General features: G+C 71.0%; 54 protein-coding genes and 9 pseudogenes (2 of these 63 cut by a window edge). 18 read left to right on the top strand and 45 right to left on the bottom strand.

Translation table 11 applies throughout. The annotated features are described in order from the left end of the window. The 8 genes and pseudogenes from ACSU6L_RS40420 to mobF all read right to left on the bottom strand — a co-directional run. Positions 1-114 carry the start of a DUF2182 domain-containing protein gene (locus ACSU6L_RS40420; RefSeq protein WP_437064658.1) on the bottom strand. It extends 723 nt beyond the left edge of the window, so the window shows 114 of its 837 coding nt (coding positions 1-114); the start codon lies at positions 112-114; the stop codon falls past the left edge of the window. Positions 115-517: 403 nt separating this feature from the next. Next, positions 518-853, bottom strand: coding sequence for a hypothetical protein (locus ACSU6L_RS40415; RefSeq protein WP_437064656.1), 336 nt, complete (start codon positions 851-853; stop codon positions 518-520). Positions 854-1028: 175 nt separating this feature from the next. Further along, positions 1029-2630 carry a hypothetical protein gene (locus ACSU6L_RS40410; protein WP_437064654.1) on the bottom strand — a complete coding sequence of 534 codons (1602 nt, stop codon included), beginning with the start codon at positions 2628-2630 and terminating at the stop codon, positions 1029-1031. Then, positions 2522-2848 carry a hypothetical protein gene (locus ACSU6L_RS40405; RefSeq protein ID WP_437064652.1) on the bottom strand — a complete coding sequence of 109 codons (327 nt, stop codon included), beginning with the start codon at positions 2846-2848 and terminating at the stop codon, positions 2522-2524. Before ACSU6L_RS40405 ends, ACSU6L_RS40410 begins: the two co-directional genes overlap by 109 nt. 22 nt (positions 2849-2870) lie before the next feature. Continuing rightward, positions 2871-3194: an AAA family ATPase gene (locus ACSU6L_RS40400; protein ID WP_437064650.1), complete on the bottom strand. Its 324-nt coding sequence runs from the start codon at positions 3192-3194 to the stop codon at positions 2871-2873. 125 nt (positions 3195-3319) lie between these two features. Then, positions 3320-3511: pseudogene (locus ACSU6L_RS40395) on the bottom strand (AAA family ATPase); the annotation flags it as partial. A 56-nt stretch (positions 3512-3567) separates the two neighbouring features. Then, positions 3568-4152, bottom strand: coding sequence for a hypothetical protein (locus ACSU6L_RS40390; protein WP_437064648.1), 585 nt, complete (start codon positions 4150-4152; stop codon positions 3568-3570). Continuing rightward, complete coding sequence (gene mobF, locus ACSU6L_RS40385; protein WP_437064646.1) at positions 4059-4814, bottom strand: MobF family relaxase; 756 nt, start codon at positions 4812-4814, stop codon at positions 4059-4061. Before mobF ends, ACSU6L_RS40390 begins: the two co-directional genes overlap by 94 nt. 165 nt (positions 4815-4979) lie before the next feature. Here mobF and ACSU6L_RS40380 point away from each other — a divergent pair, with 165 nt between their 5' ends. Continuing rightward, complete coding sequence (locus tag ACSU6L_RS40380) at positions 4980-5378, top strand: hypothetical protein (protein ID WP_437064644.1); 399 nt, start codon at positions 4980-4982, stop codon at positions 5376-5378. Between the two features lie 340 nt (positions 5379-5718). Here ACSU6L_RS40380 and ACSU6L_RS40375 read toward each other — a convergent pair. Continuing rightward, positions 5719-5946 (bottom strand): annotated as a pseudogene (locus ACSU6L_RS40375) (relaxase domain-containing protein); the annotation flags it as partial. A 494-nt stretch (positions 5947-6440) separates the two neighbouring features. Here ACSU6L_RS40375 and ACSU6L_RS40370 point away from each other — a divergent pair. Beyond that, positions 6441-7121 (top strand): hypothetical protein, encoded by a 681-nt coding sequence (locus tag ACSU6L_RS40370; protein ID WP_437064643.1) that lies wholly within the window; start codon positions 6441-6443, stop codon positions 7119-7121. A 612-nt stretch (positions 7122-7733) separates the two neighbouring features. Here ACSU6L_RS40370 and ACSU6L_RS40365 read toward each other — a convergent pair. The 10 genes and pseudogenes from ACSU6L_RS40365 to ACSU6L_RS40320 all read right to left on the bottom strand — a co-directional run. Next, on the bottom strand, positions 7734-7862 hold the full coding sequence (locus ACSU6L_RS40365) for a hypothetical protein (RefSeq protein ID WP_437064642.1): 129 nt from the start codon (positions 7860-7862) through the stop codon (positions 7734-7736). 320 nt (positions 7863-8182) lie between these two features. After that, the gene (locus ACSU6L_RS40360; protein WP_437064640.1) at positions 8183-8884 is read right to left on the bottom strand and encodes a GNAT family N-acetyltransferase; all 702 of its coding nucleotides are present in this window, start codon (positions 8882-8884) and stop codon (positions 8183-8185) included. 731 nt (positions 8885-9615) lie between these two features. Beyond that, positions 9616-10239 carry a GNAT family N-acetyltransferase gene (locus ACSU6L_RS40355; RefSeq protein WP_437064638.1) on the bottom strand — a complete coding sequence of 208 codons (624 nt, stop codon included), beginning with the start codon at positions 10237-10239 and terminating at the stop codon, positions 9616-9618. Between the two features lie 899 nt (positions 10240-11138). Next, entirely contained in the window at positions 11139-11588 is a 450-nt protein-coding gene (locus ACSU6L_RS40350) for a hypothetical protein (protein WP_437064636.1), read from the bottom strand. Positions 11589-11783: 195 nt separating this feature from the next. Continuing rightward, positions 11784-12536, bottom strand: coding sequence for a mucin-2 (locus ACSU6L_RS40345; protein WP_437064635.1), 753 nt, complete (start codon positions 12534-12536; stop codon positions 11784-11786). A gap of 447 nt (positions 12537-12983) precedes the next feature. Continuing rightward, positions 12984-13313, bottom strand: coding sequence for a hypothetical protein (locus ACSU6L_RS40340; RefSeq protein WP_437064633.1), 330 nt, complete (start codon positions 13311-13313; stop codon positions 12984-12986). A gap of 456 nt (positions 13314-13769) precedes the next feature. Continuing rightward, the gene (locus ACSU6L_RS40335; protein ID WP_437064632.1) at positions 13770-14999 is read right to left on the bottom strand and encodes a hypothetical protein; all 1230 of its coding nucleotides are present in this window, start codon (positions 14997-14999) and stop codon (positions 13770-13772) included. A gap of 558 nt (positions 15000-15557) precedes the next feature. Next, entirely contained in the window at positions 15558-15986 is a 429-nt protein-coding gene (locus tag ACSU6L_RS40330) for a hypothetical protein (RefSeq protein ID WP_437064630.1), read from the bottom strand. 289 nt (positions 15987-16275) lie between these two features. Continuing rightward, positions 16276-17307, bottom strand: a complete 1032-nt coding sequence (locus ACSU6L_RS40325; RefSeq protein ID WP_437064628.1) for a DUF4192 domain-containing protein — start codon at positions 17305-17307, stop codon at positions 16276-16278. Between the two features lie 340 nt (positions 17308-17647). Beyond that, positions 17648-18098: pseudogene (locus ACSU6L_RS40320) on the bottom strand (transposase); the annotation flags it as partial. A gap of 40 nt (positions 18099-18138) precedes the next feature. Here ACSU6L_RS40320 and ACSU6L_RS40315 point away from each other — a divergent pair. The 3 genes and pseudogenes from ACSU6L_RS40315 (at position 18139) to ACSU6L_RS40305 (ending at position 21667) form a co-directional block, all read left to right on the top strand. Beyond that, a complete protein-coding gene (locus ACSU6L_RS40315; protein WP_437064627.1) occupies positions 18139-18465 on the top strand; it encodes a hypothetical protein in 327 nt (108 codons plus the stop codon). A gap of 89 nt (positions 18466-18554) precedes the next feature. Beyond that, positions 18555-18743, top strand: a pseudogene (locus ACSU6L_RS40310) (IS256 family transposase); the annotation flags it as partial. Positions 18744-19180: 437 nt separating this feature from the next. Continuing rightward, positions 19181-21667, top strand: a complete 2487-nt coding sequence (locus tag ACSU6L_RS40305) for an FG-GAP-like repeat-containing protein (RefSeq protein ID WP_437064625.1) — start codon at positions 19181-19183, stop codon at positions 21665-21667. Between the two features lie 115 nt (positions 21668-21782). On the opposite strand, the pseudogene ACSU6L_RS40300 reads toward ACSU6L_RS40305, so the two are convergent. The 11 genes and pseudogenes from ACSU6L_RS40300 to ACSU6L_RS40250 form a co-directional block, all read right to left on the bottom strand. After that, positions 21783-22595, bottom strand: a pseudogene (locus tag ACSU6L_RS40300) (IS5 family transposase). Positions 22596-22707: 112 nt separating this feature from the next. Then, positions 22708-23647: pseudogene (locus ACSU6L_RS40295) on the bottom strand (IS5 family transposase). Between the two features lie 861 nt (positions 23648-24508). Continuing rightward, complete coding sequence (locus ACSU6L_RS40290; RefSeq protein WP_437064623.1) at positions 24509-24784, bottom strand: hypothetical protein; 276 nt, start codon at positions 24782-24784, stop codon at positions 24509-24511. Between the two features lie 24 nt (positions 24785-24808). Further along, a pseudogene (locus ACSU6L_RS40285) lies at positions 24809-25103 on the bottom strand (transposase); the annotation flags it as partial. Positions 25104-25342: 239 nt separating this feature from the next. Then, positions 25343-26428: a hypothetical protein gene (locus tag ACSU6L_RS40280; protein ID WP_351868010.1), complete on the bottom strand. Its 1086-nt coding sequence runs from the start codon at positions 26426-26428 to the stop codon at positions 25343-25345. A gap of 13 nt (positions 26429-26441) precedes the next feature. Then, a complete protein-coding gene (locus tag ACSU6L_RS40275; protein WP_437064621.1) occupies positions 26442-27461 on the bottom strand; it encodes a hypothetical protein in 1020 nt (339 codons plus the stop codon). A 292-nt stretch (positions 27462-27753) separates the two neighbouring features. Next, positions 27754-28467 (bottom strand): hypothetical protein, encoded by a 714-nt coding sequence (locus tag ACSU6L_RS40270; RefSeq protein ID WP_437064619.1) that lies wholly within the window; start codon positions 28465-28467, stop codon positions 27754-27756. Between the two features lie 149 nt (positions 28468-28616). Further along, a complete protein-coding gene (locus tag ACSU6L_RS40265; protein WP_437064617.1) occupies positions 28617-29294 on the bottom strand; it encodes a DNA/RNA non-specific endonuclease in 678 nt (225 codons plus the stop codon). Next, positions 29218-30483: a hypothetical protein gene (locus ACSU6L_RS40260; RefSeq protein ID WP_437064615.1), complete on the bottom strand. Its 1266-nt coding sequence runs from the start codon at positions 30481-30483 to the stop codon at positions 29218-29220. The genes ACSU6L_RS40265 and ACSU6L_RS40260 overlap by 77 nt, the downstream gene beginning before the upstream one ends. 1135 nt (positions 30484-31618) lie before the next feature. Continuing rightward, positions 31619-31822, bottom strand: a complete 204-nt coding sequence (locus tag ACSU6L_RS40255) for a hypothetical protein (protein WP_437064614.1) — start codon at positions 31820-31822, stop codon at positions 31619-31621. Between the two features lie 244 nt (positions 31823-32066). Further along, the gene (locus tag ACSU6L_RS40250) at positions 32067-32432 is read right to left on the bottom strand and encodes a hypothetical protein (RefSeq protein ID WP_437064612.1); all 366 of its coding nucleotides are present in this window, start codon (positions 32430-32432) and stop codon (positions 32067-32069) included. Positions 32433-32531: 99 nt separating this feature from the next. Between ACSU6L_RS40250 and ACSU6L_RS40245 the strand changes: the two genes are divergently transcribed. The 3 genes from ACSU6L_RS40245 to ACSU6L_RS40235 all read left to right on the top strand — a co-directional run bounded on the left by ACSU6L_RS40245 (position 32532) and on the right by ACSU6L_RS40235 (position 34779). Continuing rightward, positions 32532-33683 (top strand): tyrosine-type recombinase/integrase, encoded by a 1152-nt coding sequence (locus ACSU6L_RS40245; RefSeq protein WP_437064610.1) that lies wholly within the window; start codon positions 32532-32534, stop codon positions 33681-33683. 77 nt (positions 33684-33760) lie between these two features. Beyond that, positions 33761-34192 carry a hypothetical protein gene (locus ACSU6L_RS40240; protein ID WP_437064608.1) on the top strand — a complete coding sequence of 144 codons (432 nt, stop codon included), beginning with the start codon at positions 33761-33763 and terminating at the stop codon, positions 34190-34192. Further along, the gene (locus ACSU6L_RS40235; protein ID WP_437064606.1) at positions 34189-34779 is read left to right on the top strand and encodes a DUF6262 family protein; all 591 of its coding nucleotides are present in this window, start codon (positions 34189-34191) and stop codon (positions 34777-34779) included. The genes ACSU6L_RS40240 and ACSU6L_RS40235 overlap by 4 nt, the downstream gene beginning before the upstream one ends. A gap of 79 nt (positions 34780-34858) precedes the next feature. On the opposite strand, the gene ACSU6L_RS40230 is transcribed toward ACSU6L_RS40235, so the two are convergent. Further along, entirely contained in the window at positions 34859-35926 is a 1068-nt protein-coding gene (locus ACSU6L_RS40230) for a hypothetical protein (RefSeq protein WP_437064604.1), read from the bottom strand. Between the two features lie 276 nt (positions 35927-36202). On the opposite strand from ACSU6L_RS40230, the gene ACSU6L_RS40225 reads away from it, so the two are divergent. From ACSU6L_RS40225 to ACSU6L_RS40210, 4 genes are all read left to right on the top strand, one after another. Beyond that, positions 36203-37483 carry a S8 family peptidase gene (locus ACSU6L_RS40225; protein ID WP_437064602.1) on the top strand — a complete coding sequence of 427 codons (1281 nt, stop codon included), beginning with the start codon at positions 36203-36205 and terminating at the stop codon, positions 37481-37483. Positions 37484-38003: 520 nt separating this feature from the next. Then, on the top strand, positions 38004-38648 hold the full coding sequence (gene lexA, locus ACSU6L_RS40220) for a transcriptional repressor LexA (protein ID WP_437065231.1): 645 nt from the start codon (positions 38004-38006) through the stop codon (positions 38646-38648). A 344-nt stretch (positions 38649-38992) separates the two neighbouring features. Beyond that, the gene (locus ACSU6L_RS40215; protein ID WP_437064600.1) at positions 38993-39493 is read left to right on the top strand and encodes a hypothetical protein; all 501 of its coding nucleotides are present in this window, start codon (positions 38993-38995) and stop codon (positions 39491-39493) included. 882 nt (positions 39494-40375) lie between these two features. Then, positions 40376-40693 carry a hypothetical protein gene (locus ACSU6L_RS40210; RefSeq protein WP_437064598.1) on the top strand — a complete coding sequence of 106 codons (318 nt, stop codon included), beginning with the start codon at positions 40376-40378 and terminating at the stop codon, positions 40691-40693. A gap of 576 nt (positions 40694-41269) precedes the next feature. Here the strand turns inward: ACSU6L_RS40210 and ACSU6L_RS40205 are convergent. The 3 genes from ACSU6L_RS40205 to ACSU6L_RS40195 form a co-directional block, all read right to left on the bottom strand. After that, on the bottom strand, positions 41270-41836 hold the full coding sequence (locus ACSU6L_RS40205; protein WP_437064596.1) for a hypothetical protein: 567 nt from the start codon (positions 41834-41836) through the stop codon (positions 41270-41272). Positions 41837-42377: 541 nt separating this feature from the next. Then, complete coding sequence (locus ACSU6L_RS40200) at positions 42378-42755, bottom strand: fic family toxin-antitoxin system, toxin component (RefSeq protein WP_437064594.1); 378 nt, start codon at positions 42753-42755, stop codon at positions 42378-42380. Continuing rightward, the gene (locus ACSU6L_RS40195) at positions 42755-42994 is read right to left on the bottom strand and encodes a hypothetical protein (protein ID WP_437064593.1); all 240 of its coding nucleotides are present in this window, start codon (positions 42992-42994) and stop codon (positions 42755-42757) included. Before ACSU6L_RS40195 ends, ACSU6L_RS40200 begins: the two co-directional genes overlap by 1 nt. A gap of 476 nt (positions 42995-43470) precedes the next feature. On the opposite strand from ACSU6L_RS40195, the gene ACSU6L_RS40190 reads away from it, so the two are divergent. The 3 genes from ACSU6L_RS40190 (at position 43471) to ACSU6L_RS40180 (ending at position 45564) form a co-directional block, all read left to right on the top strand. Further along, complete coding sequence (locus ACSU6L_RS40190; protein WP_437064591.1) at positions 43471-43857, top strand: hypothetical protein; 387 nt, start codon at positions 43471-43473, stop codon at positions 43855-43857. A gap of 169 nt (positions 43858-44026) precedes the next feature. Then, entirely contained in the window at positions 44027-45049 is a 1023-nt protein-coding gene (locus ACSU6L_RS40185; protein ID WP_437064589.1) for a hypothetical protein, read from the top strand. Between the two features lie 311 nt (positions 45050-45360). Then, complete coding sequence (locus ACSU6L_RS40180) at positions 45361-45564, top strand: cold-shock protein (RefSeq protein WP_437064588.1); 204 nt, start codon at positions 45361-45363, stop codon at positions 45562-45564. A gap of 285 nt (positions 45565-45849) precedes the next feature. On the opposite strand, the gene ACSU6L_RS40175 is transcribed toward ACSU6L_RS40180, so the two are convergent. Both ACSU6L_RS40175 and ACSU6L_RS40170 read right to left on the bottom strand, forming a co-directional pair. Next, positions 45850-46191, bottom strand: coding sequence for an SH3 domain-containing protein (locus tag ACSU6L_RS40175; RefSeq protein WP_437064586.1), 342 nt, complete (start codon positions 46189-46191; stop codon positions 45850-45852). A 492-nt stretch (positions 46192-46683) separates the two neighbouring features. Continuing rightward, positions 46684-47283: a hypothetical protein gene (locus ACSU6L_RS40170; protein WP_437064584.1), complete on the bottom strand. Its 600-nt coding sequence runs from the start codon at positions 47281-47283 to the stop codon at positions 46684-46686. A 422-nt stretch (positions 47284-47705) separates the two neighbouring features. Between ACSU6L_RS40170 and ACSU6L_RS40165 the strand changes: the two genes are divergently transcribed. From ACSU6L_RS40165 to ACSU6L_RS40155, 3 genes and pseudogenes are all read left to right on the top strand, one after another. Continuing rightward, entirely contained in the window at positions 47706-48551 is an 846-nt protein-coding gene (locus ACSU6L_RS40165; protein ID WP_437064583.1) for a hypothetical protein, read from the top strand. Between the two features lie 39 nt (positions 48552-48590). Continuing rightward, positions 48591-48851, top strand: a pseudogene (locus tag ACSU6L_RS40160) (IS110 family transposase); the annotation flags it as partial. A 90-nt stretch (positions 48852-48941) separates the two neighbouring features. Next, positions 48942-49304 (top strand): GNAT family N-acetyltransferase, encoded by a 363-nt coding sequence (locus ACSU6L_RS40155; RefSeq protein ID WP_437064581.1) that lies wholly within the window; start codon positions 48942-48944, stop codon positions 49302-49304. Here ACSU6L_RS40155 and ACSU6L_RS40150 read toward each other — a convergent pair. The 9 genes and pseudogenes from ACSU6L_RS40150 to ACSU6L_RS40110 all read right to left on the bottom strand — a co-directional run. Continuing rightward, positions 49249-49917, bottom strand: coding sequence for a hypothetical protein (locus tag ACSU6L_RS40150; protein WP_437065229.1), 669 nt, complete (start codon positions 49915-49917; stop codon positions 49249-49251). The genes ACSU6L_RS40155 and ACSU6L_RS40150 overlap by 56 nt on opposite strands. A 172-nt stretch (positions 49918-50089) precedes the next feature. Next, positions 50090-50314, bottom strand: a complete 225-nt coding sequence (locus tag ACSU6L_RS40145; protein ID WP_437064579.1) for a hypothetical protein — start codon at positions 50312-50314, stop codon at positions 50090-50092. Next, complete coding sequence (locus tag ACSU6L_RS40140; protein WP_437064578.1) at positions 50311-50928, bottom strand: phosphatase PAP2 family protein; 618 nt, start codon at positions 50926-50928, stop codon at positions 50311-50313. Before ACSU6L_RS40140 ends, ACSU6L_RS40145 begins: the two co-directional genes overlap by 4 nt. Before the next feature lie 51 nt (positions 50929-50979). Then, a complete protein-coding gene (locus tag ACSU6L_RS40135; protein WP_437064576.1) occupies positions 50980-52065 on the bottom strand; it encodes a YihY/virulence factor BrkB family protein in 1086 nt (361 codons plus the stop codon). Positions 52066-52230: 165 nt separating this feature from the next. Then, positions 52231-52991, bottom strand: a pseudogene (locus tag ACSU6L_RS40130) (DUF2382 domain-containing protein). Between the two features lie 54 nt (positions 52992-53045). Continuing rightward, a complete protein-coding gene (locus ACSU6L_RS40125) occupies positions 53046-53516 on the bottom strand; it encodes an SPW repeat protein (RefSeq protein WP_437064574.1) in 471 nt (156 codons plus the stop codon). 171 nt (positions 53517-53687) lie between these two features. After that, positions 53688-54404 (bottom strand): DUF3618 domain-containing protein, encoded by a 717-nt coding sequence (locus ACSU6L_RS40120; RefSeq protein ID WP_437064572.1) that lies wholly within the window; start codon positions 54402-54404, stop codon positions 53688-53690. Continuing rightward, positions 54380-54805: a phage holin family protein gene (locus ACSU6L_RS40115; protein WP_437064570.1), complete on the bottom strand. Its 426-nt coding sequence runs from the start codon at positions 54803-54805 to the stop codon at positions 54380-54382. The genes ACSU6L_RS40120 and ACSU6L_RS40115 overlap by 25 nt, the downstream gene beginning before the upstream one ends. 1 nt (position 54806) lies before the next feature. Beyond that, a protein-coding gene (locus ACSU6L_RS40110) for a hypothetical protein (RefSeq protein ID WP_437064568.1) crosses the window boundary here: on the bottom strand, positions 54807-55214 show its 3' portion. 186 nt of this gene lie beyond the right edge of the window; the window shows 408 of its 594 coding nt (coding positions 187-594); its start codon lies off the right edge, out of view — the gene reads right to left on this strand; its stop codon occupies positions 54807-54809.

Below are 55214 nucleotides of genomic sequence, written 5' to 3'. Positions count from 1 at the left end.
GACGACCAGCGACCAGGCGACCGCGAGCTCCCGTGCTGGCAGCAGCCCCCCGCCCGCTGCGGTCGGCGCGGGCGGCCGGGCCGAGACGAGACCAGGAGTCCGGATATGCCGCATCGGCGCACTCCCCTGCGTACCACCTCAGGACAGCACGCTCCCCGCTGTACCGCGACTGCACTGCGACAGCTCGCTTGACCTTCGAGTCGGGTGGAAGGTTTGCGGTCGGCGGTGTGACGGGCTCCCGCCTATCACGGTTGGCCGTGTGCTCGGGCGTTCCGGCGACGGCGCCGCGGTTCTACGAGACCGCCGGCTTGTTGCCCGCCGAGCGGACCGCGGCCGGTTATCGGGTCTGCGGCGAGAATACGGTGGAGCGGCTTCGCGCTCCTGCTTGTGGCGCAGATGCTGCTGCTGCCCGGTTTTCTCTATCTGTTCGTGGGCTCGGGCCTGGCCGATATCGTCGGAGTCGGCCGGTTCTCCCCGAGGAAAGAGGCCGAAGCCGGCTGGTTGCGCGGCGGGGTGCTCAGCGGGTCGGTGACCGGTGGCTGGGGCGGTGCGTGTCGGGCGGGGACTGGCGCAGCGGCGAGGTCGGCGGCAGGAGTGCGGCGCGTTCGGCGGCGGTGCGGGCCCGTATCTGTTCCAGGCGGTGCTGGACGCGGGCGTGGGTGTACAGGTCGATCGCGTCGGTGAGGTGGTCCCATTCCTCTCCGTCGAGACCTGCCGGGCGCGGGCCGAGGATGTCGGGGCCGGCGCGGTGGTGGCGGCGCCGGTAGTCGCTGATGGCCGTGAGGAGTCTGGTGTAGGTGCGCTGCTCGTCCTCGTCCTCGTCGTCGTGGCCGGGGGCGGTGATCTCCTCCATCCAGGCTTCCGGCAGGGGCTCGCCGGCGAGTACGGCGGTCAGGGCGCGCCGCGCGAGGCGTGCGTCCAGTGCCCCGTAGGACGAGGGGCGACGCCGCGGGGGTCGCGCAGGGCCGGGTGGTCGTGCAGGGGCCCGGTGGGGGGTGGGGTGTCGAGGTGGCTGAGGGCCGCTTCGATCATGACGGAGGCGGGGGCGTCGGTCGGCGGGAGCTGGACCGGGCGGCGCCGTCCGGTGAGGGCGCGGATGCGGGCGTCCAGGTCGTCCCAGGCCATAGCGGCGTCGGGCTCGGCGGGGCGCGGGCCCAGTCCGGGGACGGCGGTGATGGCGTGGCGGGTGCGCCACAGTTCCACGAGCGCGGCGGTGGTGGCCCAGGCGTGGCGGCGGCGGGGGCGCTGGCAGGTGGCGGGTGGCCGAGCGGGCGGGCCCAGGCGGGCGGGGCGGCGGCCAGGGTGTGGCCGCGGTCGGCGAGGGCGCGGGCCAGGACGCGGTGGCGTTCGGCGAGGTGAGTGACCCAGTGTGCGGGGGTGCCGGGGTGGATTAGGGCGTGGGAGTCGGCGACCCAGTCAGGTATCTGCCCGCGGTGGTTGGGACGGTGCGGGGCGTGGTCGGGCAGACGTTCACGGAAGCGGAGTTCGGCTTTGATCTTGTCGGAGACGGCGTCGGCGCGGGCCAGCGCGGCGCGCGCGGAGTGTCGGCGATCGGCTGTGGAGGCGCGCCGTGTCTGAAGGGTGCGGCGCATCGCGGCCAGTGAGGTGGCGCCGGGGGCAGCGCTGCCGGTGGCCCGCTCGCGCTGGAAGTCCTCGCGTGCGGCGTCGCGCCAGTTCAGGGCGCGGCGCAGCCGGGTTTCGCGGGTGAGGTCGGCGATCACCTGCCGGGCCGTGTCGGAGAGCGGGGTTCTGTTCGTCTGGGCGCGGCGGATCTGGGTGCGCACCATGGCGAGGTGGGCGGCGAGCTTGCGGCGGGTCAGCTCGCCCATGGGGCGCTGGTCCCAGGCGGGGTGGGTGTGGCCGGCGCGGGTGGTGACTGACGCGGGCAGGTGGGTGAAGGCGGCGTCGGCCGCCTTGAGCGCCTCCCGCGCGGCGGCCCGGTGGGCGGCGGCGAGCCGGGTGAGGGTGTGCAGCTGGACCAGGGTGAGGGCGGCCAGCGGCCGGTGCCGGTTGTCCTGCTGGGCTTCGGTAGCGTCCTGCAGGCGCTGGCGCAGCCGCCAGGTCAGCACCGCTGAGGGGTCGTCCGCGTCGCCGAAGCCGCGCTTGGGCACGGTGTTCGAGAGCAGGCGGGGCAAGTCGAACCCGGCCCGTTCGGCGTCGTGGAGCACTCGGATCAGGGCGGGGTAGGCGTCGGCGGCCATGAACATCGCGGCCCGGCCGGGGCCCAGGGCCTGCTCGATGAGGCCGGTCAGCCGGGCGGTGGTGGCGCGCGAGGTGACGTCGGCGAACTCGGCGGAGAGCTGTCCGGGCGCGGCGATCTCGCGTTGCAGGGCGGCGATCGACTCGGTCGCCGACAGCTGAGCGCGGCGCCGTGCGGCGATGGAGGTGAGGACGTCGTCGAGGCGGTCGCCATCCTCGAGTACGACGTAGAGGCGGTTGGTGCGGGCGCCGCGGGTCAGCTGGACGTAGACGCCTTCGCGGTGGGAGCGGGCGGAGGCCAGCGCGTGGGAGGTGTCCACCGTCATGCCCTGGGCGCGGTGGATGGTGGAGGCGTAGCCGAGTTCACACTGGGCGGCCAGGTAGTGGGCGGGCAGGCGGATGCGGCCGCGGTGCTGGGTGTGGCGGACCACCACGTCCCCCCGGGCAGGAGCTGCTGTACGGTCCAGGTGTCGCCGTTCTTCACGAAGTCCCTGCCGCCGCGCACGGTCATGCGGCGGCGGTTGAGGCGGGTGACGATGATGTCGCCGACGTGTGCGCGCTGCCCGGCACGCAGCGCGGCGCCCTGACGGGTGTCGACGGTGCCGGCGGCGATGTGCCAGGCCTGGGCGCGCAGGTTGAGCGCGGTCACGGTCGCGGTGTCGGCGGCCTCATCAGCGAGGTGAGGCCCTTGCCGAGGTCCCCCGCCCAGGCGGTGAAGACCATGAGGCGACGATCCGGCCCTTGTTGCGGTACCAGTCGAAGGCCGCCCGGTTGTTCTCGCCGTCGCGCAGGATCAGGGAGGCGTCGGCCTCGCCGGGCACGCGGAAGCGGTGCAGCTGGTCGAGTTCGATCGCGCCGCCGGCGCGGGCGATGAGCCGCAGGGCTCCCCCGGCCTCGACGGCGGCGAGCTGGTGGGGGTCGCCGAGCAGGCGCACCACCGCACCCGCGGCCGCCGCATCGGTGAGGATCCGGTCGAGCAGGAGGGTGCCGGCCATGCCCGCCTCGTCGACCAGGACGACGTCGCCGGGCGCAACCGGAAGGCCTTGCCGACGGTCTTGGCGTCGGCGGCGCGGCCGCGCTGGTGCAGCCAGGAGTGCAGGGTGTGGGCGCGCCGGTCGAGGTCGCTGCCGAGGACTTTCGCCGCGCGGGCGGATGGTGCGAGCGGGATCAGCCGTCCGCCGGCCGCGTCGACGGCGCGGGCCACCAGCCGCATCGCCGTGGTCTTTCCTGCGCCGGCCGGGCCGAGGCCGGCCAGCAGCAGCTTCTCGGAACACGCGAAGCTCAAGGCGAGTGCGCGTTGTCCGGTGTCCATCGGGCCGCGGTGCAGGGCCGCGGTGCGGGCGAAGGTGCCCCGCCCGACCGGCGGGATCACCGCGGTGCGGGCGGCGGCCAGGAGCCGGTTCTCGGCGGCGGCAGCGAGTGGGTGGTGTAGGTGGCTGAGCCGATGGGCCGGTAGACGGAGGTTCCGTCCGCGCGCTGGAGGTCGGGGTGTGGGGGGTTGATCTCGGGTGGGGTGATGTCCAGGCAGTCGCTGTGGGCGAGGACTTGGTCGGTGATCTGCTCGGCCGCCTGGGGTGCGGCGGTGGCCCCTGCCAGGGTCCGCATCAGGCAGCGGCGCGCCTCGGCCGGCACGTGGCGGCGGCGGAACGTCGTACGCCGCTCGGTCACCGCCGCCAGGACGTCCTCGGCCGCCGCGGCGATGTCGAGTCCCGCGGGGGCGGGCCGGTCCCCAGTGGCGGCGCGGGCGGTGGCGAGCAGGTTGTCGACGGTCGCGCGGTCGGTGGCCGCGATCGCCCGGTGCCGCCAGTCGGCGAGCAGCTCGTTCAGGGAGCGGGCCTGGCGTTTGGGTGGGCGGGTCTTCACGGTGGCCTGCCAGCGCAGCCGGGTGCGGGCCGGCTGTCCGGGTTGCCGGCCGTGGCGGCGCCGGTAGTCGTCGAAAAGGGTGTCGGCCATGGTGCGCACGCGTGGGAGCGCTGCGCGAACGCGGCCCGCAGCCGCCGGTCGATGCCGGCGATGTGCATCACCGGCCGCTGGCCGGGGGTGACCTCGGCCTCTTTCGTGGCCAGGCCCAGACGGGAGCAGACGAGTTCGAGGGAGCGCTGGTTGAACAGCTCGCTGGCGGCCACGATGTCGCGCAGCAGGAGGCGGGAGTCCAGGTTGCGCCAGCGCCCGTCGGGGCCTTTCACGCGCGGGGAGATGACCACGTGCTCGTGCAGCATCGGATCGCCCGCGCGGGATTCGTAGTGCAGGTAGACGGTGGCGAGCAGCCCGGGTTCGGCCTGCTGCTGGGCCACGCCGCCCGGGCCGGTGCGCACCGCGAGGGCGTTGTGTTCCAGCCAGGCCAGGGCTTCTGAGCGGGCCTGGGCCAGGACCTCGAGGACGGCCCTGCGCACTGTCGGGCCGCCGAGCGCGAAGAGCAGCGACAGCTCCTCGGAGGAGAAGGTGAGGTCGTATCCGGTGACGGCGCGGCGCTGCGGGCCGGTGCGGGCGGCCAGGTAGCGGCCGAGTTCGGCGCCGTCGGCGGGGGCCCGGTGGTACTCGGCCTCGAAGGCCCGTGCCGCGCACCGCATCCGCACCTGTTTCGTCTCGGCTTTCGTCAGCGTGGTTCTGTTCACGAGTTCCGACGGCAGATGTGCACGACATCGGGAGGCGCACCGCCCGGGCCGTGGTCGATGTTCACGAGAACGGGAGGCACCTCGTCGTCGCTTCCCCCCGGCCGGGTGGAGGTAGGTGTCGGCCGGGCCACGCGCCGACTTCAGCGCGCCCCATAGGGTGGTCTGATGTTCGATCGTTTGGAGATCCAGGTGTTGCCGCCGGGACCCCGGTTCGCTGCCCAGTTGCGGTTCTCGGTCAACGGCGAGGACGTGATCGAAGGGGCGGTCTACGAGGGCGGCCGCGGGCCGTTCGCGGCTGATGTGCTGCCTGCCGGCCGGCCCAGCCTCCTGCGGGCGACCAGCGAGGCGCGCCGTCTGGAGCTGGGGGAACCGGAGTGCACCGGCGGTTGCTGCGGTTTCCTGTCCGTCGTCGTGCAGCGGTTCGGGGACATCGTGCAGTGGTCGGACTGGGAGGTTCCGCACGCCCCCGCCTCCCCGCCACCGGAGTTCCACTTTGACGCCGGCCAGTACGACGCCGAAGTGGCTCGCGCTGAGGCAGACCGGTGGTGGCAGGTCCACACGTAGTCCAGCACGGCACCACCCTGCCCGGCTGCGGGCTCTTACCGTCGCCGAGTCCTTGGGCAAGGGGAACGCCCCCAGCCGGCCCGGTGCTGTCGAAACTCGTGAACATCCCGACCAGGCCGCGGCCGCCAACCGCCTCCCGAACCGACGTCGAAGTGCTGTCCGTTCTCGTGAACAGAGCCATCAGCGGGCGGCACAACTGCTCGCTGAGGGACTGTGAGACCTGTTCGATGTCCTCATCGAGCGGGGAGCGTTCGGCCAGGCGCGGTACGGCCGGTCCGAGCTTGGCGGCCTTCATGGCCTGCTTGAGCGAGGCCCCCGCGCCCAGTTCGCGCGCGGCGATCTCCTCGGCGTCGGGGTGCATGCCGAGCCCGAACAGGGCCCGCATCTGCGCGTCGCTCACGAGCCCGGACAGCCCCAGAGCGCGGGCGGCCTGCCCGTGCCACACGCCGGGCGGTACCCCGGGCACGCTGGAGGACACCGTCAGCTCGGTGCCCGGTGCACCGTCGCCGCGGGCGATGTTGCGCCGGTAGTAGCGCTCCCGCCCCGCGGTGATCGCGTTCGCTGTCATCCCCACGACGCCAGAAGATCACCGTGCACAGGGCTAGTGCGGGCACAGGCCGGCTTCGGGCCCCGAACCTCCCAGGGTCCGAAAAGCGACCTGCAATCGCGTCCCGCAGGAAGGGAAAACGTCCCGCGAGCTCGGGCGGGCGTCAAAAGTGCCAGAGGTGTACGGGGACCGACCCGCCACCGGTCGGCGGTCACACACCCGTGCCCTCACCAAACCCACCACCGACCAGGCTCCCCCGGCCTCCACACACCACCGGCACCCACCGACACCCCGGGTTCCGGTGCCACCCCTCACCAGAAGCCGCTCTGCCCCCGGGGTCCACTCCCCCACTCGTTGCGGCGTCGTCCCGTGAGCGGGACCGGGCGCGGCGGCGGGCGTGTTACGGCCTGGGACGCGGACGCCTGTACCGGGCTGGCGGGGGTGCGGGCGTCTGAGACTGGCCGGGCGCGGCCCGCCAGAGGGGTGGGCGCGAGCTGGCCGGGAGGTGGCTTGTGGTGGCGTCGGGCCGGACCAAGGGCAAGGGGAGGAACAGCGGGGTGCTGGCGCGGCGGAAGGCGGCGTTGGAGCGTGCCGCTCAGCGGATGGCGGAGCGGCGGCGGGAGGCGGAGGAGGCGGAGGCGGAGCGGCTGCGGCGGGAGGCGGCGTTCGATGAGCTGGTGGCCGACTTCGAGCTGGCGGAGGAGGAGGCGGCGGCGGTGGTCGCCGAGGTGGAGGAGGAGCTGGCTCGGGTGCGGGAGCGCGGCCAGGCGCGGATCGACGCGGCGCGGGGGGCGGCGGCGCGGGTCGTGCTGGCGATGGGTGAGGCTGGGGAGACGGTGGCCGGGTGCGGGCACCGGTTGGGTGTGGGGGTGGAGCGGGTCAAGGAGCTGCGGCGGCTGGGGCGCGAGCGCCTGGCCGCGGAGGGTCCGGGCTCGGCGCCGGAGAAGGTGAAGGCGGGCGCCCCGGGGCAGACGACGGTGCCGGAGGGGGCGGCGGGCGCGCCGGGGCGGGCGGGCACGGCGCGGGGCGGGGAGGCGGCACCGGTCACGGCTCCCCCGGTGACGGCTCCGGCCGCTCCGGCACGGTCCGTTCTTCCGGCCGCTCCCCCGGGTGGTCTTTCGACCGGTGCGTCGGCCGGGCCTTCGGGGGCGCCGGGCGGTGGGGCGCAGTCGGGGTGGCCGGAGTCGTCACGGTGACGGTGGGACGTGGTGGGCATGGAGCGGCCCCGGCTGCCGCGTGGGGGTGCGGTGGCCGGGGCCGGGGGGTGGGGGTCAGCGCTGCTGGTTCGACCAGGGTGCGGCGGGGCGCTGCGGGGTGGCGGTCTGGGGGTGGGCGCCTGCTGCTGGGGCGGGTAGGAGGCGGCGGGGGCGGCGGCCTGCTGCTGCCAGGCGGCAGGTGCGGCGGCCTGCTGGGGGGTTGCGGCTTGGGGCGGGGGGACGTGGCCGGTGAAGCGGTGGGGGGAGGGTGACCTCCTCGAATGATGTCGGTGTCCGGGTGGGTCTCGGGGACCGTGATGTGGTCGACGGTGCTGAAGAGACCGGCGAACTGGGCGAGTTCGTTGATGGTGGTCTCGTGCCTCCCGGCGCTCCCCCCTTCTGGTTGTGGCCTTAAGCCTGCGGGTTCGCTTGGGACGGTAGGCGGGGCGGGGAGCGGGCGGGGTGGGTGCCGGGGTGTGGGTGCCGGGGGGCGGGATGCGGGGTGGGATGGCGGGAGCGCGGGGCGGGGAACACGGGGCGGCCCCGCGCCGGACGGGGTGTCGAGCACGGGGCCGGGGGCGGTGGCGGGGGCGGGTTATTCGGTGATGTAGGTCAGTTCCATGTAGTGGTCCCGAGGACGGAGCGGGCGTCGGTGCCCGGCCCCCAGCCGTCGGCGTGGACGATGTGGGGCTGGCGGCCGTTCTCGTCTGGGATGTCGGCGGGGTGCTGGCCGTTGCTCATGAGGTAGGTGCCGTCGTCCTTGACCCACCACAGGCGGGGTGCGGGTTCGGTTTCTCCGTAGCCGAGGGCGTGTTCGGGTGCGCGGTGCCCGCGTGCGGCCGGGGGCCGGGGCGGGCGCGGCGGGATGTGACGGTGGGGTGCCGGGGGGTTAGGGAGACAAAACACGAGTGTGGGAGGCGGGCGGTACGGCTTCCGGGGTGCTGGTGCAGGGGGGCGGGGCGGGTTGGTCAGTCGTCTGGCCTGGGCGCGCGGGGGCGCGAGTGTGGGGGTGCCGGCCCCCGCGCCGGATGGAGGTGCCTGAGCGCGGGGTGGCTGCGGGGTCAGGTGAGGAGCTGGCCGTCGTGGAAGTGGGCGGTGGGCGGCATGTCCCAGCCGGGCTGGAGGCCGGTGATCACCGGTCCGGGGGCGCCGGGGACGGTGCGGATGTGGACGTCGGGGTGCAGGGGCTTGATGGCGGTCATGAACGGTGCGGGCTGGGTCAGTCCCATGGCGGCGTGGGGCATGACGATGGTGATGTGGTGGGCGGTGGTGTAGCCCATGCGCTTGTAGAGGGGGGCGAGTTCGGGTTTGTGGAGGAGAGTGGCGAGTCGGTAGCCGGTGTGGCGTGCTCGGTTTTCTGTCTCGGTGAGCAGGGTGCGGGCGATGCCCTGTCGGCGGCGGTTGGGTGTGACGGCCAGGCCGTAGATGAGGATGGCGGTACTGCTGAGCAGGTCGGCCAGTTCGGGGTCATGCCTGGTCACGGGGTGTTCGTGAGCCCAGTCGGGGAAGGACGCGAAGACCGCGCCAACCGGTTTGGGGTTGGGGCTGCGGCGGGAGTGGGCGGTCAGGCACAGGGCGGGGCCGTGGGTGAACGGCCGGCGCAGCGGGGGCAGGGTGAGGATCTGTTCGGCTTCGGGGGGTAGCTGCTCGCCGAAGGTGGTGAGGGTGAGCAGAGCGAGGTAGTCGGTGTGGTCCGGTCGTCGCAGTGGCGCCACATCTATGCGGGCGGCGCGGGTGGCGGCCGTGGGGACCGTGGGGGTCATGGGGCTGGCTTCTTTCGGGCGGTGAGGTGGAGGTTGAGCCCGCCCGGGGCGCCAGTGAGGCGTGGCGGGCGGGGTTGACGTTGGCCGCCCGCGCGGCAAGCACCGCAAGGCCGTTGCCGGGTTGGTGGCGGGCGGGCCGGATGCGTGGCGGGGCGTGGGGGCGGGCCGGCCGTTGGCGGCGTTCGGCTGGCCGTGCGGGCCCGGTGCGGCGGGGGTGTGGGGGGCTGGCTGCGTTCGGTGGGAGGCAGGACGGGCTGGCCGGGTGCGGCGGGGGCGCGGGGTTGGCCGGGCCGGGCGTTTTGCGGGGTGTGCGGGGAGGCGGGCGGCGGCCCCGGGCCGGGACGGGGGTGCCAGGGGCCCGGCACGGGCCGCCGGGGGATGTGTGCGGCGCGGGTACGCGGGCGGCCCCGTCCCTGGGGCAGGGGCGGGGCCAGGCTGCTTGACCGTGCCGGGGATGCAGGGGCGGGACGGGCTGTCCGGGTTCGTCGGCGGGGGCTGTGGTGCGTGCTTCCTCCGGTAGCGGGGCGGTGCGGGGGTCGACGTTGGGCGCGGGGCGGGGCGACACGGCGCGGATGCGTGCGTGGGGCCCCGCCCTTGGGCAGGGGCGGGGCCCGGGTTGGGGTGGGGGTCAGCGGTGGCTGGTGGCGCGCGGCTGGTGGGTGTGGACGTGGGCGTGGCCTGCCGTGTGGTTGCGGGTGCGGGGCGGTGGGCCGTGGGTTGGTGTCGGTGGGTTAGTTCAGGAGGCCGGTGAGGGTGGTGTAGCCGCGCTGGACGGTGAGGGTGACGGTGGGGTCGAGTGGCTTGATGGCGTACTTCCAGCCCGGTGCGTGGTGGGTGAACAGTCCGGCGGGCGCAAGGTCCACGGCCAGGCGCGGGAGGGTGGTGTAGCCGTGGGCTGTGAAGAAGCGCTTGTTGTGGTGTTCGTGGCGCAGGGTCAGGGCCCGGTATCCGGCGTGGCGGAAGTCTGTTTCGACGCGGGCCAGGATGCGGGTGGCGATTCCTTGGCGGCGGTAGTCGGGGTGGACGGCGATGGTGTCGATGGTGCTGACCCGGTGGGTGAGGGTGCGGCGGATGCGGGCGGGGATCTGCGGGTCGAGCATCCACAGGCCTGGGCCGACGTGGACGGCTCCGACGGGGGTGCCGTCGGTGGTTTCGGCGAACAGGAAGTGGTTCACGCCGTGGGAGAACGGTCCGCCTTCGGCGCTGAGGGCCGCAGCGACGGTGTTCTTGAGGGCGGGGAGTTGGTGAGGGGGAAGGTGGAGGTCGACGAGCAGGGTGAGGTCGAAGTATGTGTCGAGCCCGTCGGCCCGCACGGGGCGGATCGTGACGGCGGGGGTGTGGGCGTGGGTGGTCATGGGGTGCCTTTTCGGTCCGGGAGAGCGAGGGGCGGGGCTCCTGTGCAGGGCGGGGAGCTCGGCGGCACGGGGAACCGTGACGGGGCGGGGGGGGTTAGCGGGGCAACCGGCCCGTAGTAGGGGGTGCGGCGGATGCGGGCGGGCCGCGTGCCTGGGGCCGGGGCACGTCGGCCCCGCCCCGGGGGCTGGGTGGCGGCGGGGCGGGGCCGGGGCGAGGTGTCCGGAGAGCGGGGCCGGGTGAGGTTGGAGGAACGCGTCAGCCGGGCACCCCCGCCGAGGGGACCCCGCGGGGGCCCCGTGCCGGGGGTGGCGCGGGGCTGGGGGTTGGCGGGTGCTGACCGGCTCGGCTGGGCGGGGGCAGGCAGGGGGGTAGGGGCGGCGACGGTCCGGGCGGTCACCGTGCCCCAGGGTCGGCGGGTAGGGGCGCTGGGGGTTCCTGCGGCCTGGCGGGACGGGCGCGCCGGCGGTGCGGCCGGAAAAGGCGGGGCGGGGCGGCTGCTGCTCGTGCCTGGCGGTGCCGGGCACGCGGTGCACGAATCGGCGGGGCCTTCATCGGGCCGGCTGAAGAGCAGTCCGGGCCGCGCGCGGGGCGGGAGGGGGGCCTGCACCCGGCGCGGGGCGGGAGGGGGGCCTGCACCCGGCGCGGCCCGGTCGGGCCGGGCGGCGCGGCCCGATCGGGTCAGGGCTGCCGCTGCTCGTGCCCGGCGGTGCCGGGCGCGGCGCACGAGGGGGGCGGGGTCCGTGCGGGGCGCTGCGGCTGAACGCAGGATCCGGCACGGGGCTGCTAGCGGCACAACCCCTGGCGGCCGCGGTGGGTGGCGGTGGGTGTGCGGGCGGCCCCATGTGCGCACCGGCCCTGCCTGCGGGTGCAGGACAGGGCCGGAGTGCGGGTGCGGGGGTCAGCGGCGGCTGCTGGCGCGAGTACCGGCCAGGCCGACCAGGGTGGTGGGCTCGGGGACGGTGGAGAAGCCGTAGGGGTCGACGCTGAGGTGGATGATCCAGTGGCCGGGGCCGGTGGCCTTGATGACGTCGCCGGTGGAGACGGAACGGATGTCGGCGGGCCACCTCTGGCCGTTGTCGTCGGGACGCTGGCGGTTGCCGACGGTGTAGGCGGCGTCGGCGGCGGCCTCGTGATCGCGGATGCGGTCGCTGGCGTGGAAGACCAGCCGCAGGGGCGTGTTGTCGGCGCGGGTGGCGGCGGCGAGGGGGTGGTGAGGCTGGTAGCCGTGGAAGCTGTCGGGGTGGGTGTTCAGGTAGACGGTGGCGGTGTAGACGCCGGGGGTGAGGTCGCTGTCGGCGGGGTTGATGCGGGCGGAGACGGTGCAGGGGCGCATCACGGCGGTCGTCACGGCGGGGACTCCCATCAGGCAGGCGGGGTGCTGGTTGACGGGAGTGAGGGTGCGATGGCGGGCGGTTAGGCGGGCAACACCTTCGGACCGGGGGCGGGGGTTCGCGAGGGGCGGGTAACGCGGGGGCGGCCCGCCCTGCGGGGTGTGGCCGGAGGCGGGCCGTCGGGTATGCGGTCCGGGGGCCGGGCGGGTGGGTCAGGGGGTCAGGTCGGCCAGGAGGGCAGTCGCGTTGTCCGCGTAGACCTGGTTCGGGTCGAGGGAGCGGCTGGTCTTGACGGCGGTGTCGACGGCCAGGTTCACCAGGTCCCGGACGGTGGGAATCAGGTCGTCGCCGTCGCACTGGGTGAACAGGCAGTGCCGGGCGTCCTCGTGGGGCTCGTACGCGCCGTCCGAGGCGAGCAGCAGGCGGCAGGGGCCGGTGATCTTTCGGGTGGTGGTCTCGATCGCGGGGTGGCCGTAGCGGCGCTGCCTGTCCTCGTCGGTGGCGTCGGAGCCGAGGAACGAGGTGATGTGGTTCCGGTTGCCGCCGTAGGGATAGGTGGCGGTGGGGGGGTAGACGCGGCGCTTGTTGTGGTCCTCGGTGAGGCGCACTGCGGTCCCGTGCTCCATCAGGTACGCGCGGGAGTCGCCGCACCAGGCGACCATCAGGGGCTGGCCGGGGGCCTTGACGGCGACCACGGCCGCCGCCTTGTGCTCGCTGCCGTAGTGAGCGGCGTCCTCCCGGTGGAGGTTGTAGACGTGGCGCAGGCCGGCCTCGGCGTCGCCGCGGCGGGCGGCGGCGCCAGCGATCTGCCGGGCGGCGGCGAGGGCCCACCGGTGGGTTGCCGCTCGGCGGCCGAGGCCGTCCAGGAGGACGTACGCGCGGGTGCCGTTGACGGTGCGGACGGCGGTGGCGTCGCACTGGCCGGGGTCGGTTCCGGTGTGCTGGGCGGTGGCGTAGGTGCGCATGAGTAGGGGTTCCCTTCAACGGGCCGACGGCGAGTGAGAGGGCCGCCCCCGGGGAGAGGTGAGGGGCGGTCCGAGGGGCGGGGGGATCCGGCGGCCGGGGGCTCGACCGCACCCGGGTGAGGGGCGTGGTGCGGGAGCATCTCCACCGGCACCCCCGACACTCCCCCAGCCGGGGGGCAACCCCCGCAACAGCGGGCCGAAGACGGCGGGGCACGGTGCATCCGGTCGGCAAGCGGCACGGCGGCACGGCGGCCGTGAGAAGCCCGCCCCGGTGGCGGGGCGGGCCTCCCCTGCGCGGGCGGGCTGGCCACTGGCCGCTGGGCCGGGCATGCGAGGGAGCAGCAGCACGGTGAGGGCGGGGCGCGGCCGCATGCGACGCGGGTGGTTGGACGGCGGCGGCCCCGCGCCGGGACGGGAGTGTCCGGGCGCGAGGCCGGGTGCTGGCGGTTACAGGGCGTGGCCGTTGCAGTCCTCGCGGGGGTCGGTGTCCTCGGCGGTGGTCATGGCTTCGATGTCCTGCCATGACTGGGGGTGCTTGTACGCCCGGTGCGGTTCGCCGGCCAGGACGTGTGCGGCGTTGCGGCGGGCGGTTTCGCGAGCACGCTTGATGCGTTCGGCGGTCTGTTCGGGTGTGGCGTTGGGGGATGCCGTCTCTCGGGCGAAGTCGGCTGCTTCGTCGGCGACTTCGTCCAAGGTGGCGTCGTACATCACGAGGTCGTCGACGATGGTGGAGTAGACGGCGAGCCGGCCGTCGGGCTGGAGCACGATCTGTCGCATGGGTGGCCGGTTTCCCTTTCGAGGTGAGGTGTGGGCGGCACGGCTGGCGGGGCCGGAGGCCGGGCGGTCGAGCCCCCGGGTGAGGGGGTGGTGCGGGAGCGTCTTCCGGCACCCCCGACACTCCTCCAGCCGGGGGCAAGCCCCGCAAGGCTGTGCGGGGGCGGGACGGTGCCGAGCGCAGCGCGGCAGGCCGGACGGCGGGCGGGATGTGTGCCGGGCAGGCCGGTCGATGGCGAGCTGATCCGCCGTTGGTCCGGGTGACGCTGATGGCCTGCCACGGGTCCCAGGCGCGGGGCCTCGTAACGGGCCGTGCTCGCCATCGGCGAGGGTGAACAGGTCCGGGATCGGTGGGGTGGAGTGAAGGGGCGGAAGCAGGTGGTGGTGTCGGCCCCTGGACGCACCGACGCCCCGCTCCCGGCGTGCCGGGAGCGGGGCGTCGACGAGGGCGGCCGGGCGTCAGCGGGTCAGCTCGGCCTCGTGCCGGCGCCATGCGCGCTCGGCGGTCGTCGGGTACTCGTAGAGCCCGACCGGGGAGACCTCGGCGGTGCGGGTGACCACGCCGTACCGGCTCCCGGCGCCGTGGCCGGTGCGGAACGTCCAGGCGACCGGCTCGTCCTCGCCCGGGTTGTGGATCGGCTGGAAGCCGCTGGCGTCGGGGTGGACCCGGGTCGCGGCCTCGCGGGCGTCGTCCTCGGCGAGGGCGACTCCGACGGTCGGGTCGGCCTTGCGGAGGTAGTCGAGGGCTTCGCCCAGCTCGGTGAGGGCGGCGCGCCACTTTGGGTTGGTCGGGTCGGGCTCGGTGCGGACCCGGAGAAGGGCGGCGTTGCTGCGGCGGTGCGCGGCGAGGACGTCCTCCCAGTTCGCCCGCAGGCAGTTCCCGGCGATCCACTCGCCTGCGCCCTCGACGACGACCCGGGCGGGTTCCCCGGTGACGGCCGGGGCCATTGCCTCGACGGTGCGGGTGACGCCGTCGGCGCAGACGATCCGGTCCCCCTTGCGGAACACCGGGCCCTCAACCTCCCCGGCGGGCTCCTCGACGGGCTCCTCGTCGACGGGAGCGGTGCCGCCGTTGCGGACGATCAGCAGCAGGCGGGTGAGGACGTCGCCGGGCTGCTGCTGGAGCTGGGCGTACGCAGCGCTGTCGTCCGCTTCCTCGATCCGCGCCTCGGTCATCTGCGCCATGTACTCGTGCCGGACGCTGCGGGCGGCGTCGGCCCGGGTGGGGATGCGCGGTCCACGGGAGACGGCCCCGGTGGACGTGACCCAGCCGTGGCCGCGGTCGTGGTTGACGCCGACGACGAAGGTCCAGCCGATCGGGTCGGCCGAGTGGTCGCCGTTGAGGAGCACGGGCTGGAAGTGGCGGGCGCTGGAGTGGACGAGGACGCGTGCCCGGGTGCGAGCGCGGATCTCGCGGCGGACGGCGTCGCGCAGGGCCTGTGCCCCGCCGTGGTCGGCGGGCTCGCAGGGCTCGACCTCGGCGCGCTCCTCGTTCGGGCCGGCAACGTACTCCAGCTTGCTCACCAGGTGCCAGCCGAACGCGGCGAGGACGTCCGGGGTGTCGTGCATGGGGCGGACGGCGATCAGGGCGACGTCGTCCGCCTGGCCCTGCTCGCGGATGGTGATGCGCAGCTCGCGGTATCCGGGGGCGGCCTGGACGATCGCGGCGGTGGCGAAGTGACGGCTCATGTGGGGTGTTTCCTCTCGGGTGGGATGGCCCGCCCCGGCCGGTCGGCCGGGGCGGAAGAACCGGGGGCAGGCTCCCGGGGCCCGCCAAAGGCGGGTGGCGGCGCCGTACAGGTGGCTCTCGCGGCCGCCTGCGTCCCGGCTGTCGCGAGCGGTGCCGGGCTGCATCGTTCAGACCTCGACGATCACTAGAGGCTCGCCCGCGACCTGCTCGCGGGCGGCCACGGCCGGGGACGGGGTGCCGGACCGCCCCGGGGGGAGGGGCGGGTCCGGCGGCCGGGGGCTCGACCGCACCCGGGTGAGGGGCGTGGTGCGGGAGCGCCTTCCGGCACCCCCGACACTCCCCCAGCCGGGGGGCAACCCCCGCAACAGCGGGCCGAAGACGGCGGGGCACGGTGTATCCGGGCCGCCAGACGGCACGGCGGCCGTGTGAGGCCCGCCCTGGTGGCGGGGCGGGCCTCCCCTGCCGGGCGGGCCGGCCGCTGGCCGCTGGGCCGGGTGTGCGAGGGAGCAGCAGCGCGGCACGTTGAGCAAGCAGCGGATGATGGGGCGGGTCGGGTACTACGCCGGGATGGCGTCCCAGTCGATGCGGGGCGCGCCGCCCGCGAGTTGGGCGAGCGCGGCGAGCACGGTGGATGCCTTGGTGCAGGAGGCGAAGAGCCGTCCGGCGTCGTTGCCGGTCAGGTGCAGTTCCCGCTGGGCGACGATCCAGACGGGCAGGGCCTGGCTGCCGGGCTTGTGGGCGAGGGTCTGGGTGGCGCGGCTGCCGTGGGAGTCGGCGGGACCGTCGACGACTTCGAGGGTGTGGCCGGTGAAGTGGGCGGCGTATCCGGCGACGCACAGGGTCGTCCCGCACGGGGAGTCGGCCTTGTGGGGCGGGGTGTCGGGGTGGAGCAGGGTGGTTCCGCGAAGCCAGGCGCTGGGGTCGTAGTGGCGGGGGTGGGTGAGGATCGCGCTGCGGATGCGGGCTGCGAGCTCGGGGTTCGGCATGGTCGGGTTCCTTCTCGTTGGGTGGGAGGCGCCGACGTTGCCCCGTGGGGGCCCTAGCCGCGCACCGCCGGCCGCGGTGCCTGCGGGCGGCCCGGGCGGGCCCGTCGCGGCGGGACTGCCCGGCACGGGCGGTTGTTCGGGGCGCGGGGCGGGCGGAGGTGAGCAGCGCGCGGCAGGCGGGGCTGGGCGCGACGGCGTCGGGGGTGGGGGGTGGGGGGTGGGGACGTGAGGCGGCCCCGAGCCCGGGCGGATGCCGCAGGTTCGGGGCCGGTGGCCGGCAGGCGGGGGGTCAGTCGGTGGGGCGTCCGGCTCGGGCGAGTTCCTTGAGCTGCTGCGTGGAGATGGGCAGGTTGAACGCGGCCCGCAGCAGGGCGGGCAGGGAGGCAGCGGGATCGAGGCGGCATGCCCGGCGCAGAGCGAGACGGGCGAGGGCCTGGTCGTCGTCGTACCATGCGCTGACGGCCAGGAGCGTCAACGGCGCGCAGGCGAGGGCCTCGTGAGGGCCGACGGCGGCGGTGGCGAGGTAGGTGAACAGGCGGCGGGCGGCGGGGTTGGTGTGGGTGTCGGGCAGGCTCATGGCCCAGTCGCGGACCAGGCGGTCACTCAGGGTGTGGAGGAGGGTGGCGGTGTCGGCCGGGGGCAGTGTGGTGGTGGCAGGGTCGGCGAAGGCGGTGGCTGCCTGTTCCAGGAGCGTGTGGGCGGTGGCGGGCCGGACAGCGCCGCGGTGGTTGGCTGTCGCGGCGGTGTCCAGCGCGGTGCGCAGGGTGTCGGCGGCGGGGCCGGTCAGGGGGGCGAAGGTGGTGGTGAGGGCGTCCTCGCTGAGGGCGGGGAGCTGTCCGGCGACGGTGAACGCGACGGTTGCGGGTCCGGGGGTGGTGTCCGGCAGGGGGGTTCCGGGGCCCGGCGTGATGTCGTGGGTGATGTCCCACCACTGGTTGGCGCTGATGCACAGGGTCAGCGGGACGGTGACGCGGTGGTGGGTGAAGGCGGCGCGCAGGAGCCCGGCCAAGGGCGCGAGGCGGGTGGCGACCGTTCGGCCGGACTGGCCGGGTGCCGGTTCGTCGAGGAGGTAGAGCACGGCGGAGTCGGGCGTGCGCGCGTTGAACTGGTCGGTGATCGCGCGGGCCGCCTCGGCAGCGAAGTCGAACCATTCCCACGCGGCCGGCGGGAGGTCCAGGCGGGCGGCACAGGTGAAGCGGCCGTCGTGGAAGATGGCGGCGGCCACGGACGTGCGGGGCTGGTAGCCGAGGAGGTAGGGCAAGGCCTCGGCGAGGTCGGCGGGGGTGTTCAGGCGGACGGCGGCGGACTCGGGGCGGGACATGCGGGGCTCCGTTTCAGGACCGGGCTGGTGTGGCCTCACGGTGCGCAGGCGGGGAGTTAGCGCAGCAACCACCGGCGCGAGGCCCGAGGAGCGGCATCACGCGGGCCGGTGCCGGAGCCTGCGCACGGGCCGCGACGCGACGGACGGGACCCTCGGGCATGGGCGGCAGCGCGCGGCCCCCGGGGCTACGCGCGGCAGGCAGGGGCGGGGACGCGAGGCGGCCCCGAGCCCGGGCGGATGCCGCAGGTTCGGGGCCGGTCGGTGGGGTGGTGGGCGGGGGCGGTGGCGTGGGCTATGGGGTGGTCGTGACGTCGATGGTGTAGCCGGTGTTGTTGAAGGGGCGTTTGGCGCGGGCCGGGGCAGTCACCTGGTGCCGGTAGAAGCCGGAGCGGGACACCCAAGGACCCGGCACAGCCGCTTCACGCCGAAGTCGGCGCGGTTGTCGGAGATGAAGTCCCAGCGGCGGGGCCTCACTTCATCTCCCGAGCGAAATAGGCGGCTGCCCGGCGCAGGATCTCGCGTTCCAGCTGCCATTCCTTCTCCCCGTGTCGCAGCCGGGCGTTCTCGGCCCGCAGCCGTGCCAGTTCCCCATCCGGGCTCTCGCCGCCGTCGGGCCCACGGCGTTCAGGCGTCTGCTGGGCGGCGTCCTTGCGGACCCAGGCCCGCAGTGTCTCCCCGGTGATCCCGTGTTCAGCGGCCACCGCCGCATACGTGCGCTTCCCGCCAGCCGCGCGGTACAGCGCGACGGCGTCCTTCCGGAACTCCTCCGAGTACGGAGACTGGCGTCCCACCTGGACATCCCTTCCTGGACCTTCAAGATCCATTGTCAGGGTGTCCACTCCAAGGGAGCAGCCTCAGTGGGAGCCGGAGACCGAGGGCGCGGCCGCCGTGTTCGCCCAGCTCGCGCTCGGCGAGCAGCATCTGGCCCGGGCGTGGGCTCTGTCGCCGCGCACCTCGTGGGCCGAGGCCGCCGACCTGGTCGGCGTCACCGCGGCGGACGCCGTCGGCGTCCGCCGCAAGCTCCGCCGCCTGGGCATCCGTCACCAGAAGCGGAAGGCGGCCGCCCGCTCCGCGCGCGTGGAGGAACAGGCGGCCAGCGACGCCACGCGCAGGCCGTCAGCGCGTGCGGGCGGAGGCCGGTGGAACAGAATCTATTGACTGCCTGGTACGTCCCGTTGTGCTGTCCATCCGGGATAGCGTGCAGGTCTCGGGTTCCTTGATGCGGGGCAGGATCGGAACCTCGGGGGCTGCGGACCCGGGTCACCCGCGGCGTCGGATACCGCACCGCCGCCCTGGCCATGGTCTTCGGGCTCGTCGAGTCTGCCCAGCAGCGGTGGCGGGCGGTGAACGCACTCCACCTCGTCGCCCTCGTCCGGGCCGGGGCCCGCTTCGGACGCGGCCATCTCGTTGAACGCCCCGCCATCCTCGCGGCATGAGGTCTGTCCACCGTGACCGACCACCACACGTACGACACGAGCACCCACACTGCCAGCGAGCTGCTGCTCACCATCACGGTGACAATCACGTCACCGATCTCGGCCTGCACGTCCTCCCAGGTACGTGACAGGGTCTTGAGGCGTCTTTGGCCTATGGCTCCGATGCCTCTTTCAACGACCTCGCCGGACGCTCGCCGTGCCGGGTTCGGCGGTGTCGAGGACGAGCCGGGCGAGGGCGAGCGCACATGCCACGGTTTGCGTCATTGTCGGCGAGAACAGTGAGCCGCCGAACCGTCGGGAAGCCGGCCGCGTCTCTCCAAAGGTCGGGCGCCTGGTTCGTGATGTGGGCAAGCCAGCGCCCGGCTGCTCACCGTTGCCCCGCCGGCCCCTGTCGCTTCTTCAGTGCCGCAGTCGGCGCTACTCTACAAGGAGGAAACATGACAAGACCCCTCTTAGGTGCAGGCGGCGGCCGCATCTGGTGCAGACCGGGCATGGCGAAACCGGGCGGCGGGCACAGGGCGCTCAAGGGCCCACTCGCATGGCTCATGGCCGCGGTGGCCGCCGCGACGCTGCTGGTGGTTGCTGAGCCGGGGGCGACCCCGGCGCAGGCCGTCTCCCGGCCCCTGTCCTCGACGCCGTTCATCACCTTGAATTTGCAAGGTTCCAATCAGGGTCTGAGGTGGCAGGACACCATCAGGCCGTTCATGCAGCAGGTGCAGATGGTGATGCTGCAGGAGGTGGGTGCCGATCCGCCGCCGGAGAGTGATCGGCCCGATGTCCCCGGACCTGACACCCAGATCATCGGGGGGGAAGAGGTCAGGCACGTCCCTTGGGCGCCGGAGAGCAGCACCAGGGGCCCGCTTCCCTACCACGTGTACTTCCTGCAGACCGACGACAACGGCGGCAGCGGCACAGGCGGTCGGGTCAACATCGCCACCGTGACCCGCGACGAACCGGATGATCTCGCGGTAGTGGTCAATCCCCGGGCTCGTGGTCGCACAGCGCTGGGCCTCCGCTACGGTTCCACCTGGTACTTCAACTTCCACGCACTGTCCAACGGCGGTACCGACTCAGCTCGCATGGTTGCCGAGATCGCCAGAACGGTTGAGGACTGGGGCCGGCAAGACGGGATCAACTACACCTGGGTGGTGGCGGGTGACTTCAACCGCCAACCGGCGGACCTCACTACGGATCCGGGCGCCCCGGACGTACAAGGATACTTCTACCGAACCTACCTGCCTACGCACCAAAGCGGTCGCGAGTTGGACTACGCCGTCTCCAACGACCAGGTCATCGGGCACCAGGTCTACCGGCTTCATGGTGTGGGCGGGGATCACTATCCCGTGCAAGTCGGTGGAATCCGGGCCCGGGGCGAGGTGGACCCGCCGCCGCTTCGTGACGACATCGTCCTGGGCCCCCAGGGGGATTCGATCACTGTCGGCGAGAACAGCACCAACAAGAACGGCTACCGCCTTCCCCTGTGGAATGACCTCACGCCGTCGGCGCTCGAAGACGGGTTGATCAGCATCGACGGGAAGCGATTCAAGCGAGATTTCGTGGGTGACCAGCGCTCGGGCACCCTACCCGATCGTGACCATGACGGAGTCTCCGGCGAGCGGATTGACGAGATCATGGAACGGGTGGACTGCACGGTGCCCGCCTATCGGCCCAATGTGGTGACGCTGCATGCCGGAACGAACGACATGAACCAGAACAGGGACCTGGCCACCGCGCCGGACCGGCTCGGCGCCCTGATTGACCAGGTCCTGCACGACGCACCCGAGGCGGTCGTCATCGTCGCCACCCTCATCCCCTCCACGAAAGACGGCCTGCAGCCCAGGATCGACGCCTACAACGCCCGGATCCCCGACCTGGTGAGACAGCGGCAGGAGCAGGGCAAGCACGTCCTTCTGGCGGACATGAGCACGGTGACCACCGATGACGTGGACGGCTCCCATCCCAATGACACCGGCTACCGGAAGATCGCCGACGTCTTCTACAACGAGATCTGGAGAGCGGCCGGTCTCGGCTGGATCAAGAAGCCCGTTCCCGGTAGCGGGAAGGAGTGCCCAGAGGAGGCGGGCAGCAAGGCCGGTCCGGGGTGGCGTGCACTGGGAGTCATCGCGCCTGGTATGGAGTACCCCGAGGGCCGGACCGACATCGTCGAACTCAACGGCGACAACCGTGGTGACTATGTTCGGATGAGTGGCAGCGGCGGCATACGGGTCGCCCTCAACACTGCCGGTGAACCCGGCAAGCCCGACTGGGTCGAGGTGGGAATGCACTACCCCAGTCACCCGTGGGGACCCGCATCAGTGACGCGGTTCGCCGACCTCAACGGTGACGGCCGCGACGACATCGTGACATTCCCAGGCTTCTCGGAGAAGTTTGTTGAGTTCTTTGAGAATCTAGGCGTCAAGGACGGACGGATCCAATGGGGAGATCCACGGATAATCTTCGCTCCCATCACCGGCATTCCCCTTGAGGCCGTCCGCTTCGCGGACATCGACGGTGATGGCCGAGACGACCTCCTTCGCGTCGGTGAGAACGGCACCGTCCATGCCTACGTGAACGAGCCGGGAGACCGGATCGAGACGCCCCGATGGGTGGAACGGCTCAACTGGGCTCCCGGGGTCCGGTACGGATCCAGGGACAAGCTCCGCCTCGCCGACGTCAACGGTGACCGCAAAGCCGACTACCTGATGGTCGGTAACAGTGGTGCTGTCCACGCCTACATCAACAACGGCGGAAGGGGCAGCGGCGGCTTCACTGAACGGCTGAACTTCGTCAACGAAACCGGCTATCCCGGTGACAAGTCGGTGTTCCGCGACATCAGCGGCGACGGCAGGGCCGACTACCTCGTCGTCTATGACGGCGGATCCGTCCGCGCCTGGCTCAACCGAGGCGGAAACACCGGGCCGTGACCTGCGGGACTCCGTCCAGCAAACGAGAGCCGGCATCCTCGGCACGCCAAGGATGCGACGACGGCCGTTAGTTCTAGGAGCCCACGCACGGTCGCCCTAGGTAGCGTCTTGTCGATCACTTCTCGAGCCAGATGAGTGTGCTGGCCAGGGTGATGGCGGCGAGGTAGCGGCCGGGCTGTTTGTCGTAGCGGTGGCGATGCCGCGCCATTGCTTGAGGCGGTGGAAGCAGCGTTCGACGACGTTGCGGCGGCGGTAGACGGCTCTGTCGAAGCCGCAGGGCCGTTCACGGCGCCGGCGTCGGCCCGCGAGCTGGTCGACACGTTCGGGGATGGTCGCCTTGATTCCGCGTCTGCGCAGGTAGGCGCGGAAGGAGCGGGCCGAGTAGCCCTTGTCTGCCACCACCCGCCCGGGCCGGACACGGGGCCGTCCCGGTCCGGGCCGGATGACGCGGATCTTGTCGATGACCGTCTCGGCCTGGGTGCAGTCGTTGCGGGTGCCGGCCGTGACCGTGAAGGACAACGGCCGGCCCCGCCCGACGCAGGCCAGGTGGATCTTGCTGGTCAGCCCGCCGCGGGAGCGTCCGAGCCCACGCTCGTCGAGCCCCCTTTGGCGGCCGTGTGCTGATGGGCCCGCACGATCGTGGAGTCCAGCGCGACCAGCCAGTCCACCTCCGCCCGCCCCTGGGCCGCGGCCAGGAGCCGGTCGAAGGTTCCGTCGGCGGCCCAGCGCGCGAAGCGTCCGTGCACGGTCTGCCAGGGCCCGAACCGCTCCGGCAGATCTCTTTCCAGGGCAGCCCTGTGCGGAACTTGAACACGATGCCTTCGAGGACCTGGCGGTGGTCTCGCCACCTGCCTCGGGCCCGGCCCGCTGGCGGCAGCAACGGCTCGATCAACGACCACGCGGCGTCAGATATCTCCCCACCCCTCACAGGTAGTCCAACGATCGGATGATCGGAAAGACACTGCCTAGCGCCCATTCAGTGAGGTGCAGAGAAGGAAGAAGATCAGGCATGCCGAAACCGTGGAGGCCGACGTCGTCGGCTACACCGCGCGGCTGCGCGGTCGCGGGCTCTCGTGGTCCGCCTCCCCAATGGCGGGATCGCGCTCACCCAGTCTCTGAAGGCTCCGCCCGCAGCGGAGGCCGGCGAGGTAACGGGCGGCCAGTTTGTCGAAACGGGTGGCCACGGCCCGGAACTGCTTGAGCCTGCTGAAGCAGCGTTCGACGACGTTGCGGGTCTTGTACTGCTCGGAGTCGAACGCCGGCGGTCGTCCGCCGGCCGATCCACGGCGCCGTCGGCTCGCGACCTGGTCGGCCCGTTCAGGGATGACCGCCCGGATGCCGCGCCGCCGTAAGCCGGACCGGATGGCCCGCGAGGAATACGCCTTGTCAGCGATGACCGTCTCGGGCCTGCGACGGGGCCGGCCCACGGTCAAGCGGGGCACCCGCACCGCATCCAGCACCGAGTCGAACGCGGTGGAGTCGTTGACGTTGCCCGGCGTACGACGACGGCCAAGGGAAGACCGCGGCCGTCCGCCGCGAGGTGGACCTTGGTGGTCAGCCCGCCGCGGGACCGGCCGAGGGCCTGGCCAGGCGCCTGATGTGGCGGATCTTCCAGTGCGTCCGCCGCCGGTGCCCCCTTTTGCGGGCACCGGCGGCGTGCTGGTGTGCGCGGTTGATGGTGGAGTCGATCGACACGGTCCATTCAACGACGCCAACCGCGTCGTCGAGGACCTGGACGTGCTCGAGCAGCCTCGCCCACGTCCCGTCCCGCTCCCAGCGGGCGAAGCGTTCATAGACCGTCTGCCACGGTCCGTAGCGCTCGGGGAGGTCCCGCCAGGGCGCCCCCGTCCGCAACCGCCACAACACGCCGTTCACGACCTGCCGGTGATCCCGCCAGGGCCGTCCGCGACCATCCGCACCCGGCAGCATCGGAGCTATTCGCTCCCAGGCTGCATCCGTCAACTCACCCCGACCAACCACAAGATCAATTATCAGACACGACCTAGGCCGCACAGAGCTGGCGGAGTGGGGGTTCCAGGTAGTACTGGGCGTTGGTCTCGCCGCCGAACACCAGCTGTATCGATTGCCTCATTGCACAGTCCGCACTGCCGTTGGAGCATGAGCTGCCGCTGCCGGACGGGGCATTACTCGCCGAACCGCGGTGTGCCGTGTCCCGGTGTACATGGGCAGGTGACGTGTGCGCCGAGTTCGGGTTGCGGGCAACGAGGATCGAGCCGTCGTCGTCGGGCTCATACCAGGTGACGTTTGCGGGGACCGGGCGTCCGGCACTGTTGCGGGGCAGGCGGGCGGCAGAGGCCGGGATGGGGACGCTGCGCCAAGACGGGCTCATCAATCACTCCAAGGGTGGGGAACAGAGGCGGATGCGCGCAGGCGGCATGGGCAAAAGCAGGGGGGTGGCTGGTCAAAGTGGGGGATGCCGGGCCTCTCTCAGGGGCGTTGGGGCGGCCCAGCTCCGGACGCTCGACCGCCTCGAGGGGGTGCGGGAGCATTGCCCGGCAGGAACACCCTGGCCCGGGCGTGACAAAGCCACGCAACCCCCCGGGCCGCCCCGTGCTGGCGGCCGACGCCACAAGCGGCCCCGCCTCCCCCTTGGCCGGGGGTCGGGGCCGGTGCATGCCGTGCAAGGGCCGATCCGGGGGCGTCGTCGGGGCGTAGTGGAGAAGGCGGTCTCGGGCGCTACGGGGGGCATTAGCGCGGGCGGGCCCATGGCCTCGACGCACCGCACAGCCTCGTCGACGACGCGTCGCGGTTCCAGTGCCGGATTCGAGGGTGGTCGGCCCGCCCGGCGGCGGGTCGGTTCCGGGCGGACTGCGAGGGTCGTCAGGCGCAGAGGGCCTGGGCGCCGGCCCGGATGGCGGGGTGGAAGAAGACGTCGCCGACCAGGCGGGAGTGGAGGGTGACGATGCCGCTGGGCAGTTCCAGGTGGACGCTCACGGTGCGGGTCCGGGCGGCCTGCCGGGCCATCGAGCGCAGCCAGGCGCCGGACACCGGCTCGTGGTGGGTGAAGGCGCCGTAACGCAGGCTCAGGCCACGGAAGCTGCTGGTGTAGTGCTCGCCGGTGATCAGGCCCGTTTCGGCGGGGGTGAGCCGGTGCACCAGCGTGAACCGGCTGCCCGGTCAGGTCGCGGTGGCGTCCTGCTTCTCGGAGTGAGCCAGCACGAGCACCCCGTCCAGGTCCACGATCACCTGCCCCGCCCGCGGCATCCGGCGCCGCAGTGCCGGCCAGCTTCCACACGTGCTCGCGCACGCCGGCCCGAGCGGTCCTGATCGCGGACAGGGCCTTCGGCCCGGCTGCGGCGAGGGCGTCGACGAGCCGGGAGACCGTGGGGTCGGAGGCCACCGGCCCGAACACGCCGGGCTCGGCCCGCAGCGTCCCGACATCCGCGAGGCAGTCCCCGCCCAGCGCGACCGCGAGGTGCTGCGCCTGAACGTCGCACGCCTCTACGGATGGCCGGCCACCGCCACCACGTACGAGCACGTGGAGCAGTGGCTCCGCTCGCGCTACTGCACGATCGTCTGGCACCGCACCCGTGCGTCGGGCACGCTCGTCGACCTGGTCGCCGCCGACTCGATGCCGTGCCCGGCCAGCGTCGCGCTCTACCGGACGGGCCCGGGACGCGTCGCGCCCCCGGGCCCGTCCCGTATCGGTGCAGGTCAGCGGACCTGGACGGATGCGACCAGAGTGTTTAGGTCCGGCCAGAGCTTCTTGTTCGTCTCCGGCAGTACGACCCACAGCACCGAGGGGCGGACCCGCCCGGTGTCGACCACGAGGACCGCGTTCAGGTCCATCGTGGACGGCACCCCGCGTTTGTGGAAGTGGATCTCGCTGACCAGCAGCCAGGCGTCATGTCCGTCGACCTTCAGCGGCTGCGAGGCGACGTCGACCAGGATCGCCTGGTCGCGGGGGTACTCGTAGCGCCGCCGCTCGTCCATCACCGCGCCCGCCACGCCCCGCAGCTCCCCGGTGCCGCCGGCCGCGGCCATGATGTCCTCGTCGACCTGCGTGGACTTCACGAGTGCGCGCTGGCGCCCCTCCTGCTTGCGGGTGAAGCCATCGAAGACCGGATCCAGCGTCTTGCTCCGGTCCCACGTGCCGCCCAGCTCCGCGTACTCCAGGGAGGAGTCCGTGACGGTGCCGATGACCGGCGAGCCCTCGCCCGGGTAGTCCGGCACCTTGACCGTCCCGGTGAGCCGCCGCTCCTCGGGCAGCGGGGAGGCGCCGGGGGTGAGAGTGGGCACGGGGATGCCCCGCTGCGGGGCGTCCGCGGTGCTGCCCGCGCAGGTGGCGGACGAGGAGTCCGGTGTGCTGTGCGCCTGCTGGACCACCTTGCCGCCGACCAGCACGGTGCACGTGAGAGTGCCCCCTTCCTGGTCCTCGCGGCTTCTGACGTCCAGATAGAAGTCGGCGCCCGCCGCCAGCTCGACGGTCTTGCGGTACGGCAGGATGACGACCCCGTGGGGCTCGTGGTTGCCGTTCGCCTCCCCGACGGTGAGGTTCACCGAGGGGTGGTCGCCCGTCGCGATGTAGGTGACCTCGACCCGCCGGGATTCCTTGTCCGGGGATGCCCCGTCGTCGCTCGGGTCGCCGACGGCCAGGGCCAGGCCCACCGCGCCGAGCGTGACCACCTCGAAGAGGATCACCAGGGCGCCGACCAGGTAGAACCCGCCCGGGATCCGGTCGAAGGTCTTCTTGCCGCGGCCGGAGTGGAACTCGCGTCTCGGCTGGGATGTCTGCGTCATGTCGTCCTCCCCCTCACGCCCGGCCGCTGTCGCCGGACCGGCGGTCGGCCGGCTCGTCGGCGAACCGCGTGGCCAGCAGCCCCGCCTCCCGCGCCTCGTCCAGCATCCGGTGCAGGTCCTGGAGCCGGGACCGGTCGGCGAGCCCCTCGATCTCGGCGACGGCCAGCTCGTCCCGCACCGTGTTCACCACCAGCTCGTGCATGTCCTCGCCGAGTTGCTCCAGCTCACGTACGGCCTCCCACTCGCGGTACGCCGCGTCCGCCGCGCGGGTGTTCTCGGCGTACCGCTCCAGCGCATCCACCCGCTCCTCCAACGCGCTCGACGACAGCCGCAGCGCCTGCCGCTGAGTCCGCAGCACCTCCTCCACCCGCGAGCCGGAGGCGTCCCCGGCAGCGGTACGCACCTTCCGCGCCAGCCGGGTCAGCTCGGCCAGGCGCTGGGCGATCTCGTACTGTTGGGCCGGCAGCGTCACGTCGTTGGCGATGTCGTCCAGCAGCCCGTCCTGGTCGACCTGCGACTGGAGTACCGCCGTCACGGCGGCCTGGGCGCGCTCCATCCGGCGCAGCGGCGAGTGGCCCAGCAGCTCGCGCAGGGAGTCGTCGCCGAAGTCCTCGGCCAGGTAGTAGCGGCCGTGGCGCAGCCGGGCCACCCGCTGCCGCTCGTCGGTCCCGCAGCCGAGGACGACGATCAGCAGCCAGGCCAGCAGGTGCACGCCCACGACGGTCAGGATGAACGCCTCGAACCCGAACTGGACCCCGACCCAGATCAGCCCCGCCTGCGCCGCGAGCCCGACGGCCAGGCCGGGCCACACGCCGATCAGCGCCCACAGGATCGTCACCGGCAGTAGCGCGCACACCGCGGAGACCCCCAGGGCCGTCCAGATGTCCGCCTTGGTACGGCCGCCCAGCCCCGGCTCCTCGGGCAGCGGCAGCGTGGCTGGGAAGAGTCCGTCGGCGGACTTCTCCAGCAGCACGCGCTCCGTGTCCTCGAGGGCCGGATCCACCACCGGCCGCAGCGCAATGTCCTGCGCCATTCAGCAACACCCCCCACAGGTTGGGGGAGATCGTGACACACGCCGGAGGGGCTGCCCACGCCACCCCTGTTCCCGCCGCCGACTGAGACGGCGCGAACCCGAAGACAAACTGTCTTCCACCCTTGGCCTGATGCCGCTGAGGCCGACGGGGTGCGACGCGCAGCCAGAGGCGCCCCTGTCCGGTAGCCGGCGCCCCCAGTCCTGCGCCCGGTGACCCCTGTCCGGGCGCTGGCAATTGCCACTTCACACGCTTCTGTGCATTCCCTTGAATGTAACTGGCGCGTGCACCACGCTAGCTAGGGAAGTATCGTTCCAGGGTTTCCACCCATTTGTCAGGGGTGATGTGGCCGCCGTCCTTCTTCAGCCTGTCGGCTTGGGCCTGGACGAGGGTGCTGAGAGCGGCGACGAAGGGCACGACTGCAATGTCATCGGCGAGTGGGGCGGCGGCTTCTCGCAGCCGCCGCTGTGCGGCAGTGAAACGGCTCTGGGTACGGGCGCCCTGCGACCGGATGCATCTGCTGATGTCGTCGAAAGCCGGATTGTTCTTGTAAGAGGACTGCTCGACGAGAGTGAGCAATCGCTGTGCGTTGTCCCGCTCGTGTGCTTTGTAGATCTGCCCGTGCTGCGTAGCGTAGACGAGCTGGTTCCACATCACGCTGTCGATTGCGGGACGTACCCCGTCTGGCAAGTTGCCGGTCGTGATCAGTGAAGTGATCAATCCGATGCCGACGCTGCGGTTCTGCGTGCCTCCCGTCAGGTAGCCCATCCCTCGGACCAGGGAATCCATCTGCCATTGTCGGTCGCGGGCCAGAGCGTCCGATTGCCAATGCCGAACGCGGGTGTCTAGGTCGGCTTGCCACTGCTCGACGCGGGTGTCGATTTCCTTCTTCCACTGCCTGCGGTCGGTATGCAATTTGATCAGGGCCGCGATGAAGGCCAGCACTCCGGCAGTGAAGACTCCCCATGCCGCCGCGATCGGCACCCACCACGGCGCTGTGTCTGTCACAGTTGGTCGTCTCCTTGCTCTCCGATTGCTGCCAGCTCAAGGGGGGACGGGCCTGACCAAGCTTCCCGGTGCGAGGGCGTGCACCGACGGCCGCGGACGCAGTTGCCGAGGGGGCTGGCTGCCCTCTCGGCAGAAGGCACGGTCTGTCGCTAGTGCCACTGAATGTCAGCGAGGCTGTCCAGCGGTGCTCGCTCTTCCAGTGCTTCGGGTACGGCCAGCGTGTCTGCCTTGCGCAGGGCAGCGGGGAAGCGGAGCCGGCAGCGTTCTTCGATCTCGCTCAGGTTGACCTGGAAGACGCGGAACTCGTCGAGTTCGAGGGCCTCGAGCTGGTTGAGGTTCTGAGTGAGCAGGAACGCTCTGGCCTTAAGTTGACCATTCTCGGAGAAGGCGATGACTTTCCAGTACTCGCGAGGGATCTGGACGTCGCGGAACAGGCGGTCATCGTCCTGGAAGACCGGGCCGCCGAACGCGCTCACCTTCAGGTCGTCGACTTCGACATCGGCGAAGACGGCGTCTTCGAGCTGGCCCCACAGGCCGCCCTTGCTGCTCTGGTTGAAGTCATCCATCTGTGGAGTGATGTTGGTGTAGAAGAACGAGTCCAGGTTGGCCTGCTTCGCCTCGGCCGGACTGCCCCAGAGCAGGTCAGCGCGGCGGGCGATGTGTCCGCGGTCGAGCCGGTTGGCCTCATACAGCTCGTTGCCGATCTGGACGTCGTCATCGATGCGCGGGTCCTTGACGAACTTGATGCCGTTACGGCTGAGTCTCTTGAGCGATGCGCCGTCGATGTTCCAGGCCACCCAATTCGCGAAGCACCGAGACTCGCTCAATGCCAGTGAGAAGTGCGTGTAATGGATGACTTCGGAGCCGCCCAGCAGGACTGCGTCGTCCTTGATGGCTGCGTTGAGCTGCGGGGCGTCGATCCGTTTCACCAGGAAGCCGGGGTCGTATCCCTTGATGAGCTCGGCTTCTTCGACCGACGGAGGCTGCAGGCTGATCTCGAGTTTCCCGAAGACCCGAGCGTGGCAGGCAGGCTAGTGCGTGCTCGTCCGGGTTGTTACCACTCTCTCCACCGAAGTGCAGGCCGGCCAGGACCTTGCCGGGTCGGCCGTTTGCAGCCTTGAACATCCACACAGAGCCCGAATCTCCGCCCCGACTCACCTCGTCGTCGGCAGGCGGGTTGACCGGGTCGATTCCGATCTCGAAGCAGCCGATGATCTGCTCGCCGACACCCTCCCCGTAGTCGATCTTGGCGAGGGTGTCGATGCGCCGGACAATGCCGTGTGTGACTTCCGTGGTGCGGCCGCTCTTGATGACCTTGTCACCGAGTTCCGGCTCGCCCAGTTCTTCCGGTACAACGCCGATCTCGAAGATCTCCCTGCTGAACTGGCGATCCTCGATCGTCGCCACCGCGCAGTCCCCCGCGATACCGAGATGGGAGCGCTTCAGGGTTCCGAGACGGTTGAGGGTGATGCGGTTGTCATCGTGCGGGCCGGGCTGCACGATTGCCTCACCCAAGGCGCCGTCCGGGCCGTGCAGCACGTGCCAGTTACTCAGGACATAGGGGGTTGCATCGTTCTTGTCGAAGACGATGCAGCCGATGGTGCCGGCAGAGACCTCGACGTGTCCGACACTCGCCCCGGGCACGATCGGGTCGAGACGCCGCTTGCGCATCGGGCCCTCGGCCTCGGCGACGACACGGAATTGCGTCGTGTAGCTGCGTTCGATGACGTCAGTGGGGACCTCCACACCAGCCACCTCGATCGCCGCCGGGAGCTCGGCAGTTCCCAGCGCCTCCAATTCCTCAGGCTCGGAGGTCTTCACGTCTACCGTGAACTGCAGCGTGAGCTCCTCGACTGTCTCACCGCCCCTTTGGCGGTAGCCGATGCCAATCGAGGTCACATTCGGGTCGAAGAGGTAGCTCTGACCCTTTGCCCGAATGAACTGCCGGAGCGCGGCCACAAGTTTGTCCTGCTCGGATGCCGCCTTGGACGTCGCGGACTTCTTCTTGGCGACCACGGATGGTCCCTTCGCGAAGCGGGTGCCAACAGGTGCTGGCATGGGGACAGAGGACATGGCCGCCGGCCATCGGGAGCGAACAGAGCTAGTAGCCGTCCAGGAGAGCCTGCGGACCAGAGCAGAACTGAGCGGCATGCCGGCGCTACGGCTAGCGTCACCGCACGGCAGACAGCGGCAGCCACCAATCCTCGCCACTGATTGTTATCATTCAGTGACTTTTCGTCCACTATGGAGTAAAGGGAGAATTGCTACGAGGCGCAGCAAGAGGTCGGCGTCGGAGAGGCGGCGTACCAGGAGGTGGGTTTGCTGGTCGGTGGCCTCGTAGCGGGGGTGGTCCAGGCGCAGGATGGTCTCCATGAGGCTGTGGTCGCGTTCGCGCTGGCGGCGGTCGGGCCCCAGGGCGGTGAGTTCGACGACCGGCCCGAGCTCGGGGTGCTGGAGCTCGCGGGCGGTGAAGCCGTGGCGGGGCGTGTCGGTCCGGGTGCCGTAGCGCAGGCGGGTGAGGGTGAACGGCTTGAAGTATCGAGCGACGGTGTTCGCGCGGGCGGGGGCAGTCTCCTGGGAGGTGCGGACGGGCTTGCCCCAGTGCCTTCTCTACGTCGGCGTAGGTGTACGGGGCGGTGAGGGGGGCGGCGGTGTAGCGGGTGGCGTAGGGGCCGAGGTGGGCTTCGGCCCACGCGCGGGCGCCGTCGGAATCGGCGAACGGCCCGTAGGAGTCGAGGTGGGCGGTGCGGCCGCCGTCCGAGGTGCCGTCGTCGGCGGCGGTGGCGATGATCAGCCAGGTGTGTGGGCGGTGGGTGCCGGCGACGAACTGGGCGTTGACGGTGGCTATCGGCTCGCCGTCGAGGTCGCGGATGGTGGTCAGCCGGAGGCAGGTACATGGCGGAGCTCCTTGCGGTCGGGTGAGGCGGGCTGGAGTGGCGGCCGCTCGCGTTGCGGCGGCCGGGCGGGTTCACCATCGGGGTACGGCCGTCTGGCGCAGCAAGCCGGCTGGGGCGCTGGTGCCGGGCAGCCGGGTCGGGGGTGGGTGAGGGCAGTGCGCGGATGGGCCCGCGCCCAAGACCGTGGTGTCCCTGGGCCCGGGTCGGGGGCGTGGGGGCCGGGGCGAGCGCGGTGTTTCGGCGTGCCCGGGCGGTCAGGTGGGCTGGCAGGCGGGGCAGTGTTCGTGACTGTCGTAGTCGTGGGCGCCTTGGTCGTGGTCGTCCGCCAGGTCGGCACAGACGATGCAGTAGGTGTCGGGGCTGTCGTCGGACAGGGCCTGGAAGGGCGATCGGCAGTGGCAGTTTCGACAGGACCGGTTGGCGGCGGGCCGGGGCGGCTGAGAGGGAGTGCGGCGCATGGCGGGGCTCCGTCTGCGTGCGTGGTGAAGGGCTGTCGGGTCCTGCAGGGGCGGCCGGAGTAGGCCGGGACCGGGCGCTCGCAGCGCACAAGTAGGGAGATCCGTGCGGGGCGCTCACCGGCCGACCTCACTGGCGTTCACCACGGGGCAAGCGACGCAACCCCGCCCCGGCTGCTTTGGCGGGCAGGCGACCTGGCGAGCCGCCTGCCCCTGTCGCGGGGCGGGCCATCCGGTGTGCTGCGGGTCAGGCGCGGGCGGCGGGTCGGGCCGCCTTGCTCAGGCGGCCGAGGGTGGTGGTGCGGGCCCGGGCGCTGGAGAGCATGATGCGGTCGGAGTGCTCGTGTCCCTCAGCGTTGAAGTGGTCGGCGGGCCACGTGCATGCGGCCTGTTCCGTCTCGGGCAGGGCTGGGAAGTCTCCGCCGAGCAGGTCCCGGCCGATCGGGCCGCGGGGCCGGGCCTTAAAGACGGAGAAGAGCGGTGGTCGCCGCTCCCCCGGGCTCCCGGGCGGGAAACGAAGCTGCGGGGCCCCGGCGCCAGGCGGCGGGCGGGCGTCGTGCGGTGCCGGGAACGCGGTCCGGCCGGGGCCCTGCCTGGGGGTCCCCGGGGCCACGTGTCGCAGTTCAGGTACAGCGCCGGTTCAGGTGTCCCGCGCATGGGCCCGCGTCGGCGTGGCTGGGGGAACTCACATTCGCGGGCAGTGGTCCGGGTGATGGTGAACCATCTCCGAACCGTCTACTTCTCTCGCGAAGACACCAAGGACGCCGGTTTCCTTGAGACAGAGCACTTCGGCATCCGGCTCCCGGACCGCAGCAGCTTCATCGAGCTTACGAACGTCACCCAGAGATGGCTGCGAGACCTGCTCTGGGATCACATCGCACACCGGCTGACCAGCAACCCGCCCCGCAGCCACCTATCGATCGACAACTGGAGGAGGGGCTGCGCGGAACTCTCAGCCTTTCTGCAAGCCCAAGCTCCGGGGGCTGGACACGACCCCACGCTTCTGACCGGTCAGCACATGCTCGACTTCGTCACCGACGAGCGACACCGCGCGGAACACACACTGCCCCACCTCGCCGTCCGCGCGAAGGGCAGCGTCGCAGGAACCGCCGCCACCGCCAGCAAGGACGGAGTGGCCCGGCTGTTCAATGCCCTGCGAGCAGTGCTCAGGGCAGCCATGGACAGCGGTCACACGGAACGGATCGGCCCGGACCGCGCCTTCATCGTCGCCCTGCCCTACGGCGGCACGAAAGGAGGACGGCGCCGACCATTCCCCGATGACGTCGCCCGGGCCCTGCCCAGCGAGGCGAACCTCGAACGGTTGGAGACCTTCGACTTCGAAGACCGCGGACTGCGCGACATCTGGGAGGCACTCGTGCTGACCGGCAGACGCAGCGGCGAGATCCGCAACACCCGCCTGGACTGCATCAGCCGCCTCGGCGGCCTGCCCATGTTCTGGCACGACCAGACCAAGGTCGGCAATTACGACGAGGCGATCCGGATCCCCGAACGTCTCTACCAGAGGATTGAACAGCGTCAGGCCAAGACCATCCACCGCTTCCGTGAGAAGCACGGCCGTCTGCCCACACCGGACGAGAAACGCCGCATCGCGCTCTTCCCCCGACGCACCTCGAACCGCTCGATGCTCAAGGGCGCAGGAAGCGGCTGGTTCACCGACGCCTTCCGCGACTGGGTGGACACCCTCGACATCGGCCAATGGGTCCCTCACCAAGCCCGCCATACCTTGGCGACAAACCTGCTCAAGAACGGCGCGAACCTCGTCCATATCAAACGCTACCTGGCCAGGTTTCCATCACGATGGCCGAGCACTATGTCCATCTCGCCAACACAGACCCGAAATTGAACGCCGCCCTCCAAGCAGTCTGGGTCGCCGGCCCCGGGGCAGCCGAGCCAGGACTGATGCTGTCCGGCGAAGAGCCGATGACTCGGGAACAGGCCGCGGCCCTGGTTGTTGATCTCAGCCGGACATCGACACCGGCCGAGGGCGGCTTCTGCACCTTCCAGCCCGTCGTCAACGGCGACGCCTGCCCCTGGAACCTGGACTGCCACAACTGCGACAAGTTCGTCCTGTCCGGAGCCGACCTCGTCTACTGGCACCGGAAACGCGAGCAGTGGCGCCAACTGGCCGAGCGGGCACCCGATCCCGCGACCGCCGACTACCTGCACGAGGTCTTCGAACCGACCGCCCGCGCCATCGACGGCCTGGAGAAGGCACTGAAAGCCGTCGGGCTGCTCGACGAAGCCCTCGCCCTCGACCTGCGACGCCCTCAGGACTACTTCGGACTCATCTGGAGCACCGCCTTCCGAGCCCAGGAACTGGCCCGACACGAAGAGAACGGTCACGTCACATGAGGCCCGATGCCACCGAAGCCGCCCTCGCTGCCCGCCGCCGTCAGACACTACGGAAACTGGAGCAGGTCGAGACGGCCATCAGGCAGCTTCATCGCGAGCGCGGCCGGCTGACCGTCCGGGCCATCGCCGAGCGAGCCGGCGTATCGGTCACCTTCTGCTACGAGAACACCGACGCCCGAGCCCTCGTGAGAAACGCCGCCGTCAGCAGCCACAGCCGCCACGACAGGGACGGACAAGCAGTCCACGAACGGATCGAAGCCTCTTGGCGCGAACGGGCGCTCAACGCAGAAGAAGAGCTGGCCCGCACCCAAAAGGAAGTCCTCACCCAACGACAACGGATCGGTGAGCTGATGGGCCAGATCCGCGATTTCGACCAGATGGTCCCCGGCGAGTCGGTTCAGCAACTCGTCACCGAAAACAGCACCCTCAAACACCGCGTCCACCAGCTAACCCAAGAACACCGCAGACTCCAGGAACGACTCGAAGGCGCACGCTCCAACCTCCGCTTCGCCGACAAACGGATCAGTGACCTGGAATCACAGCTTCTTGATCGGCAATCCCAGCCACAGCCCGGTGTCGATCACTGAGGAACGATCCATCGAGATTTCGGACCTACAAGCGTCCACGCATTCCACGGCTCGTCGATGCTCGTTGCAGCACAGCGGATCAGTTTGGGCAACCGGGCACCGGGTCCGGGCTGCCGCTGCAGTTTGTGGGCTGGTTGTCCGCCACGATGGTGGACACCAGCCGCACTGGGCCTTCTTCGTTGTAGATGCCGCCCGGAGCAGTGGCTGCGATGTTCCCGGTCACCGAGCTGTCCTCGAGGGTTGCCGCCGCGGCGTTTCCCCGTTGGGCGATGCCACCGCCCTTGCCGTTGGTCCTGTTGTCGCGGACGTGACTCCTGTTGAGGAAGAGCCGACCAGTGTTGCCGATGCCGCCGCCGATGCTGGAGGCATGGGTTGCCGTGTTGTCGATGACCTTGCTGTTGTTCAGCGTGGTCGTCCCGCCGTTTCCGTTGATGATGCCGCCGCCTCCTCTGCCATGAGAGGTGTTGCCGGAAATCAAGCTGTCGTTGACGGTCAGGCGGCCGGTGTTGTTCCGGATCCCCCCGCTCGTGTCGCCGGCGGTGTTGCCGCTGATGGTGCTGCGCACGATCTTTGCTGTGCCGTCCTGGAACATTCCACCGCCATGGGAACTCGAGGTGTTGTTACTGAGAATGCTGTCCCGCAGCGTCACCGAACCGCTGAAATTGTCAATTCCTCCGCCGCCCGGACGCGACCCCAGCCCGCCAGCCGCATTGTTGATGATCTTGCTCTCGTTGATCGTGAGACTGCTGGCCGGGCGGACCCAAATTCCGCCGCCGTTCTCAGCGCGGCCGTCGCGAACGGTGACGTTGTTCAGGGTGAGATCACCGAAAGGACTGTCGACGAGGAAGAGACGGAAGTCCTCCGCGGATTCCCGCTTGATGATGCTGTCCTGGCCGTGGATGGTGATCTTGGAGATGACGGCTGGCAGAGCAGTGTCCTCACTGGCCGGTGTTGTGATCCCGTAGGTGCAGCCGGGAGTGAGCCAGAACTCTCCGCCACCGTGCTCATTCGCCTCGCGGATGGCGTCCTTGAGCGCATCTTCATTGCACGCGATGGGCCGTTGACGCGCTGGATCGGCGGCTGATGGAACGGCTGTGGCAGCGCTGATCACAACGGCCACGGCAACAGCGGTTCGCAGCTTGGGCACAGCGTTTCCTTCTTTCCAGCCAGAGAGCCATTCGGTCCGAGACACTTCCGACGTGCTTCCGAACCACGAGAGAAAGGTGAGCAAGGCATCTCTAACCACGATCGTTCGGACTGAGCGTGGGCTCACCCTTTCGCGGGACGCGTACACCGGAGAAGTCAGGTTCCGGGATTCCCGGCGGGTGAATCTTTCCCCCATTAGGGCCAGTGGGCGGCACGACGTTCCAATGAGTGGGAATGCCCGTCGTACTTGGGATTGGGCATCTGGAACGGAGCACTCATGGCGTCAGCATCGCGACTGCGGCGGAAGACGGTCGTCCGACTGGCAGGCGGCGTTCTGTCCGCCCTCGCCGTCGTGGCAGCCACGGTCCCGGCCCAGGCTTCCGAGAGCACACCCTCACGATGGATCGTCGTCCTCAAGGACTCCGCCGGCGACCCGTCCAAGGTAAGCGCAGAGCACACCAGCCGACGGAACGCGCGCGTGAACCATGTCTACCGTGCCGCGCTCAAGGGGTACTCCGTCACAGCCACGGCCGACGAGCTGGCTGCTGTCCGTGCGGACCCGCGCGTCGCCTACGTCGAAGCGGACCAGCCAGTGCACGCTGTGGACGAACTGCCGTCCAGGAACCGTCTGCAACCCGTCGCGTTCGGAGAGGAAGTCAACCAGCAGTGGAATCTCTTCCACATCGGCGCGGTGGACAAGGCCAAGACGGGCGGTCTTACAACGCATCGCGCCGCGGACGTGGGCGTTGCCGTGCTGGACAGCGGTGTCAATGTCAACAGCCCCAACCTGAATGCCGCCTTCGGGGCCAATTGCACGGACAGCCCTGACCCCCTGGACACCGAAGGCCATGGGACCGCGGTCGCAGGTGTCGTGGGGGCGCGGAACAACGGTGGCGGAGTGCTTGGAGTGGCTCCGGGAACCAAGATCTGGTCGGTGAAGATCCTCGGTCCGAGTGAGAGCTTCGTGTCCTCCCTCATCTGCGGCATCGACTGGGTGACTGCCAACGCTCACGCCAAGAACATCAGAGTCGCCAACATGAGCGTCCTGACCGGTGCGACCGAGGCCGCGCATCAAGCCATCCGCGCCTTGGCCGCAGCAGGAGTCGTCACCACGGCCTCCGCCGGAAACGGGCCGTTCAGTTTCCAAGGAAGCGCTCCTGCCGGCTTCCCCGAGGTTCTCGCGGTCACGGCGAAGGACGTCTACAACCTTCCGTGGAATTTCTCCGCCTTCGCGCTGCGGGAAGAGGAGATCAAGCACACGATCTCCGCCCCTGGTGTCGACATCTACGTCGAGACCCTGCCGAACACCCTGTGCGGCAGCAGCGAACGCTGTCCACTCTCCGGAACGAGCTTCTCGGCCCCCCAGGTAGCCGCAGTGGTTGCCCTGTGCCTGACGTCGGGGCGCTGCAAAGGCGGGACGGACGAGATCATCCAGACTGTCCGCTCGGATGCGCGGGAGCACTACCTGAACACTGACCGGACGTTCGGCGGAACGCCGTCACTCGGCCAGAAGTTCTATGGTCATCTGGTGTGGGCCGGGCTGTACAAACAGCGCTGAGACGTCCTTCGCGTGGGGACCTCCCACCTACGGGCTTCTCAAGTTCGCGGTCGAACGCCCGGCCACAGCCCGGACACCAGCACGGCGTACCCGGGAGGAGTCGAAGAACTATGGCGCCCCTTGCGGTCCACCCTCGCTGGCCGCTTCCTGGACCTGAGCGATGTGGCCTCGGTCCGTCTTGCTGCTGTGCCGAGGCCGGCGTAGCGCCGCCCTGATCAGTGCCTACCCGCCGTTCCGGACGACCTCGGCGGCGGTCCGCTCGAGCCGGCGTTGGGCGCCACCGCGCTGGCGGACGACAGGCAGTTGCTGTTCGGACTGCGTCCTCCCGTAGGCAGTCGAGTCGATCCTGCGCCGCCCGCGCCTCGGCCAAGACGCGGGTCTGTTCCCCAGCGGGCAGCCGGAGGCGGCGGATGGATGGGACGAGTCTTTGCGCACGTGAGCAAGAGGAGGAAGGTCCCATTTCGTTTGAAACCACCATTCCGGAAACCTACGCAACGTGCTGCTGCAGGTCACCGGCGACATGGACGTTCGCGTAGTCGGTAAAGTCCGCTTCATCGAGGAGACGGTGGCGCGTCAGGGGTATCCGCCGTCGATGCGGGAGATCGGCCAGGCGGTCAGGCTGGCCAGTACCTCCTCGGTGTCGCACCAGCTGATGGCGGTGGAGAACAAGGGAGTGCTGTACCGCGATCCGAACCGGCCGCGGGCTTACCGTGTCCGGCACCGCTGGACCGGCAGTCAGGCCGGGTCAGCGGGGTTCGAGCCGGCCGTGCCGGAGCCCGCTGTCGCGGCGGATGCGGCGCGGGTGCCGCTGGTGGGCCGGATCGCGGCCGGCGCCCCGGTGCTGGCCGAGGAGATGGTCGAGGACGTGCTGGCGCTGCCGCGCCATCTCGTCGGCGAGGAGGAGCTGTTCGCGCTGCGGGTGGTGGGTGACAGCATGCTCGAGGCGGCCATCTGTGAGGGTGACATCGTCACCGTCCGCCGCCAGGACGCCGCCGACCACGGGGACATCGTCGCAGCTCTCCTGGACAGTGAGGCCACCGTCAAGCGCCTGCGCCGTGAGAACGGCCGGGTGTGGCTGATGCCCCACAACCCCGCCTACGAGCCGATTCCGGGTGAGAACGCCGCGATTCTCGGCAAGGTCGTCGCAGTCCTGCGCACTTTGTGAATGGCAGAAACGAAAAGCGGTCCGCCCGGCAGGCTGGGTGGGCCGCCGCCCATATTGCCCTGCCACCGGACGGAACGTCCGCCTGGCACGCCCTGGCGGCCCGTTCGTGTGACGCTGGCCGGGGGGTCGGCCACGCACCGGTGGCCCGTTCCGCCAGGCCCTGGACGTCTCCCGTTGAGTGACGCAGTGCGCTGGGACACGGTCGTCGGCGTGTGCCATGGCCCGGTCAGCGCTGAGCGTGTTCTCGGGCCTTCGTCCGGCCCTGGCGAGGTGGGCTGGCGGGCCTGAGCGTGGGTGATGGAATCGGGATGCGTTGCTCTGCGAGGCAGTTGCATACTCACCGCATGGCCTTGCTCTCCGGGCGGTTCCGAGATCCGCGCAGCACCGAGTACGACTTCCTCGGCTTGATCATGGTGCGGTGCCCCGGTTGCGGGAAGGCAGCCCGTGTCGTTCCAGCGCCCGAAGACTGCGATGCCGGGGGCCAGCCAGTGTTCAGGCTGCGGCGCCTGGTCTGTCGCGGCTGCGGACTGTCACGGGTGCGGAGCGGCCGTTCTCTCAGGTTCTCTCCCGGCACAGCTCAGCCGGCGACGGATCCGTACTTCGGTCTGCCGCTGTGGCTCCAGCTTGAGACCCGGCACGGCTGGCTGTGGGCGTACAACCTCCAACACCTCGACGTGATCCACCGTTTCGTCCAGGCAACGCTGCGGGAACGGGCACCCTGGTACGACACCGGACAGAAGATGACGTTGGTGGCCCGCCTTCCGGCATGGATCAAGCGAGCGAAGAACCGGGACGAGATCCTACGTGCCATCAGCCGGATCCACGCCTCACTGCTTGCCGCCTGACCTGCAAGCGCGACAGCTACGCAACATGGGGCCTACGGCGGCACCGCCGATGTCGGCGCCTACGCCAGGCGGCAAGGAATGGCGGTGCGCGTCCTGTGGCCCGAGGGAGCCTCCCGCTGACTGCGGTCAGCAGCCGAGGGTGAGACGCGGCCGCAGAGAGGCCTGCCCAGTTGCGTACTCGGCCTCGGCCAGCCGCTGGGGTAGCGGTCTGTGATGTCGGCGGCGAGCTTGCTTCAGGAGCGCAGTGCTCTTCACAGGCGCGCGGTGAGCACGGGCGTTCACAGTCTTCCGTTGCCTGAGGGCCGCTGCGGCTGCGTGCCGTGGTGCTGGGCGGGGGTGTGGCTGTGAGGGCGTGGTTTTGCGGAGACGCCGATGCCGGGCGCCGGGCGCCGGGCGCCGGTGCTGGATGCTGGCAGCCACCACTGCGGTTGTGACCTCGCAGACGAACAGCTGTGAAGCATCCTGGACGTCGTCACGGAAGCGGGCCACGTCTTTGCCGGGATAGTTTATGGAGTACCGGTGGTGCAGTGCGTATGCGCTGCCGAGCCGCTCGGCGGCGGCTAGGAGGTTGCCAGCGATGAGCGAGCGGTGTCTCAGCTGCTCGGGCAGGGCCGTGAACAGTTCCCGCACCGGGCGGTCGGCCTCGCCGGAAGGATCGGCGACGCGGTGGAAAACGGCGGCGGCTTCAGGCTGGTGGTCACGTGTCAGCCACCATATGCGTGCGGCGGTCGTGCGCAGGTCGCAGTCTGGTGCGCCGGCCGGCGGCAGCAGGGGCCATCGCGCTCGCAGGAGATGAGCCGGTCCATCAGCTCCCGGGCCGGGCCGACAGCGCCCGACAGGTAGCTGGCGGCCCGCCAGGGTCGTCCAGTGGAGGTACAGCTCGTGCCGCTGCAGCCCGTTCAGCGGCCATCTCTGCTGGCGCATGAGCCCGGCAGCGTAGAGTGCGTCGCGCATCTGCTCTATGCCCTTGTCGACCTGGAACCGGTGCTCGGGCTGCAGTCGCTGCAGCACACCGTCTGGGACCGCACCGTCCACGCGCAGCGCCCACGCCCAGCCGGCCCGCACCAGCGCCAGGGGATCAGCACCGCCGTCCGCCGCCACACCGGCAATGGCGTTCCGTACGGCATGCCGCCGGATCCAGTCCGTCAGCGCACCATTGATCCGGTTCTCGCTCGCCTGGTCGCCCGTACTGTGCAGTGATGCGTCGTGCAGCAGGTCTCGCAGGGGCCTGTCGACCGGTAGTCCGTCCCGCTCGAGGAGCACCCTAGAGCTTTGGTGAGGCTGGTCCAGCTGAGCCCACCGGACCAGGGCGTCGACCGGGTTGTCCCTCACGGAGGCCGTACCGGCCGGGCCTGGGCCTGCCGCGGTACTGGGAGTGCCCTGGGTGATCACATATGTCGGTCCGCTCATCCGCCAGTCACCTCGGCCCTCCCCTTACTGTGTCGCCCCAGAGTGCCCTGCGCACCGCGTGGCTCGGCGGGATGAGCGTGAGGAGCATCCAGCGCTCCCGCCGTCAGGGCCACGATCTGCATCGCTGTTCCGTGGCGCGGGCTCACGGCCGCCCTGTCGCGGGTTTCGCCACTGAGCCGGCGCGCGGGAACGCCCTGCTGTGCCGTCGCCGCGTCCCTGCGCACAAAGCCGGTCGACCTGGTCGACTGGCTCGACGCCCACCCGGTCAAGTAGCCCGGCACACTCAGCCGCGGCGTCGGCCTACAGCGGTGCGGGCAGCACAGGACCACCCGGGCACACGCTGGTCTGGGCCCTGTCATGAAAGGCTCAGTATTGTGCTGGCTTGGCACAAAGGAAGCACCCCTCCCAGTACGGGAGCGCGCTAAGGATCCGGTGCTGCGAGCAAGAGGCGATGGCACGTTCGCCCGGCCCGGGGAAGTCCCCGACGAGATGGGGGTCGTCACCCGGTACGAAGGACTCGACCATGGCTTTGAACTCGTGCAGGTAGTCACGGGCGAAGACAGGGTCGTAACCCAGCTCGCTCCAGCGGTGGCGGCTCAACGCAAGTTCGGTGGCGCGCAGCACGAAGTCCTTCGACCGGGCACGCTCCCGCGCAGTTGCGCCCCATGCGATGTCCTGCAGGTCGAATCCGACAGTCCCCCGGCCCATCACGTTCTGGTCCTGCAATGTCAGAAGAGCCGCGAAGCGGTAGTCCCACACGTCGTCGGCGAGATCGGACACCGCCAGCATCAGCACGTCGATGAACACCTCCGTGCCGCCGTTGGACAGGTAGAGACTGTGTCCTCCACCACCGCCGAATACGTTTCCCACCGGGCCACGGTACGCCGCCGGAGTGCTGTTCAGCCGCGTGAGCTCCACGTCGGTGAACTCCACGCCCAAGCCTCGCACCTGGGCATGCTGGCCAGGGGCCCGGGCGGGGCCGTCGCTCTCCCCGCCCGGGCGGCTCCTGAGCTGCGGTGCTGGACCGGATATCCACCCGGTGGCGGACGAAGTCGCCCCCGCAGGGGCGCATGCGGGGTGTGCTGCTGCAACGGGAACTCCACGATCGGACAGGCCGATGGCAGGTCGTGCAGGGCCTGGTCCCGCCTGGTGGAGCGGCGAGCGTGCCGGGCGGTTCGCCCCACGGGCGCAGCGGCCGCCGGTAATGCGGGTCAGGTCTGCTGTTCGCCCGACCGGCAGGCAGTGCACCACCGCTGGCCAGGGTCGGTCAGATGCTCTGGCACCTCGCGCAGGCCGCCCGGGACGCTGATGCCGGGTTCCCCGCACGCGACCGGGTGGTCGTCGCAGTCGCCGTCTCAGGCTGCCGGGTCGGCCGGCACGTGCCAGATGATCTCGACGGGGCCGAGGGCTGCGTCAGGGCGTACGCGTTGTGCGGTCGCGAGCATGGCGCCTTCCGTGAGGTAGCCGGGAGGTTTCAGGTGGTGGTGGGCCAGGTCCGCAGCAGTGTGGCGATCTTCCCGGCGGTGCAGGCGGGGTCGAGGAGCAGGTCCTTGAGGGCGATCGCGTCGTCGCGGGTGGGCTTGACGGGGATTCCGGCGGCTTCGAGGTACATGACGCCGGTTGCGGCGGCGACGGCCATGTTGGAGCGTTCCAGCCAGCGGCAGCGGCCCAGGGTGTGCACGAGGGCGGCGGCTTTGGCGTAGGGGCCGTCGTAGACGGGCTGCTCGAACACTTCGGCGCGGTGGCGGGCGACCGCGCTGACGGGGACGCCGTAGTCGTCGGGGGCGGGGTCGTTGGCTCCGGCGGCCTCGGCGACCTGGAGGATCCAGGGCACGTCGATGTGCAGGTTCATCAGGCCGCGCGTGCTCCGCGGGGCGTGTGCTGGGCTTGTTCGGCGTCGTCGAAGACGGCCTGGTGTTCGGCGAGGAAGCGGGCGGCGGCGTCGACCGCGCGGGCGCGCAGGCCGCTGGCGTCGTCCTGGACGAGCCGGGCGAGGTAGTCGCCGACGCTCAGGCCCAGGTCGGCGGCGCGCTTCTTGGCGAGTTCCGCGACGTCTTCGTCTACGCGTGCACCCAGCTGTGTCTTGGCCATACCAGCATGGTAACAGCTGTTACCGCACTGGGTCGGCGGTGGCGCACAGAGCGGCTCACCGCCGCCGGCACCGGCCTCGCGGCTTCCGCTCCTGCTTGCGCTGCGGATTGACCGGCATGCGGGGGCAGGACGGGGGCGGTCCCGTGCAGCCGTGCACGGGACCGCCGAGCCCCGCTGTCTTGTCAGAGCCGGGCACTCGAAACCATACAAAATGGGATGACCAGGTGCACGCATCGTGAGCGGAACGTGCCGAGCCGCCCATATCCCGCGTCCCGGAACACGGCCGGTGGTGGTATCCCGCCCCCTGGCCGCCGGGGCCCCCGTCCGCCGTGTGCGGCAGCCTCCGGCTGGCAGGGTGTTGATCGCGGCCGTGCCGCCCCTGCAACACTGACCGCACGCGCCGTCTGCGGCGACTTCGCCGCCGGGCGGCATGCGCCCGTGCGGCACGAGCCGCCCGTCTTTTCAAGGAGCAAGTGGTGAGCGCAGAGTCCTCGATGTCGCCGGGTCCGGCTTTCACCCAGGTGAAGCTGACCGGCCCGCCTGCGGAGGTCGACCGGCTGATGGCGGTGCTCAGCGCCAGCGCCGAGATCATCTCCGACTCCCAGTCGGACCCCGATGCCCGCGGTGAAGTCGAGCGGGTGGCCCACCTGGTCACCCACCCCGACCCCCGGCCCGTCCCGGCCGAGGGAGGCATGTCGGTCACCGTGCAGAGCACGCTCGAGGCCGAGGGCGGCGTCTTCCGCGGCCTGCCCGGCGAGGCGGCGGCCCAGGAGGTGGAACGCGCGGTGGCAACAGCGCTTGCGGGCCTGCCGGACGTCAGGCAGGCCAGTAGCCGCGTGGTCTCCTTGTGTCCCTGTGGCTGACGGACTGGAAGGTCGACGGGGGCGGAGCCTGGTCGGGCCGTCGCGTCATGGCCCTGGTGGGGGGTGCCTACGCCGGGCAACTCGACTTCTATGTCCACCCCGACGGCCAGGCCGTCGAGGTCGCGGATCTGGAGTCTGGCCCGCATACCAGCGGCGGAACCTGGCCTCGGTGATGATGGACGCCCTGTATGCGGCCTACCCCACCGCGTGGATCAACCACGGCATGCGGAGCGCCGACGGAACACGGTGGTGGGACCGCTACGACGAGCCCGCGCCACAGCGCAACGTGCACAACCGCCCGCCCGCCGAGTGGGCCCACTACTTCGATCCGCTGGTGGTGGCGGCCCAGAAAGCCCGCAACGCCTACCGCAACCGCTACGACGGCGTGCACGGACACCGCGACGTGGTGTACCGGTACGGCGAGCCGATGGAGGCGGAGGCCCGGGAGCACGCTCACGCCTTCCACGAGCCCGTCGACGCCCTGGGCCCCGACCCGCAAGCCGATGACCTGTACGGCGGGATCCGGGTGGTCCTGCCGCCCGGGCTGCACCGCATCGTGCACGACAGCAGCCGCGGCGCCGCCGAGCGGGCCGGGCTCCTGCTCGACCACCTCGGGCACGGCAGCCTGCCGCCCGGCGCCGCCTGGAACGTCACCGAGCACGGCGCGCTCGAGGACCTCGCCCACGAGGAGGTCTTCGGCACCGCTGCCCGGCAGCCGGCCACGCACCTGACCTTCCGCATCCGGCCGCTGCCAGGCCGGCAGCTGCCGCCGCACGACGTGAAGGCCACGTGGGTGCGCTTCGTCGACTCGCCCGGCATCGAGGTGGAGCTGGCCGGAATGTCCTGGCGGTCGCCGCGGCGGGCGTGGCTCACCCACACCGCCGTCTTCGACCCGCCGGTGGACGCCGCCATCGCCCCCAAATACCCGGCCGACGCCAGCCCCCAGTACCGGGCCCGGTACAGCGAGATCGGCGACCTGCTCCCCGGACAGACCGCGCGGCGCACCGGGAACCCTTCACCGTTCGCGGGACGCGAGGCGGAGATCCTGGCCCTGGCGGACAGGGTCCGGCAGGGCGTCGGCCGGCGGGCGGCCGACCGGCCGGGTACTGCCCTTGGGCAGCAAGCGCCCGCGGATCACCCCGTGCACCCTCAGCATCAGCACCCCCAGCAGCACACGCCGCGCATCCGGTAGAACGACCGGATGCGCCGACGGAACCCGGGCCGCCACATCACGGCGCCACGGCGGCGCAGGGGCTCATCCGGCCTCGCCCGTGCGCCTCGCTGCACTCGCCGCGCATCCGCCAGGGTCGACGCCCTTCCTCAGCGTGACCGCCATAGCGCCGCACCCCCCACTGCTCCGCGTCCAGCCCCGGGCCCTCCACTGCCGGAGCAGACCGCGTCCGACTCGTGGACGGATGATCGTATGACGGAGCCCTGGTCGGGGTAGAACGGACGCCTGGCACTCCCCCGGCCGGCACCCCCGGCAAGAACGAAGGACGCAGTATGGCCAGCGGCACCGTGAAGTGGTTCAACTCCGAGAAGGGCTTCGGCTTCATCGCCCAGGACGGCGGTGGACCGGATGTCTTCGCCCACTACTCGAACATCTCCGGTAACGGGTACCGCGAGCTGGTCGAGGGCGAGCCGGTCACATTCGACGTCACCCAGGGCCAGAAGGGCCCCCAGGCCGAGAACATCGTCCGCAGCTGACGTTCCCCGTTGCCCTGACCGAGCCCCGTGCAGAGCGGCACCACCGACGCGGGAAGCGATCCGGTAGCTCGCCGGGCTCATGACCCACGGGCCGCAGCTTTAAAGTCAGGGGGTCCGGCACCAGCCGGGCCCCCTGACGCGTGTCCTACGGCGGGTGGGACACACAGGTCAGCGTACGCGGTGATACCCGCATTGGTGGCCCTCGGACCTTAGCCTTCGGGCCATGACCGCGAGCAGGTCGGCGGCCGCCGCGAAGCGGGGAGCCTCATCGGCGGCCGGCCCGGGTCAGTTGGTCAGGTAGGCGTAGGCGACCCAGCCGGTCTTGCCCTTGTTGGCGCCTGAAGTGACTTTGCCCCACGCCCAGTTGGTGCCGTTCGGGTAGGCGAGGCAGTAGTGGGTGAAGCCGGTGCCCTTGGTCAGGAGCCCGAGCGACGTGTAGCTGATGCTCGGGCCGGTCCGCAGGTTCACGCCGGTGGTCGTCTTGGCGTTGTGCGGCGTGTTCCACTGGTACTGGCACTTCGACGGAATGGAGACCGCCGCGGCCGTCGGCGCGGTGGCAAGGGTGGCACCTGCGGCCATGAGGACAGCAGCGCTGGCGACGGCTGCGACACGCGAATGCAGACGCATGAGGACTCCCTGTGATTGACGCTGGTTCACCAAGAGCCTGGTGTGTCCCCGTCGCGCAGTGTCCTGGGAGCATCGCCGCGTGCCAGAGCCCGGCACTCCATCCGGCCCGCCTGTCCCGGCCCGCGGGAGAACGAGCACCAGGGCCACCAGAGGCAGGGCGCTTTGAGACGGCGACTGGAGCGCGGGACTGCACCTGGCCGAGGCAGCTGCGGCTTCCCTGACATGCCGCGTGCACGAACACCGCTGACCGGTCCCCGCAGCGCCACGTGGGCCAGGGATCCGTCCGGGTGACAACTTCCCCGCGCCGACGGCGCGGTGCACCACCGTGCCGGTAAACCGACATCGCAAACTCGGACAGAAGGTGACTTCCAGCGTCACCTCGAAACGACTCCCGCATTGAGGTACAGAGCGAGCCAGCAGGCGGTCGAAGGTGCCGTCGGCGGCCCAGCGGGCGAAGCTTCGGCCCAGGTCGGGGGTCCGGGTCGGGCCGGCTCAGCCGAACCAGACCACCAGGCGGACGTTCTCGTCGCCGTACTCGGCCGCCAGCGCGCGCATCGACGCCCATACCGGGGCCCAATCGCCGTCCGGCGGAACGATCACCCCGGCCGTGTAGACCACCGGACGGTATACGGCGCCGTTCAGATGGACCTCGCCGCCCGGCGGCCATTCGTTCGGGAACAGATCCTCGCCGAAGACCTCCTCAGCCGCGTCGAGCACCTCGAGCGGCGCCCACAGCACGTCGTGCAGGACGAGCTCGCCGTCCGGCCCCGGCCGCCACTCGCCCACACGGTTCCCGTCGGGGCGGTCGCACAGTGGCGCGTCCCAGTCAACCGCCGCGATCTCGGCCCATGTCGCGTACGAGTGGCTGTGGTTCAGTTCGTCGACCTCCTTCGGCACCTCCTCGCAGGAGTCCTCCGGCCACCCCCGTTGGTCGAAGAGCGGCCGGTCCACTCCGAGGCTCCCGCCGTAGCCGAACATGGCTTCGCGCTCGTCCCGCTGTTTCCAGAGGTCGAAGTCGAGCAGATCGACCTCCATCTCCCACGCCCCGCCCGCCGTACGTACCTCGATCAACCCGTCGATGTGCGTCCCCATACGCCGATGCTATGGGCGAGACACCCCAGGGCTGTCCATGATCGCTCGGCGGCGCCAAGCAGGCTTCGCCCGTCGGCGCTGAGCCGAGCGGAGGTCCAAGTCGGCTTCGGGGCGATGTCTCGATGCGCAAGCAGTTCGATTCTGGTAGCTCGCTCGGGTGCCTGGCGAAGTGGTGAACATCTGCTGTCCGTTCTCGTGAATAAAGCCGAAGGACACCGCATGCCTGGCCGACGAGGGCTGTGCGCGGCTGCCCCGTAACACGTTCGGGCGCCCGATATCCCGCTGTTGATGAGGGAGGCCCAGGCCGTGAGCACGGTCTCTGCGCTGTCCGCAAGGGTGGCGACCGTGCGGGAGAGCAACTGGCGGCGGGTCGCGGTGAGTAGCATCCGTCGGCAACATCCCGGTACAAGGAGCGTGGTGTCGTGGCCGACGAGCCCGAGAAGAGTCCCATCCAGAGCAAGTACGCGCAGCAATACGCCGATGACCTCGCGGCCAACCGCAAGGAGCAGAGCGACCTCACCGCTCAGATCGCTGCTCTCCAGGAGCGTCTTGAGCAACTCCGGGCGGATGAGGCGTGGTTGACTCAGGCGCAAAGCGGGTTGCCCCGGGCGGCCGTCCCGGGCAGGCCCGTGGCTGCGGTGGCCGAGGCGTTGCCGGTCGCCGAGGACGAACAGCCGGAGGCCCCTGCGCCGGCCGAGGACGTCACTGATGCGCCCCGGACCGTTCCGCAGCCGCGGCAGGACGAGCCGGTGAAGGCGCAACAGCCCAAGCAGCCAGCCAGGAAGGCGGCTGCCAAGAAGGCCACCGCGAAGAAGGCCACGGCGAAGAAGACGACGGCGAAGGCCACGGCGAGGAAGGCTTCGGCGGCGAAGAAGCCGGCCGCTGCGCAGGCCCCGGCACCTGAGGCCGCCGTCGCGCAGGCGCCGGCGGAGAAGGCCGCGCCAGAGGAGAAGCCGGGGCCGCCGCTGTGGCAGCTCGTGTTGGACATCCTCCTGAAGACCCCCGGCCAGCCGTGCGTGGCCCGTGAGGTCGCCGACCTTCTCGCGCAGGAGCATCCGGGCCGGGCGACGTCCGTGCAGACGGTGCGCAACAACCTGGAGAGCTTGGTCAAGAAGGGGCTCGCCGAGAAGGTGCACCAGCAGGGCAGCGCGATGTACACCGCGTACCCGGACGCCGGGAAGGGTGCCGAGCCCGAGACGCACGAGGCCGCGGGCGGCACCGAGCAGTCCCCTGAGGCGGCGGCGGAGAAGGTTCCCGCAGAGGTCTGACGTCCGCGAACGGCCCGCCCGGGCACCCGCGACGGCCCGGCGGGCCGAGCGCCGCAGGCGCCCGGGCAGCGTCAGCGGGTGACCAGGCGAGGGGCCAGGCCGCTGCGACGGCGACGGCAGTGGCGGCCAGGTGCGGCGACAGGTGCCTGCCGGCGCCGACGCGAACACGGAGACTGGCATAACGCCGCCCAGCGCCACCTGCTCAACCGCTTCCTCGGACAGCTCCACCACTGTCTCCAGACCCGGCAGCCCGTCGACGAACAACGCGCCTTCGCACCGCTCCTCCAAGCGCCTGCGTGACCTCGACGCGGCACCACGGGTGGGGTCGAACAGGACCGCCATTCAGGCCCGACAGCACAAGCCAGAGGCGGGCTTGCCATGATGTCGATCATGCCCTCTCTGGTCACCCCTGTCATGGCTCCAGGCAGCCTCAACTCCTCCAGCCAGCCGACACTGCTGGTCGACGATGGCTTGCTGTTGCGGCCGTGGCTGCCTTCCGACGCAGCCGCTGTCACGCGAGTTTTCCAAGACCCCAAGATCCAGCAATGGCACCTGCGCAGGGCGGACTCCGAAGACGAAGCCCGAGAGTGGATCAGGCAGTGGCGCGACGGCTGGGAGAGCGAAACCGCCTGCCACTGGGCCGTAGCCGATGCCAGCGACGACAAGGTCCTCGGACGGATCTCCCTCCAGTCGATCATCATGGTCGGCGGCCAGGCAGAGATCTCCTACTGGACTGGGGTATCGCCGAGGTGAGCCCAAAGGGGCCAGGGGGTGATCTTGCTCCGTGATTGACGAGCAGAATTCTGGTGTGCGCGGTGGCTGGCTGGCCCGCTTCCTTGAGCGCCGGCGGGACGCTCGTCGCAGGCGAGGGCCGCGGCGGTTGTCGTGGATGAGGCTGCGGAGCGGGCCATTGAAGATCTGAGCGGCGTGGACCGGCGAGACCGGCCGCCAGCCGGTCGGAGTCGGAGGCTGTCCCGCGAGGGGGCCGCCGAACGCGCCGCCGACTACTTGGAAGGCCGGTAGGCCGAACCCCTGGTCGGCGCGGCGTACGTCTGCGGCGGCGTGACCTCCCCGCCCGCGGGCGCGTTGAAGGACACGACACTCCTCCGGCCCCCTCGCCGGAACCCGTGTGGTGACGGCCCCTTGATCCCCGCCCGGCGACAGGGGCCGTCGTCGTCAGCCCGTCGCCTCGGCCGCGGCTCCGGTACGGGGCTCGGGCGGAGGCGACCGCGCCGCCGCGCGAGCGGCAGGGCGAGCCGGGCTGTGCGTCACACTTCGGACAGGCGTGCTGTTCGACGTCGTCCGCGTCCGACCGGTCGGTTGGGGAAGGCTGCTGAGGGTCCGTAATGGGCCCGGATTTTCGCACAATGCAAGTCCCAGAAGGGGGTCCGTCCCGGTTTTGAGCGAGAACGGGATCTGAGAGCGAATCCGGGATCAGCGGGGCTCCGGCGGCCGCTTGTTGATCTTGCTCGCGCAAAGGACCGGTTGTGAGAGTAGCTGCGCGTGCAGCTCTGGCTCCTGCTTGCTGCCGAGGAAGATCACCAGCGGTCGGCGGGCACGGTCTGGGCCATCCGTTCGGGCTTCGCAGGCAGTAGCGTGCAGTCGGCCACCGCGTCGTGCGGACGGCCGAGCAGCTGATTGCGGTAGGCGCTCCGCTTGACCGACCACAGTCCGCGCCACACCGCGCACGGCACCATCGCGTCCTCCCACCGGACTCGGGCCAGCCACTCCGGCCGCATCGCGGGGCGCCCTTGGTCGGTCATCCGCGTCCTTCCCGTCCAGTGCACGCCGCCCGAGCCAAGCTGACCTTGGAGGCTCCCAGATGGGGGATCAGCTGCCAGCGCAGCAGTAGGCGCGGCGCAGCGCGTACGAGGGCGGTAGCCGCGAGGCCGATGACGGCGTCGGCAGCGACGTCGGTGGGGTAGTGGGCGCCGCTGTGCACCCCCTCGGCCGCCACCGTCACCGCTGGCACCGCGCACGCCGTTGCTGCGCGCGGCCACATCCATGCAACGGCGCTGGTGAAGGCGACCGCGGCGGCGGTGTGACCGGACGGGAAAGAAGACGACTCGGGACGGTCGTGGACGTCGTCGTGCGGGATCCACTCCTTCGGCGGCCGCGGACGCTCCTGAAGGGGCTTGGCCACCGTGTTGGAGGCCAGCTCCGCGACGGCCATGCTCGCCAGCCCCGCCAGCGCGGCCTTGCGGCCACGCCGGCCTCCGGCGACGGACATCAGCACGGCCGCGCCGCACCACAGCCTGGTGTGCTTGGCTGCCTCCCGGACCGCGGGCATCACCCGGCGCGCGACCGGCGAGTTCCACGACGCCATGCGGGCGGTCAGGCGCCGGTCGCCTTCTTCATGCCCTGCCAGCGCTCTCATCGCTCCAGCTTCCCGGCTGGGGCGGCTGATGCCGCGAGCACACGCCGCTGCTCATTCAAGGCGGCGGCGGTCCTCCTCGTCCCACTTCCTGGTGTCGCGGGGGTGGACGTACGGCTCCTTCTGGGGCGGGTGCCCGCCGGCAACGGCGCGCTGGCGTGAGGTCTCGGCATCGAACTCCAGGCCGAGCAGGACGGCGATGTTCGTGATCCACAGCCACACCAGGAAGACGATCACCCCGGCGAAGGTGCCGTAGGTCTTGTTGTAGGAAGCGAAGTTGGCGACGTAGACCGCGAAGCCCGCGGAGGCGGTCATCCAGATCACCAGTGCCAGGAAGCTGCCGGGTGTGATCCACCGGAAGCCGCGCACTCTCGCGTTCGGGCTGGCCCAGTACAGGATCGCGATCATGAGGGACACCAGGAACACCAGCACCGGCCACTTCGCGATCGACCACACCGTCAGGGCCGTGTCCCCGATCCCCAGCACCCGGCCCGCCTGCCGGGCCAGAGCGCCGGTGAAGACCACGATCAGCGCGCTGACCACCGCCAGGGTCATCAGCACGATGGTGAGGGCGATCCGCAGCGGCAACACCAACCACACCGGGCGGCCCTCGGGCATGTCATAGACGGCGTTGGACGTGCGGATGAACGCCGCCACATAGCCGGATGCCGACCACACCGCCAGGGCAAGGCCGACGATCGCCATGACCGAGCCGACGCCGCCGCGGCCTTCCAGCTGCTGCACCGCGTTGCGGATCACATCGCGGGCGGCACCGGGAGTCAGCTGCTGCACGTTGTCCAGCACCTGCCTCGTCGTCGACCGTCCAGTGAGCCCCAGCACCGAGACCAGCACCAGCAGGGCCGGGAACAGCGACAGGATGCCGTAGTAGGTCAGAGATGCCGCCCGGTCGACGAGCTCGTCGTCCTTGAACTCCTTGAACGTCCCGCGCAGCACCGCCCACCAGGACCTCTTCGGCATCCTGGTCAGAGCCTTCGGTGCTCTGCGCTCCACCTCCGCAGACGGGCCGAACCTCTCCGGTTCATCCTCGCGGCCGTGCGCCTCGTCGTCCCGCCGCGGCGCCTCGCCGGGCTCCAGGCCCCGGCCCTGGTGAGCGGTGTCGTGTCTGTGTCGTAGTCTCATGAGCCGACAGCTCCTTGCGCGCGGATACGCGGCTCCGGCGCTCCGGTGCCAGCCGGATCCGCCGTCCCCGAGTGCGGCGGGGCAAGAAGACGGCGCAAGTGCGGGGCACCCGGGACGAGGGCCGTCGCTCTTCCCGTCCCGGGCGCCTGGGGTCCGCGGGCGGGGTTACCGGGGACGGCGCTTGCCTCGCTCGCCGGTTTCCTCGCCGGCCTCGATGCGCTCCTTGCGGACCTCGCCGGTGACGGTTTCCTCCTCGGTGACCTCATCAGTGGTCAGGCGGACCCGCTCCTTGGGCACGGCCCTGGTCTCCACCACGGGCTCTTCCTCGTGCAGGGTGACCTCGTGTTCCGCCTCGGAGATGTCCGGGCCGGCCATGGCGTCGCCGCGGTTGGCGTCGGTGATCGGCTCGCGCTCGACGCGGACCTCTTCGTGACGTACGGGGACGGTCATCTGCTGTTCCTCGGTGACGACGTACTTGCGCAGCCGCGCACGGCCGGCCTCGCGGCGTTCGGTGCCGACGTGCATCTCCTCCTCGGACCGCGTCGTCGCATCCTCGGAGGGGGCGGCGGCCCGGCCGGTGCCGGTCTGTGCCTGCTGCCAGGCGGCGTCCCAGTCGATGCCGTAGTACTCGTACAGGCGGTGCTCCTCCTGCTCGGACAGGTGGCCCCCGGCGTCGACGTCGACGTTGGGCGCGTCCTTGACCTGTCCTTGGCGTACGGCACCTCGAGGTGGTCCTCGACGACGGCGGCGTCCTGGATGGGGACGAAGGACTCGCTGGTGCCGAACAGGCCGGTCTTCACGCTGACCCATTCGGGCTGGCCGGTGACGTCGTCGAGGAACACGTGCCTGGCGTCGCCGATCTTCGTGCCGCTGGTGTCGTAAACCGGGTGGTCCAGCACGGTGGGAGTCTGCTCTCGGGTGATCATCTGGGTCCTCTTTCATGGATGCTGGCCCCGCCCGGTTGCCAGACCGGCGTGTGCTCAGCGGCCGGCTCCGCCGTATGCGCCCCCGTAGGCGCCCTCGGTACCGCGTGCGCTTCCTGAGCGGGCTGCCGCGCTGGCGGCAAGGGCGAGCAGCAGGGCGATCAGGCCCGTGATGACGTTGTTGGTGACGGTGCGTGTGGTGTCGACGTTGCCTGCCACCACCCAGGGAGCGATGACCGTCCACGCGCCCAGGGCGCAGGCGGCCCAGGCCATGCTGTGGGTGCGGTCGTAGGCACGGCCGAAGCCGCCGCTCATCAGCAGCACATAGCCGATCCCCACGATCAGGTTGTTGATGGCCAGCCGGGAGAAGGTGCCGCCGGGGAACCCCGCGATCCAGGGGGAGGCCGCGAGGTAGAGGCCCGTGAGCAGGGCCAGTGCCTCGATGGCTTGCGCCCTCGGGGTCGTCGCGGCGCGCTCGGCCAGCGCGTGTCGCTGGCGCATCTCGACGATGTCGGGGTGGGTCTCCATGGTCGACCCCGTCGACCCGGCCGATCCACCCGGTCGGGTCGATCCGGTGGACCCGTAGTTGGGTGACGTCACTGCGATCACTTCCGAAAGAGAGCAACAAGAGCTGTGGTCAGCACGCCTGCCAGGATGGCCGTCAGGGCCATCAGTCGGTCCGCTGGTGGGCCAGCGTCCTTACGGTTCGGGGCTGCGGGGCTTGCCGCGTGCTTCCTCGGCCGTGGTCTGTGCGGACTGCCGGGCCTGGTCGGTGACCTGTCCGGCTTGTCCCTGGGCCTGTTCCCTGGTGGTGCGGGCGGCGTCGGCGGCGGATTCCTTGACCTCCTCGGCCGCCTGCCGGCCGGCCTGGGTTGCGTCCTCCTTCAACCGCTGCGCGGACTCCACCGCGGCCTGCTTGACGGGTTCGACGGCCGGGCCGGCACGGTCCGCGATCCGGGTCGCCGCCTGCTCCTCGGTCTGCGAGGTCGGCAGGAGTGACGCGGTCAGCAGTCCCGCGCCGAAGGCGATCAGTCCGGCCGCCAGCGGGTTGCCCTGGGTCTGCCGTACCGCCTGCTCAGGGGCCTGCCGTGCGGCCTCACCCACCTGCTGGGCGGTCTGACGGGCCGTGTCGGTGACGCTGCCCGCCGCCTCACGCGCCGTGCCCGTGGCCTGCCCGGCGGTGTCCTGCACCGACTGGGCGGCCTGCCGCGTGCGGTCGCTGACCTCGCCGGTGATCTGGGAGGCGCTGCCCATCACCCGCTCCCGCATCCCCGACAGCGCACCGCGGACCCGCCGGGCGCGGCGTCGTGCCATCTGGCGGGGGCGGGCGCGATCAGCCAGCCGGGAGATGTCCTGGGACAGCCTTTCCCGGGTGTTTTCTATGTCGGCTCTTACCTGGTCGGGTGCCGTGCCCATTGCGCGTCCTCCTTGAGTGTCTGGATGGTCTGTTCCGGTTTCGGTGACACGGTGCGCATCCGCTCCCGGCCCCGCCGGTAGAGGATCAAGCCGATCACTGCCCAGATGGCGGTGACGATCAGTGCTGCCCAGCCGAGGTCCATGACGTTGGCCAGACCGAACATCGCCGCCAGCGTCAGCAGGAGGGCCACCATGTATCCGGCGAAACCGGCGCCGCCGTACATTCCGGCGGCCCTGCCCGCCTTGGTGGCCTCCTGCCGGACCTCGGCCTTGGCCAGCTCCACCTCCTGCCGGAACAGCTGCTGCACGTCCGACGTCACCGTCGACAGCAGCTCACCCACCGAGCTGTCCTGGCCGTCCTGCCCCCGTGGCTGCGGGGACTGCGACGAAAGAGACGACATCTCAAACCCCCCGGCCCGGCAGCTCGGGTGGCGCGCCTGCTGCCGGCAAGCTCTGCTCAGCCTGAGACGGGGGCAGCGCCGACGGGCGTGGGCGGGAGCCGTCGGCCTTGCTGCCGGCCTTGGCGAGCCGCCCGACGACCAACCCGGTCAGGGCCGCCGCGCCCAGGAAGGCGCCCGGCCGCCGTCGGGCGAATTCCTGCAGGTCCTGGACCAAGCCTTCCGCGCCCTGCTTGTCCAGATAGTCGGCGGCACGGTGACCGCGATCGGCCACCTGCGCCACCAGGGTCTTCGCGGCGGAGTCGCCATCTGCCTTGTCCGCAAGACCGGACAGGTCGTCCGCCCACTGCCGCAGAACCTCTGCTCCGCGCCTGGTCTGGCTCTCGGCCTGCTCGGTGACCCGCCCGCGCAG

Origin of the sequence: Streptomyces sp. enrichment culture (assembly GCF_964272855.1) — a bacterium.
Classification (GTDB): Bacteria; Actinomycetota; Actinomycetes; order Streptomycetales; family Streptomycetaceae; genus Streptomyces.
The sequence above is the reverse complement of the archived record's forward strand: the minus strand, read 5'-3'. Positions and strand labels throughout refer to the sequence as shown.

What these genes read in the sequence shown, in the direction of transcription:
- ACSU6L_RS40400 (WP_437064650.1), bottom strand. Translation starts at nt 3,194, where the DNA reads ATGGCCGGCACCCTCCTGCTCGACCGGATCCTCACCGATGCGGCGGCC.
- ACSU6L_RS40125 (WP_437064574.1), bottom strand. Translation starts at nt 53,516, where the DNA reads ATGGAGACCCACCCCGACATCGTCGAGATGCGCCAGCGACACGCGCTG.
- ACSU6L_RS40340 (WP_437064633.1), bottom strand. Translation starts at nt 13,313, where the DNA reads ATGCGACAGATCGTGCTCCAGCCCGACGGCCGGCTCGCCGTCTACTCC.
- ACSU6L_RS40380 (WP_437064644.1), top strand. Translation starts at nt 4,980, where the DNA reads ATGTTCGATCGTTTGGAGATCCAGGTGTTGCCGCCGGGACCCCGGTTC.
- ACSU6L_RS40240 (WP_437064608.1), top strand. Translation starts at nt 33,761, where the DNA reads ATGACTCGGGAACAGGCCGCGGCCCTGGTTGTTGATCTCAGCCGGACA.
- ACSU6L_RS40305 (WP_437064625.1), top strand. Translation starts at nt 19,181, where the DNA reads ATGACAAGACCCCTCTTAGGTGCAGGCGGCGGCCGCATCTGGTGCAGA.
- ACSU6L_RS40245 (WP_437064610.1), top strand. Translation starts at nt 32,532, where the DNA reads ATGGTGAACCATCTCCGAACCGTCTACTTCTCTCGCGAAGACACCAAG.
- ACSU6L_RS40140 (WP_437064578.1), bottom strand. Translation starts at nt 50,928, where the DNA reads ATGAGAGCGCTGGCAGGGCATGAAGAAGGCGACCGGCGCCTGACCGCC.
- ACSU6L_RS40155 (WP_437064581.1), top strand. Translation starts at nt 48,942, where the DNA reads ATGCCCTCTCTGGTCACCCCTGTCATGGCTCCAGGCAGCCTCAACTCC.
- ACSU6L_RS40345 (WP_437064635.1), bottom strand. Translation starts at nt 12,536, where the DNA reads ATGCGCACCTACGCCACCGCCCAGCACACCGGAACCGACCCCGGCCAG.
- ACSU6L_RS40115 (WP_437064570.1), bottom strand. Translation starts at nt 54,805, where the DNA reads ATGTCGTCTCTTTCGTCGCAGTCCCCGCAGCCACGGGGGCAGGACGGC.
- ACSU6L_RS40200 (WP_437064594.1), bottom strand. Translation starts at nt 42,755, where the DNA reads ATGAACCTGCACATCGACGTGCCCTGGATCCTCCAGGTCGCCGAGGCC.
- lexA (WP_437065231.1), top strand. Translation starts at nt 38,004, where the DNA reads ATGGACGTTCGCGTAGTCGGTAAAGTCCGCTTCATCGAGGAGACGGTG.
- ACSU6L_RS40415 (WP_437064656.1), bottom strand. Translation starts at nt 853, where the DNA reads ATGGAGGAGATCACCGCCCCCGGCCACGACGACGAGGACGAGGACGAG.
- ACSU6L_RS40255 (WP_437064614.1), bottom strand. Translation starts at nt 31,822, where the DNA reads ATGCGCCGCACTCCCTCTCAGCCGCCCCGGCCCGCCGCCAACCGGTCC.
- ACSU6L_RS40195 (WP_437064593.1), bottom strand. Translation starts at nt 42,994, where the DNA reads ATGGCCAAGACACAGCTGGGTGCACGCGTAGACGAAGACGTCGCGGAA.
- ACSU6L_RS40355 (WP_437064638.1), bottom strand. Translation starts at nt 10,239, where the DNA reads ATGACCACCCACGCCCACACCCCCGCCGTCACGATCCGCCCCGTGCGG.
- ACSU6L_RS40325 (WP_437064628.1), bottom strand. Translation starts at nt 17,307, where the DNA reads ATGTCCCGCCCCGAGTCCGCCGCCGTCCGCCTGAACACCCCCGCCGAC.
- ACSU6L_RS40175 (WP_437064586.1), bottom strand. Translation starts at nt 46,191, where the DNA reads ATGCGTCTGCATTCGCGTGTCGCAGCCGTCGCCAGCGCTGCTGTCCTC.
- ACSU6L_RS40215 (WP_437064600.1), top strand. Translation starts at nt 38,993, where the DNA reads ATGGCCTTGCTCTCCGGGCGGTTCCGAGATCCGCGCAGCACCGAGTAC.
- ACSU6L_RS40330 (WP_437064630.1), bottom strand. Translation starts at nt 15,986, where the DNA reads ATGCCGAACCCCGAGCTCGCAGCCCGCATCCGCAGCGCGATCCTCACC.
- ACSU6L_RS40275 (WP_437064621.1), bottom strand. Translation starts at nt 27,461, where the DNA reads ATGGCGCAGGACATTGCGCTGCGGCCGGTGGTGGATCCGGCCCTCGAG.
- ACSU6L_RS40135 (WP_437064576.1), bottom strand. Translation starts at nt 52,065, where the DNA reads ATGAGACTACGACACAGACACGACACCGCTCACCAGGGCCGGGGCCTG.
- ACSU6L_RS40365 (WP_437064642.1), bottom strand. Translation starts at nt 7,862, where the DNA reads ATGAGCAACGGCCAGCACCCCGCCGACATCCCAGACGAGAACGGCCGC.
- ACSU6L_RS40170 (WP_437064584.1), bottom strand. Translation starts at nt 47,283, where the DNA reads ATGGGGACGCACATCGACGGGTTGATCGAGGTACGTACGGCGGGCGGG.
- ACSU6L_RS40335 (WP_437064632.1), bottom strand. Translation starts at nt 14,999, where the DNA reads ATGAGCCGTCACTTCGCCACCGCCGCGATCGTCCAGGCCGCCCCCGGA.
- ACSU6L_RS40390 (WP_437064648.1), bottom strand. Translation starts at nt 4,152, where the DNA reads ATGGCCGACACCCTTTTCGACGACTACCGGCGCCGCCACGGCCGGCAA.
- ACSU6L_RS40120 (WP_437064572.1), bottom strand. Translation starts at nt 54,404, where the DNA reads ATGGGCACGGCACCCGACCAGGTAAGAGCCGACATAGAAAACACCCGG.
- ACSU6L_RS40225 (WP_437064602.1), top strand. Translation starts at nt 36,203, where the DNA reads ATGGCGTCAGCATCGCGACTGCGGCGGAAGACGGTCGTCCGACTGGCA.
- ACSU6L_RS40145 (WP_437064579.1), bottom strand. Translation starts at nt 50,314, where the DNA reads ATGACCGACCAAGGGCGCCCCGCGATGCGGCCGGAGTGGCTGGCCCGA.
- ACSU6L_RS40360 (WP_437064640.1), bottom strand. Translation starts at nt 8,884, where the DNA reads ATGACCCCCACGGTCCCCACGGCCGCCACCCGCGCCGCCCGCATAGAT.
- ACSU6L_RS40235 (WP_437064606.1), top strand. Translation starts at nt 34,189, where the DNA reads ATGAGGCCCGATGCCACCGAAGCCGCCCTCGCTGCCCGCCGCCGTCAG.
- ACSU6L_RS40180 (WP_437064588.1), top strand. Translation starts at nt 45,361, where the DNA reads ATGGCCAGCGGCACCGTGAAGTGGTTCAACTCCGAGAAGGGCTTCGGC.
- ACSU6L_RS40280 (WP_351868010.1), bottom strand. Translation starts at nt 26,428, where the DNA reads ATGACGCAGACATCCCAGCCGAGACGCGAGTTCCACTCCGGCCGCGGC.